The following is a 57,671-nucleotide window of genomic DNA, read 5'->3' as shown; positions in this document are numbered from 1 at the left end:
ATTTTTTGTAAGGATTCAACCTTAGCCGATGCACTCAGTACCGCCTTATTCTGTATGTCCTTAGAGGATGGTCAACAATTCATTCAAGAAAATTATCCAGATGTTGGTGTCGTCTGGATCGATTCAAAAGGTAACACATCCATCGAACCGGATCTTTCCACAAGTCAATATGATGTGTATATAACAGATAATTATAAAGATAAGGTAAATCTAAACTAAAATGGGGGTCATTTGTGATGACCCTTTTTATGATGGTTTTGTGTTTGTGTCGTATCATTACTTTGTCTTGTATGCCGACCGATGCGACAATGAATTTGTTTATTTTCCTGTGTACAGTTTTTAGTTTGTTCATAAATTTTTTGACAGACAGCTTCATCCTTGCTATATACAGTGATCATCCATTCTTCGTTATCATTCAAACCCTGCAGGATGTCTTCATAATACTGATGCCATGGATTCTCCTGTTTGCACCATTCTTTTCCCAGTTTGTCATACGTCGTCACATCAATTACTCGATCTAAACGATTGATCTGTAATTCGATAGATGTTTCTCCATCTAATGTAATAGTCACAACCGGAATAAAGTAAAACCAGTAGCTAAAGCCACAAACAAGTAAAGTTACCGCAAAGGAAAGTGCTAACTTTAAACCCCATCTTTTCTTGTGATGCATTTGATCATCAATAAACTGCTTTGTTTCTTCTTTGATTTGATTTGTACACTGAATCTTATCAAAATCTTCTTGGATTTCAAGACGCATCCCATTCACCTCCCAACTGCTTTTTTAATAATCGTTTTGCCTGAAACATCCACGTATAGATCGTATTGACTTTTTTCTTTAAGATCCTGGCAATTTCTGTTTCTTTATATCCTTCATATATAATATAAATAAATCACAGAGCGATACTTTTGCGGAAGGGACAAAACGTCTTCCAATACTTCCGGATGCTGAGGTGGTTCTGTTAAAAAAAACTGTTCAACTTTATCTAAAGATACGATATGCGAGTGGAAAAAATTTTTTCAGAATATCTTTACAGGCATTAATGCTGGCACGGATAAACCATGCCTTTTCATGCTCTTCACTTTCAAAAGGTTTATCGTGTTTTAAATACTTCAAAAAGACACTCTGCAAGACATCTTGTGTATCCGCTTCATTTTTCAAATACAGAAAACAAATTCGTGTGATCAGATTCACATATTTATCGATAGCCTGACTCACTTCCCGCTCGCTACGCATTGTATCGCTCCTATCGTAAATTTGAATACGTTCTATGTTTTACATGTTTTTGTGCACGACTCACATTGGCTGAACTCTCTTTTCTCTGACAATGATCGCAAATACCGTTTTGATCATCATCTTCATAAAAAATACAATTCTTGTGATCTTTATCCAAACAGAAATAATATCCATCTTGATAATCACAAATACCATCTTGATTGCCATCCAAAGTATTTAATTGTACATTCATTCTTACCATATCATTTTCAAAGATAGGTTGTAAATTGGTGTTGGTAAATCCGCCACTCATACAACAGCTAATACAAGTACCAATCAAAAGTGTTAATTCTTTCATCCTCATTTCCTCCTTTTCACCCTTAATACGATTGAAAGAAGGAAATCCTTTTAAAAATTTTTTAAAAATGGTTAGCCTTAACAAAGCAATACGTTAATATTTTTCACTTATAAAACCTATTGAATTCATATACTATATAAGCAGAAAGTGGGGTGTCCTTATGGCAACAAAAAGTTTTACTGATGTATATACTATTAACCGGTCTGATTTAAAAAGAATTCGTAATATCATGTTGGATACACGGAAGCTTGAACTTAAAACAGTAAAGGGACATCAAGATGTTAGAGACAAAGAAGAACTTCTACGAATTTTAGGATTAAATGAATAAATCTGTTTATAAAACGGTCTGCCTTAATGATTTAATCTATAAATTAAAACTCAGCAACGATGACATCCAAAAAATTCTTGCTGAGTTTTCTTGTCCCTTAAACAAAGATGTAGAATATTTTTTGAAGTTAAAGGCTATAGATTTTGAAAAAGTTAATTTAGCTAGAACCTATTTAGTCTATGCAATCAATAATAATGATTCAAAACTATGTGGAGTCTACTCCCTGGCATCAGGTCATCTTGTGTTGGATTCTAAAATATCAAGGGCTCAAAAGAAAAATTTTTTGGTACTATCTATTCATTTGGAAGGCACATCAATACACATTTAATTGGTCAACTCTCAAAAAATTATCATAATAACTATAATCAATTAATAAGTGGTACATCATTAATCGAATTAGCATTTCATAGGATAAAAGAAAAAATAAATGCAGCCCAAGTCCAATTATTCATATTGACTGTAAAAATGAATCTAAACTTAGAAAATTTTATGAAAGTGTAGGTTTTTCTTATTTTGGTAAAAATCAAGATAAAGATTTGCTAATTTATCTTATGCCGACCAAAAAACTGGATAGTGTATCTTTAAAATAAAAGAAGCTGTTTGGAAATAGTATCCTTTCCAGAACAACTTCTTTTTTGTTGTTATTTATGTAAGATATGTGCGCAGCGATCGCAAAGTCCATCTTCGTTTTCACTGGTTGTGTAGTTCCAACAACGAGGACAGGCATGACCATCGGCATGTTCAACTTTTACACCGCAGAACTCATACATTGGAAGTTCTTCATTGCTAAAGGCAAACTGGGAAACGATCAACCATTGTTGTGGTTTCTTCACGATTTCTTCCATGATGGCTTTCGTTTGGTCGTCCACATGTACGCTGACCTTGGCTTCCAGGGATTTACCAATCACACCTTGTGCACGGGATTCCTCCATAGCCTTCAATACATCTTTACGAACCTTGAACAATGTTTCCATCTTTTCACGTAAAGCATCCGTATCGAAGTTTAACTCCAAAGATTTAAATGCGGTTAAGTGAATCGATTCTTCATCAAAATGCATGAAGTCATTGATTTCCTCACAGGTATGGCATAAGATCGGTGCCCACAATTTTGTCAAGACTTCAACAGCTGTATAAAGCACGGTTTGTACCTGACGTCTCTGGTTATCATCGATATTTTCAATGTATAAGATATCTTTTGTGTAATCCAGATAATAAGCACTTAATTCATTTGTCATCAGATTGCTTAAAGTTTGTACAACATCGGCAAAACGATATTCCACATATGCTTTTTCACAAGATTGTACGACATCATTTAAACGAATCAGAATGTATTGATTTAAGGCATCCAGTTCATCAAAAGGCAGACAATCTGTTTTTGTGAATGCCTGATCATCTAAGTTGGCCATCAGGAATCTGAACGTATTGCGGACCTTACGATAGTTTTCACTGATCTGCTTTAAGATGTTTTGCCCCATGGAACAGTCTGCCTGATAGTCCACACTGCAGGCCCATAAACGTAAGATATCGGCACCGTATTTCTTAGTGATTTCACTTGGTGCTACGGCATTCCATTGCGATTTAGACATCTTAACGCCTTTTTCATCCATGACAAAGCCATGAGATAAAACCTGACGATACGGTGCTTTCCCATAAACAGCTGTACCGATGATCAAAGAAGAGTTAAACCAGCCACGATACTGGTCAGAACCTTCAAAGTATAAATCAACCGGATAGTCAAAACCACGTTCGATCATGCAACCGGTATGACTGGAACCGGAGTCAAACCAAACATCCATCGTATCAGTTTCCTTTTTAAAGAGATCGTTTGGCGAATGTTCGTTTGTATAACCTTCCGGCAATAAATCTTTGGCTTCTCTTTCAAACCATACATTGGATCCATATTCACCAACTAACTTGGCTACATGTTCAAAGATAACCGGATCCATCAAAGGCGTTCCGTCTTCTCCATAGATGATTGGAATTGGTACACCCCAGGCACGTTGACGAGAAATACACCAGTCGCCACGATCGGCAATCATGTTGTGCATTCTTCCCTCGCCCCAGCTAGGTACCCAGCTGATGGAATGAATCTGTTCCAACAGTTCATCACGAATTTTATCAATAGAGGCAAACCATTGTGTCGTAGCACGGAAGATGATTGGTTTTTTAGTACGCCAGTCATGTGGATACGAGTGCGTAATAAAGGTTAGATTTAATAAAGCCCCTAATTCGTCCAGCTTCATTGTAACTGTCTTATTGGCATCTTCTACATATTGTCCGGCAAGCCATTCTCCGCAGGATTCCATCATGCGCCCCTGCTCATCTACGTTACAATAAACCGGCAGCTTATAGCGCATTCCTGTATTAAAGTCGTCTTCACCAAAAGCCGGTGCCGTATGCACACAACCAGTACCGGCATCCGCCGTTACATAGTCAGCCAGCATCAACAAACTTTCACGTTCCGGATACAAAGGATGAGTGCAGGTGATGTATTCAAATTCACTACCTTTGAACGTTTTGATGATTTCAAACGTTTCACATTCAAATTTTGGACATAACTGCTCTACCAGTTCCTCCAACATGATCAGTTTTCCCTTGTCTGTATTAACCAAAGCATAGGTCATATCCGGATGCACACAGATTCCCAGATTTCCCGGAATGGTCCATGGTGTTGTCGTCCAGATGACAAAATAAGTATCAGTATCTAAAACACCTTTTCCGTCTTTGACCTGGAACTTCACATAGATCGTTGGTGATTTGATATCCTTATATTCGACCTCAGCTTCGGCAAGAGCGGATTCACTGCTTGGTGACCAGTAAACCGGTTTTAATCCTTTATAGATCAAGCCTTTCAATGCCATATCCGCAAAGATTTCGATCTGATGTTTTTCAAATTCCTTCTGTAATGTAATATACGGATGATCATAATCCCCGATCGATCCTAAGGATAAGAAACCTTTCTTCTGGTTTTCTACCTGCTTCATCGCAAAGTCGTAACAAATCTTTCTAAATTCGGCAATACCGATCTTCTTGCGATCATAACCAAGCTTTGTGACAGCCGTTTCAATCGGAAGTCCGTGAGTATCCCAGCCCGGAATATAAGGAACCTTTTCTCCTAACATAAAGTGAGATTTGTTGATGACATCCTTTAAGATTTTATTTAAGGCATGTCCTAAATGAATATCGCCATTGGCATAAGGCGGGCCATCATGCAATACAAACGATTTGGCATCCTTTCTTCTTTCCAACATTTTTTCATACAGTTTTTGATCTTGCCATCTCTTTTGAAATCCAGGTTCCTTTGTCGGAAGCTTGCCTCGCATTTCAAAAGCAGTTTTTGGCATATGCAACGTTTCTTTATAATCCATCTTTTTTCCTCCTGCTTTCATAAAAAAAACGTCCTTTTCCAAGGACGTTAAAAACGCGGTACCACCTTAGTTCACAGATACACTGTGCCCTCAATAAGATAACGGAATCATCCGGAATTTCTTACTATTTTCTTTCAGAAATTCAGCTCCAAAGGGATACCGGTATCCTGCCTCATACAATCTTTTCACCAACCGATTGCTCTCTGATTGAAACATGTAGAAACCGACTTGTCTTTGTCTTTGCCTATACATATTTTTCAAAACGCAAGATCAGTCTGTCCTTTCGTGTGTGATTTTCCACACCTAAAAACTGAAAGCGACCTACCTTACGTATAGAAACGTAATCATTATTACACAATCGATCGTTTTCTTCAAGAACAACATCGTTCAACTTCACAAATCCACTCCGTAATAAATCCATGGCTTTCGAGCGTGAACAATGGGCTAAGGCTGCCACAATCGCATCCATGCGAAGGGATGCGACATGAACCTTAATGATTTCAGTAGAAGCTGTTGGGAAAACAACCGTATAATCTTCTTTAAAACGGACAATAGCATTGGCAATCTTATGACATTCCTGACAAATAAAGTCTGTCATTCCTTCTTTACAGACCAAAAGGATTTGATTCTCATCAACAAAGATATCGCCGAGCTGATTTCTTTGCAGGCCTAAATGCATTAAAGCTCCAAGCACATCCTTGTGTGTACAGACTCTTTTTTGTGGAATATATGTGCTTTTTAAGATCACATAATCGTAGTTTGGTTCCAAATCCATCGGCTGGATACAAGCCATCTTGCGAACCGCATTTTCATAACCGCCATAAAATGAGACAAAAAGATCTTTGGGCGCCTGTTGTGCCACAATTCTTTGTTCTACAGGCGTTAAAAAAGAGGTCAAGACCGGTATTTGCCTTTGTTTCGCAAGATCAAATTGATCCTGTAAACGGGCAATAAACAACTCATGACCTCTATAGTATGTACTTCTTATCTCAGATTCAGCCTTAGTCTTCAAAGTCATCTGGATTTCCTAAAGAAATCGATCCCTGTACACCAATTTCAGCTGGTGAACACAAAATGACGTTCTGACCAATCTTCTGGATCTTTCCATCCAGTGCAAAGACAACACCTGTTAAAAAATCAATGGTACGTTGTGCATAGTCACGATCCAGCTTATGCAGATTGACTACAACGGCACGTCCCTCTTTCAAACGCTGTCCTACTTCTTCGGCTTCTCCAAAACTTCTAGGTTCGAATAAAACCATCTTTGTCTTAGCATTTAAAGTCGCTGAATTTGTTCTTGCTTTTGGTCTTTCATATCGATTTTGAGGTTCAGCCTCTGTTTCATTGCTTACAGTTTCAACTGGCTGCGCTTCGTATCCTTCATCTTCTTCTTCGATTGGTGCTACGAAATCTTTTACCTTGTCCATAAATCCCATGGGTAGTACCTCCTGTCTTCAAGTATTATATCATAGAAAAACAATTTGAAAAGTGAAATTCTTGAGAAATCACAACCAGTCGTTTTTCACAAATTTGCGATCGCTTACATTCCGTAATTTATGTCTAACCAACGATCATTTGATCAAGCTGGTAAGCGATATTCTGTGCCTCATCCTCTGATAGAAAAGAATATTTGACCATCTGCCGTAATACTTGTTTTGCCCTTTGTTTCGCAAGAACCGGATTCACATTTAAAGAGTAAACGCTGGGCGCATTCGGAATACCGGCTAATAAAATACATTGGGCTTCATTTAAATCGGCAGGATCGACTTGAAAATATCCAAGACTGGCCGCATGAATACCGTAATAGCCTTCTCCAAAATAAATGGAATTGACATAAAGCTCTAAGATTTGATCTTTAGAATATTTGCTTTCGATATCAAAGGCCATAAAAATCTCGGCAAATTTACGTACAAAGTTCTTATCCTGGGTGAAAAATTCATTTTTGGCCAGCTGCTGAGTAATCGTTGAACCACCTTCCACAAACGACATGACCTTTAAGTTATTTAAGATGGCTCGTCCGATGTCTTCCAAATCAATGCCCTGATGTTCATAAAAATCATGGTCCTCTACCGCTACCACAGCTTTACGATATAATTCCGGAAACTGTTCCAAAGTAACGTAATCTTCATGGCTTTGAATGCTTTCCATCTTGTCTTCAATGCTTGTCTGATCTATTGCTTCTTTATAATCCATATAGCCAAGTCCCGCAAGACATCCTACGCTCATGGCTGCCAGCAGGAAAATCAGAGCTATAAGCTTGCCAATCTTCTTTATCATCTTGCCTTCACGATACGATAATACACTTTAGAGGTCAAGACATATACAACGCAATAGATCAAGGCAAAGACACCAAAACAAATGGCAGTTGTCAAAATAAACAGTTTGATATTATCAAAGTATAATAGACCCATCAGTTTATCGATCAAAGGTAAGGCAAACGCAATATGGATACCGGCGACGATCAATGGCAGGAAAAATACCGTGAGCACCTGTGAATTGATAGAGCGACGAATATCTTTTTTCTCCAGACCGACCTTTTCCATGATTTCAAAGCGTTCCTTATCTTGATAACCTTCCGTGATCTGCTTATAATACATGATCAATACAGTTGCGATCACAAATAAGATGCTTAAGAAGATACCCAGGAATAAGAATCCGGCATATAATCCTAACATATTGATTTGATCGGTATCCCTACACTCCGTATAAACCCAGGTATAATCTTTTTCACTTTCAAAATCCTCCGTATTATTTAATACATTGAAAAGAGATGCGATTTCTTTTTGAGAACGTGAATCTTCGCTGTCAAAGGCAAATACACTCGTTGGTCGATTTGTGACTTCATAGCTTTGTTCCTGGATTTCCTGCATTTTTAAGACCGTATCCACATTATCCATCACAATAAATAAGCTGGGACTGACCGTACTGGCCGCTTCCTGGTTATCCATAAATTGATTTAACTTTTTTTTGACCTGGAAGCTTTGATCCCCGATACGAATTTCCGGCTGTTCATAATCAATGCGTAAGCCATAGATCATAACTTGTCCGGGATCTAATGTATCTTGTGAATGCATAGCTTCATTGTAGTCTTCTAATGGAATCATATAGATGGTGATCGCATCATTGACATCACTAAGGCCACCTTGATCCAAACCTAGATCCACCGCATTTCCATGTAAGAGTCCACTCATTGATGAATAGCGGTAAAACATCTCGTCCTTGACCTGAATATTTTGATCTTTAACGACCTGCATCAATCGATCTTTTGTCGTATATAAATCATAGTCGCGTAAAGAGACAATGATTTCTCGTGGATATCTTTGATCTAAAATATCCTGCATACCATTCCATAACGATAACGTAGTCGATAACATCACCAGTACCATCGTTGATAGAATACAAATATTAGCCAAACCAATCGCATTTTGTTTCATACGATAGATCATGTTGGAAATACTGATGAAATGATTTGTTTTATAATAATATCGTTTATTCTTCTTTAACAGCTTTAATAATGTCACACTACCGGCCGTAAACAATAAATACGTTCCGATGACTACTAAAATGACCGCAATAAAGAACATGGTAAAAGCCATTAATGGATTTGTAATCGTAATCGCCATATAATAGCCGGTAATTAAACACACCAGTCCGATCAATGCCAGAATCCACTTAGCCTTCGGCTCTTTCTCGCCGACCTTGTCACTATTTAATAATTCGATCGGATTGGCAATATGCACCTGCACCAACGAAAAAACATAGATCAAAACATAAATCGCAAAGAATAAAAGAAAGCTGCATAGGATGCCGGATGTCGAAATATAAAAGCCAAAATGCACATCCGCCTGAATCATCCTCAACAACAGCATATACATCAGCTTATCAAATAAGATACCGACAAGAATACCCAGTACCAGCGAAAGAAAGAAACTGATAAATGTTTCATGAAACAGCATGCGCGCAATATGCTTCTTTTCCATTCCTAAAATATTAAATAAACCAAATTCCCGCTTTCTTCGTTTGATCAAAAACGAATAGGTATAAAATAAGAAGATGATAGAGAATACGATAATAACACCGATTCCAAAGCCTAAAAGCTGCTGAACATAATTGCCACCCATTAAACCGCCGATGCCTTCATTGGTCGATAAAGAAAAGACCAGATAGAAGATCATAACGGTTAGTGAGCTGGATAGAAGAAACGGAATCTGCATTCGCGCATTCTTTTTAAAATTGTCAAGAGCTAAACGAAAGTAAAAGAAATTACGCATGATGAACACCACCTGTTGCCAGCAGTGTCAGCGTATCAGAAATACACTGATACATTTCATCCATCGTCTTTTCGCCGCGATAAATTTGATGGAACACCTGTCCATCCTTGATAAAGAGAACACGCTTGGCATGCGCAGCCACTTTTGTGGAGTGCGTTACCATGACGATCGTTTGATGGTTTTCATTTAAAGTATTAAAAACGCTTAAAAGCTCTTCGGTGGATTTTGAATCCAGAGCACAGGTTGGCTCATCGGCCAAAATCAATTCCGGATTGGTGATGATGGCTCTTGCCACCGCTACTCTTTGTTTCTGCCCTCCGGAAATCTCATAAGGATATTTATCTAACAGCTCCTCAATTCCCAGCTTGCGGGCAACCGGTATCAACAGATGGATCATATCGTTATATTTCATTTTAGCCAGCACCAAAGGCAAAAGAATATTATCTTTATTGGAAAAGTTATTCAATAAGTTAAAATCCTGAAACACAAATCCTAAATGTTCCCGACGAAATGAAGAAATCTGTTTATCTTTGATCTTAGTGATATCTTTTCCATTCAAACGCACAATTCCATTAGTCGGTCGATCCAGGGCCGCCAATATATTCAATAATGTGGTCTTTCCGGAACCGGATTCTCCCATGATGGCCACATATTCACCCTTCTCCACATTAAAATTGACATCGCTTAAAGCTTGCACTTTGTTGGAAGAAAAGCGTGTCGTGTATATTTTCTTTACATTTCTTACTTCTAATAATGACATAGATCATTCCTCCTTTGTGATTTCATTATAGGAAATCCCCAGGATTCCTGACATGGATTTAGCTTACAGTTTGCCTTTTAATCTTACAGTTTTGTAAGAAAGGTGTCACTCATGACGAAATCGTCTTCGATCCAATCCCAATAACACGCGAGTATAGGTATTTGGCTTGGATTCAATGGAAATCGTATGCTCCAGCTTACGACAGATTTCTTTACAGAGATACAGTCCCAAACCGGTAGCCTTTTTATCCTTACGTCCATTAAAGCCGGTATATCCCTTTTCAAACACACGAGCCAAGTCACCGGCACTGATACCGATCCCGTTATCTTCAATCACCAGTTGTTTAGAGTCGTTCGTAAAAATACGAATCTCTCCGTTGATCGGTGTATATTTCAGGGCATTGGATAAAATCTGCTCCAGGACAAACACTAGCCATTTTTCATCGGTCAACACCGATTGATGTGTCGGTTGAAAATCAAGATGAATCTTTCGGGCAATGAAGTCGGTCGAAAAATACCGAATGGATTGTCGGATCAAATCATCCAGATCAACATCCCGAAACAGAAAATCTGACTGCTTAGAATACATACGTAAATACGCCAAAACCATATCTGTATATTGATTGATGCGGGTAAGCTGGCTTTGTATGGATTTTCTATCTAACTGTTCTTCTTCCAGTGATAGCTGCATACCGGCAATCGGTAATTTCACTTGATGAATCCACATCGTAAAGTAATCCATCGTTTCCTTAACCTGGTTTTCATTTTCCATAATAGCTTCTACGCGGGCATGATCCATCTTCTCCAAGAGTTCATGATAATCCTGACCGGCAAGTGTCATATCCTCAATGGATAAGGCCGATACGATATTTTCCTCACGAATCGTTGCACGTTGATGATGCATCAAAACATATTTATAGAAATCAAAGCCAATAAAGATAAAAAAGAAAAACAAGATCAAAAGATAACCATACAATAAAGGCTCTACATCCATTTGATATACATAAAATAAGCATAACAACATCAAAAACAAGACAAGCATCAGGCAAAACCAATATTTATGATCTCTGATATACGAAGTAAGGCATTTCATATCTTATAACCCAATCCTTTTTTCGTTTCGATGTAATTGGTACAACCAATAGATTCCAGTTTCTTTCGCAATCGATTCACATTCACACTTAATGTATTTTCATCCACATAAAAATCCGTTTTCCATAAATAATTCATCATTTCTTCTCGAGAAACGATCGTATCCTTCTTCTCTAATAAAATATGCAGGATCTTTGCCTCATTTTTAGAAAGCTCAATTTCCTGATCCTGATATAATGTTTTATTTTCTTCGATCACAAATCGTAAGCCTTTATGCTCCAGCACATTTAGCTTTCCGCTAAAGTCATAGGTTCTTCGAAGCAGTGCCTGAATCTTTGCCTGCAGGATCTGCAGTTCAAAAGGCTTGGTGATATAATCATCAGCTCCCTGGCTTAATGCCATCACAATATTCATATTGTCACCGGCACTCGATACAAACAGGATCGGCACTTTAGATACCCTGCGAATCTGTGTTGTCCAGTGATACCCATTTAAGACCGGTAAGGTCACATCCATCAAGACTAAATCCGGATTACATTGAAAAAATGTATCCATGACATCATGAAAATCTTTGACCAGAACAACTTCATAATTCCAGCTTTTAAGAAACTGCGCTGTTTTTGTCGCAATCACATTGTCATCTTCTACCAATAATATCGTGTACATAGTTTTATTCTATCATGTTTTTTCCATTTAATTCTTAAAGTTTTCTAAAGCCAGAAAAAAAGACCGAATGGTCATTTCCCCATTCGATCTTCCATCTCATTATTCTGTTTCAATCAAACCATATCCGCCATCATAACGTTTATAGACAACGGCAATTTTCTGCGTTTCATCATCTGTATAGATAAAGAAATCATGTCCTGAAAGCTCCATTTTCATGATGGCATCATCCAGGCTCATTTCTACCGGTTCGATGGATTTCGTCTTTACTACGACATCTTCATCAGAACCATAAATTTCATCATCTTCCAAAAAAGCCTCGGCCAATGAATCTTTATTCTTGCGTGTCAGACGAGTCTTCTGACGACGAATCTGATCTTCCAGCTTATCGATGACTTTATCCACGGCATTATATAAATCGTCATCCATGACTTCAGCACGAAGAATGGCAAACTTTGTGGGAATCGTCACCTCAATCTTTTGTTTATGAGGATAGGTACGAATCAGCACATTGGCTGTATCCTCATCGCTGATGATAAAGTATTTGTTCAATACATCCAGCTTTTTGTGAATCTTATCAGAGATCCCTTGCGTAACAGTTACGTTTTTTCCTACTACATTGACTTTCATAATAGGTACCTCCTTGTTTATAAGAATTATACCACAGGACTAGGAAAATTAAAATTAAAGCCCTTTCTTTTTAGTCCATTTATGACATCAAGAAAATTCTTCCAAACAAAGTTGAATATTCTGTAACTTTTGAAGCTCACGTTTATACGCTTCATATTCTGTTTCTGTCATTTTCTCTTTTCCCGGATATGGAAAGTACAGAATACAGCGCTTATGTATCTTTGCCAGAGCCATTTGTAGTACCAAAACCTGTTCAATGGTTTCCAAATGATCGACAAGAGATTGAAAATCAATACAGATATAATCTTGATTTGATTGATCTTCCTGTTGGATCTGCTCTAAAAAGCTTTCATATTCTTCAAATACTATTTTTTTCATACCAAGCTCCTAAACACTATGATGCTTATATTTGATTTAAACTGGTTTTACCGCAATAAACAAATGATCTCTTTCATCAATCTGATAATTTTTCTCAAAGAAATCATACATTGTCCAGTTATAATAGAAACGTTCGGCCGGAATGATACCGTAACCATCCTGATTGTGATCCGTTGTATCGTAAGAATCAGCTACGATGATCACATCATCCTGTGTTGTTTCGGTTCCCATATCATCATAACCGATAATGGTCTGCCAATGACCACCCCAGTCATTCCATGCGATCATGACAGGAACACCATCTTTTAAGTATTCACGAATCATATCCAGATTGATCTTCTCGGCAGCTTCTTCCTGTGTATAATCATAGGTGGAATGAATCTCCATACCTCCTACACCTTCAAAGATTTTGATCATAGACTCCAGACTGGTTGCTTCCTGTGCCAGCTGGTTGGTACGATACATAGCCAAAGATTCTTCTGTATGATCGCCCAGCTTATCATAGTAATTCAACACCATTAAAGCACTATCGACTCCACAGCTCCATTCCGAAGATTGTTGGAGAGTTTCAAAATGACTAAGAATCGTCAATGTATCGTCAGATTCCATATTATAAAAATCCGGATGTGCATAATAGATGGAATCTTCATGATCTCCATCTCTTTCGACACTATCCGCTCCATCTTCCTTGGATAGATCAACGGGATTGTCAATTTTCATTTCATCACTCATATTGACTTTTGTGGCACTGCAGCCTGCCAAAACCATGGCACATAAAACTAAAAATAACTTTTTCATTAAAATACTCCTTCTTTACCTAGAGCACTTGTAACTGCTGATGATTTTGAAACGATTCAATTTTTATCAGATCTATTGAGCTTTATATAGCATATTGCTTTTAATACTCTTATTGATTCTACAAGTGTGTGCTCATAAAACTGGGCTTTTAACCCACAATAAGACTTCATCAGTCATAAAATCGGCGATGACCTGCTGACCGTCAGCGTATTTCAAAGGGTCGATTTTATTTTCAATATACTATATGTTTTCTAACTCAATACATCCCTCCCGTCTAGTTAACGAAAGAGATTATATCATAATCGTTTTATTTCACAACATCTTTCTATTTTTTATTTCCAAACCCAAAAGAAAAGGACGAAATTCATTCGTCCCTTTTGTTCATGACACAAAATATTATAGATTTTCCAGATGATTGTTTTTTACCCATGCCTCCAACATGTCTTTGGTAATCTCAACACTTTCCGGATTCAGATCGGATTTAAAAATTCCTTTTTCAACATAATATACGCTTGGAGTTACATGAAAGGTTGGAAAGTAATTACGCACTCTGGCTAAATTATCCGCCGGTGTGGCATTTTCTTCCTGATCCAATAAAACCTTATAGATCGTAATTGGATGATTCGGAACAAATTCACTGAGAATTTCATCAAAATCATGGCAATAGCCACAATCCGATTGTGCATAGTACACGATAAAACTATCCTGGTTTGCAATTTTTTCATCGACCTGATCTAAATTGATAGTTTGGATCTCACCTGGAGATGCAGGCGAACTGTTCGCACTGCATCCCACAAGCAAAATCAAAGAGAGAATCAGTATGATGCCTTTAAAAGACTTCATTATTTCTTTCCTTTACGGCGAATACGAATCTTTTTGTTTTTAAGTACAGTTACAGTACCGGCCGTAGCAGCAGCCGTTGTAGCCAAAGCGACAAATAAGCCGACAAAGGAATGTACGCCTGTTTTTGTATTTCCATTAGACTTGGAAGAATCTGTTGGATTTACTGTAACAGTATTTGATGAATTGGTCTGACTGTTCTCTGTATCTGGATCATTGCCTGGATTTTCCGAAGGATTTGTTCCCGGATTTTCTGTATCTGGTTTTTCATCCTCTTTTGGTGTTACAGAAAGAGCTTTGGCAAGTGTCGCAATGACATCATCGGCTTCCTGATTGGTCAGCTTGTCATTTTCCAAGGCTTTTTCACCGGCTGCAATCGCATCTTTGATCAATTCTTGATCTTTAGAAGCATACAAGTCCAGATCGATATCCTTTAAAATATCTAAAGCAGATCGAATTGAATCCTTCTGTTGTGAAGTCGCAAGATTTTCATTAATATGCTCTTCTTCCTTAGGTTCTACTGCTAAAGCCTTAGCCAGTGTTTCAATCACTGCCGATGCTTCTTCATTGGATAACTTATCATTAGCCAATGCCTTTTCACCCTCAGAAATTGCATTCTGGATCAGCTTCTGATCTTCATCAGAATAAAGCTTCAAATCTAGATTCTTTAAAACATCCAACGCATGGCTGATGGAATCTCTTTGTTGCACAGAGGCAAGGTCTTCTTCCTCTTTAAAATGTAAACCGGCCTGTGCATCCAATAAAGCGTTGACTAATGTATCAATTTCTTCATTGGTTTGTGGATTGGCTGCTTTCGCATTGTCTAATGCTGTTTTAAACGCAGTCAAGGCATCATCTTCTACACAGTTTTCTAAATTAACTTTTTCAGCTTCCTGAATCGCATTTGCTAGTTTTTCACGGTTCAATTCTTCCAGTTGCGCAAAGCCTTTCTTTAATGCTTCTACATGCGATTTGATCAATTCTTTATTCTGTACTGGATTAGATAACAGATTCTTAGCTAATTCCAGCTGTTATTTAAACAAAGTAAACTTATCATTTTGTGCATAGCGAGAATCATCCATACTATTAAAACTGTTGATCTGATCAATATCCTTTTGGATTGCTTCGCTTTCAGACAAAGCACCGGCTAAAGCGTAATACGCATTCTGTAAGGTATCCTGATCTTTATCCAGGGCTTGCTCTGCCTTTTCAATTTCGGAAGTGACATAATCCTGTAAAGCAGCATTTTCGTATTTAACAGCTTTGACCTTTTCAATCAATGCCGACAGTTGCTCCTGTTTTGGATTTTCGACTGTCACCGTTAAAGTCGTACTTACCGTGTCATTCGCTTTGGCTGTGATCGTTGCCGTACCGGCTTTTAAAGCGGTAATCGTCACTGTACTTGTATTCGTTGTACCACTGACATCTCTTCTGGCTCTACGACTGGTAATGGCTTCTACACTGGCAATCGCTGGATCGGAAGATTCCCAGGTGATACTATCGGTCGTATCTTCCCGCAGGATCGTTGCGGTAACAGTTTCTGTATTGCCGGCATCCAGCTTTAATTCGGTTTTATCCAGTTCAATTGAAGTAGCCGGAATCGCATCAGAATGCAATGCTCCAAAGATACTGAATTCTGCAGCAGAAGCATAAAGGTTATTTTGATTTCCTAAAGATTCCAGAGCCGTAATGCGAACATAACGTGCCTTGGTCTTGTCAAATTTGATCTTATGCGGTTCGGTTCTTTCCACAATGGAAGTACCATCGTTTTCAATCGTACCTACAACCACCGGTTTAAAGTTTTCTCCATCTTCACTGGTTTCAATCTGATATTTGACGATGTCACCATTTCGACTGCCCTGACGAGGCAGGTAGTTAACTTGTTCCACATCATATTCATTGTTAAGATCAATCGTTACACTTTGTGGCAGCTTTTCGGTACCCTGTTCCCATCCGGAATGCCAGTATGTTCCCGGGTTTCCATCAAAGGCATCGCCAACCGGACCTTCTGAAGCTGATGTTGTCGCTGTCACGTTTTCCGGATCGACCGCAATTGGATTTTCACTGTCTGGCTGTCCTTCATTAGAACCGCGATACTCTAACTGTTGAATAGCTTTAAAGAGCTGTACGACCTGTGCATTGACTTCTGTTTGTGTTGCATCTTCTTTCTGATCGATATCATTGGCCGGTTTTAAAGCGTTCTTTAATACATCTAACGATGTGTTAGTATAAAGATTTTCGTTTTCTAAGATCGTATTTGCTTCTTCAATTTTCGCTTCTAATTCTTCTTTGGAAGTAACCGCCTCATTAATCGTGATTTCCACTTGTTTAGTCACCGGCTGTCCCTGCGCCGTATTTCCATTCGATGTAATCGTTAATGTAGCTGTACCTTGTTTCAAGGCATGCAGTGTATAAGTATAATGATCACCTGCATTGGTACGAATAACTTCTAAGACTTCCGGATCAGAGCTTTCGATCTTGATGAGCTTGTTGGTCGCATCTTCCGTTACAATGGTTGCGCCAAAACCTTTGAGATCTCCAACATTCAGTGTTGTTGGATTGGCTTCATCCAAAAGTGTATGAAATGCATCGGGTCGGATCTTATCACGAGCTTGGATAAAAGAAGAAGCAGAAGGAGTATCCAGAGAATAACCAAATCTTTATGTTCATAAGTACCTCCAAAATCGTATACCTATAAACAATTGGCCTATTATTCATGTTTTATGAATAATAGGCCGCATTCTTTTCAATGTTTGTCAATATATTTGTTTGATTTTTTGATAAAAAAAGAGAGGCACACATTTTGTGTGCTCCTCAAAGTGTTCATTTTCTTAACTTAATGACATTGGCTATAAGGCTCTTTTTTATTCATTGTCCTCATAGCTTATTCTTGTATCTTATGCAATGTATCAATCAAAATATGCATAACATCCACATCAATTTGTCCCGGTGCACTTTGAGTACCGGCCGATGCAAAAGTCAGAGAGCTTCCCATAAATTCTCCCAAAATTCTGGATGGCATTCCTTGTCTGCCCATGGACATTGTCACAAGCACGATATCCGGATAGTGTTCTTTAAAAGTAGAAGTTGCCTCCATCAATACAAAGACATCTTCTTTTGATCTTGGCATACAGGCCATTTTAATAATATCCGCCTCCGTTTGTCTCATGCAGTTCAATTTTTCCATGATTTCTTTTTTTGAAGGCGTCTTATTAAAATCATGATGCGATGCGATAACCTGGATTTGATTTTTTCTGGCAATCGGCAACAACCGATCAAAGACATCTTTTCCCCGATCGTATTCCAAATCGATCAAGTCAGCGACTTGTTCTTTGCAAATCCGTTGATATAATTCTTTATAAAATGAATCGGTGTAATCAAGGCATCCGCCCTCTTGTTTCGTTCGACACGTAATCAACAATCCCAACCCGTCAAGACGTTCTTTTATCATTTTGGCAATCTCTATACATCTTGTTAAATCTTTTATTTGTTGAAAGGCATCGATTCGCCACTCAACAAGGTCGATATCCATAGCGCGTATTGTTTCCACTTGTTGAAGGATCCTATCTTCGGTTGCCTCCATAACAGGTATACAAATCTTTGGCTTTCTATTGTTCCATTGTATTGCATTCATTTCTATCACCTTTTTTAGTGTACCAAAAAATATAGAATCTTGTCAGTTTTTCCTTGATTTTTACAACGTTGTATTGTAAATTATTTTCATAAGGTGAAAACTTATGAAAAATATTAATTCTGTTTCTTATTTTATGTATACCTTTAAATAGCCCTGAAAAAGCCATTTTTTAACAAACTGGTTCTTTTTTCGGGGCTTTTAAGCATCATGGCATTTCTCACATGATGCTTTTTTATTTACTTCAAGGAGGTTTTACAATGAGCGAGTATGGATTGATCGGAAAAAAACTATCGCACAGCTTTTCCAAGATCATTCACGAAAAGCTGGCTGATTATACGTATGATCTAATGCCTTTATCCGAAGAACAGCTCGATGATTTTATGCGTAAAAAAGCGTTTCAAGGCATCAATGTAACAATTCCGTATAAAAAGACAGTCATTCCCTATTTGGATTTTATAGATGAACATGCCAAAGCTATCGGCGCTGTCAATACGATCGTCAATCGTGATGGAAAGCTTTATGGATACAATACAGATTATGATGGATTTAATTATATGATTCGTCATCATCATATTCCCATCCAGTATCAAAAAGTATTGGTTTTAGGAAATGGCGGTGCTGCGGCAGCTATTAAAGCCGTCTGCAGAAACCATCGCGCCAAACAGATTCTTTGTGTATCCCGTCATCCAAAAGATGATGCGATTTCCTACAAGGAAGTCTATGCCAACCATTGCGATGCGGATATCATTATCAACACATCGCCTGTCGGTATGTATCCTCATATCGATGAACAGGCTGTTGATTTAAACGACTTTCCGAAGTGTAAAGCGGTATTGGATGTTGTCTATAATCCAATCTGTACCAAGCTTTGTCTGCAGGCCCGAGAAAAAGGATTGTTGTATGCAGCAGGAATGGAAATGTTGATCGTACAGGCTATTCGTGCCAAAGAACATTTTCTACAAGATACGACACCGCAAAAAGTGATCGATCAAATCTTATTTGATTTATTGATGGAAAAAACGAATCTGGTTTTTATCGGGATGCCTAGCTGTGGTAAAAGTACCATAGGAAAAAAAGTAGCACAGCTTTCCCAAAAGAAATTTATCGATCTGGATGAAGAAATCGAAAAAGAAGCACAGAAAACCATACCGGAAATCTTTGCCGAAACCGGAGAAGCTGTATTTCGAGAACTGGAAACTAAAGTTACAAAACGTATCAGTGCCAGTCAAAATCTGGTGATTGCCTGTGGAGGTGGCATCATCAAAAGCAAAATCAACATCGATGCATTACGATTAAATGGTGTTTTGATCTTTCTGGATCGTGATTTAGATCAGTTGGAATCCAATGATCCCACACGTCCTCTTTCCAGCAGTCAAAAAGCGGTGGAAGACATGTATCATCAACGCATGCCCTACTATCTTCAATATAGTGACATTCAAATCGTAAACAATACCGATTTAGATACGATTGCCCAAACAAGTATTCAAAAAGTAAAAGACCATATACAAGATTTAATTTGTACAGGAGGAAAAACTATATGATCATTACCTTAAAAAAAGAAGCCCAACAAGAAAAAATCGATCAGCTGATCCATCGTTTTGAAAACATGGGATTGCAGGTCACTGTGATTTACGGAGAAAACTACAATGTCTTTGGTTTAGTTGGGGATACCTCAAAAGTCGATGAGAAGAATGTCATGGCCAACCCCATCGTTGCCAATGTACAGCGAGTGGATGAACCTTATAAGCTGGTCAATCGGAAGTTTCATCCGGAAGATACCATTATCGATGTCAATGGCATTCCCATTGGCGGCAAAAAGATCGTCATGATTGCCGGTCCCTGCAGTGTTGAAGGAAAAGAGCAGATCACACGCATTGCCAAGGAAGTCAAAGCATGTGGTGCCGATATGCTTCGAGGAGGTGCCTATAAGCCAAGAACCAGCCCTTATGCTTTCCAGGGATTAGGAACCGAGGGAGTCAACGATTTATGTATCGCCAGAGAACAGACTGGCCTTCCGATCGTCAGTGAATTGATGGCCGTAGAGCACTTGGATGAATTTGTTCAAAACGTGGATATCATTCAGATCGGAGCACGAAATATGCAGAATTTCGATCTATTGAAAGCCGTTGGACGAACCAAAAAACCGGTTTTACTAAAACGCGGATTGGCCAACACGATCAATGAATGGATCATGGCTGCCGAATATATCATGTCTGAAGGAAATCCAAATGTGATCTTTTGCGAAAGAGGAATACGAACTTTTGAGACTATGACAAGAAACACTTTGGATCTTGCGGTCATTCCTATTATCAAAGAAAGAACGCATCTGCCAATCATTATCGATCCAAGTCATGCCGCCGGTGACTGGAAACTGATTGAATCACTATCTTTAGCTGCGATTGCCGCAGGTGCCGATGGCCTGATCATAGAAGTACACGACAATCCAGAATGTGCATGGAGCGATGGAGACCAAAGCCTAAAACCGGAAAAATATGCCAATCTGGTTCAAAAAGGAAGAAAAATTGCCGAAGTTATCGGACGCGAATTATAAAAAAGAAGCAGTATCACATGAGATACTGCTTTTCATTATTGGTTTCAATCAGATCGATCCGCCGTTTATAATCCGGCATCACTTTTTTTAAGATGTCATAAAATGCCGGTGAATGATTCGGTTGTAAAAGATGAATAAATTCATGGCAAACAACATATTCGATAAATTCAACCGGGTAATGTATCAACTCCGCATTTAACGTAATCGAATTTGTTTCCGGATGACAGATGCCCCAGCTGCTTGTCATCTTTCGAATCAAGACCTTAGGCATAGTAATGGAATACTCTTGAAAACGATAAAAGATCATTTCCGAGATATCACACAATACATCTTTGGCATTTGCCCGTAAAAACTGTTGGAAAACCTTTTCCATGCTCGCTTCATCTTTTGCCTGTATAATCAGTTCATCCTCACAAGTTGTGACATGACTGGTCGTTCCTTTGATTTTTTTGACCTGAAAACTTCTCCCAAAAAGCCGGACCGTTGGCACTTTGGCTTTAAAATAAACTTCATCCAAATGACGTTCTACATATTTATCGATCATTTCTTTTGTACAAAACGGATTGGCATGCACAACCAACTCTCCTCTGGCTGTAACCCGCATTCGTATTCCCTTTTGTTTTGTCATCTTTAAGGCGTATTTAGGAATGTTATTATGGTCCTTAGAAAAAAAATTTGACATAACTGAGCCTCCTAAAACCACTCTCTATGTCCCCTTAATGCTTAGACATGATATCATATCCTAATCAAAATGTGTAGCATAAATTCTGCATGACTCATTGTTTTGAGCTGGAAAGCCTTTATCTATCGAATAAATCAAAGATTATATTTTTTAGTGTGTTTTGTCTTTTTCAACAAGCTGTCATTTCTGATCGAAATATGATAGGATGTGCAAGGTGATGACAATGAACAATTCTTATACACACTCTCATGACAATAAACGATATTATACGATCAATCATTATTTTAAGACCAAGTATCATCAAAAAGTAGCCAAGGTTCCCTTGAATGGCGGCTTTACCTGCCCCAATCGAGATGGTACCAAAGGATTTGGCGGCTGTACCTTTTGTTCCGGAAAAGGAAGCGGTGACAGTATCCTTTCCTTTTTGGACAGTTTGGAAACTCAATATGAACTTGGCTTAGAGCGAATGCAAAGAAAATGGCCGGGTTGTTTAGGCTTTGCGTACTTTCAATCTTACTCCAACACCTATGCCGATTTGAAGACGATACAAAAAATCTATGATCCCTTTTATGCCCGTGACGATGTTTTAGGAGTTTGTATTGCGACAAGACCCGATTGTCTAAACCCGGAAATCATCAATTATTTTTCTGAAAAAGCTAAAGAAAAAGAAACCTGGATCGAGCTAGGCTTACAAAGCGCACATGATAAGACTATGGAACGTTTAAATCGGCTTCATACAACACAAGAGCTTTGGGATGCATTGGAACAGCTAAAAGATGCTCCCATTTTGACCTGTGTACATATCATTAATGGCTTACCCGGTGAAACCAAAGAAGATATGATCGATACGGTGCGACAGCTTGGCAAACATCCTTTTGATGCGATCAAGATTCATATGTTACATATCATCGAAGGCACCGTTTTGGCAAAACAATACCAGGAGCATCCATTTCCGTTACTTTCCTTAGAAGACTATGTGGATGTGGTAGTCAGACAACTGGAAATTTTACCTTATGACTGCATCGTAGAACGATTGACAGGAGATGGAATGGCCAAAGATCTGATTGCTCCTTTATGGACCATCAAAAAGACGATCGTGACCAATGAAATCGATAAAAAAATGGCGGCATTAAACACATGGCAAGGAAAAAAGAGCGGGAATTAGTTTTCCTGCTCTTTCATTTTGACACAATAGTAATTTTTCTTACCACGACGTAAGATCATATAATCTTGCACACAACAATTTCCCTGTGCAATCAACATCTGTGGGTCATTCACCTTATTTCCATTGATGGAAATCGAGTTTCCCTTGATCCATTCACGTGCTTCTCGTTTACTGGAAGCGATGTGTGTTTGAATCAGTACATCCTCCAACATCAGACCACAAGGACATTCAATCTGATCCATCTGTGCTACAGCTTCTAATTTCTGCGCATCATTCAACTCCGAAAAAGAACCTCTAAATAACGCATTGGTGATTTTTAATGCACTGTCTAATCCTTCTTCTCCATGAAGATCTTTAACGACCTGACTGGCCAAAGCTTTCTGTGCTTCGCGTTTATGCGGTTCTTCTTTTAAATAAACTTCCAAAGCATCAATTTCTTCTTTGGTCAAGAACGTCAGTTTCTTCAAATATTCAATGACTTTTGTATCTTCGGTATTGAACAAGAACTGATACAATTCATACGGACTGGTCTTTTTCGGATCCAACCATACCGTTCCACTTTCACTCTTACCAAACTTTGTACCATCGGCTTTTGTGATCAATGGCATCGTCAAGCCATAACATTTGACATCCGCACCACATTTTTTACGAATCAGTTCCAATCCGGAGGTGATATTTCCCCATTGATCCTGGCCACCAATCTGCATCGTACAATTTCTGGTCTTATATAACGTATAGAAATCTAAACTCTGTAAGATCATATAAGAGAATTCGGTGTAGCTAATACCACTGTCCAGACGTTTCTTTACCGTTTCCTTGTTGATCATATAGTTGACGTTAAACAGTTTTCCATAGTCACGCAAAAAGTCAATGATCGTAATATCTTTTGTCCAGTCCAAATTGTTGACCATATCAAAGCCCCAAAGTTTTGAAATCTGCGCATGCAGGGCATCATAGTTTTTCTGTAATACTTCCGGTGTTAACATATTACGCTCGCCGGTAGCCTTTGGATCACCGATAAAACCGGTAGCACCACCAACCAGCATGATAGGATGATGTCCATGCATCTGTAAACGCTTCGCCATTAACAAAGAACTGTAGTGTCCAATATGTAAAGAATCTGCTGTTGGATCGGTTCCAATATAAAAGGTCAGCTGTTCATTGTTGATGGCATCTTCTACATCCGGGCTTGTCACATTATCGACAAGACCACGCCACTTTAATTCATCAAATAACTTCATTTTGTTTCCTCCATAAAAAAAACGCCCTCTATAAGGACGTTATCAACGCGGTACCACCTTACTTCATACAAAAAGTATGCACTCTAGTCTTTAACGCAGACATACGTCATGATGAAGCTCCAAGGTGTATTCCATAGACTTTCCTGCGACCTTGCACCAAACAGTCGCTCTCTGTAAAGAAAGACACTATGTACTCTTTCTCTTCTTAGCTGTAGTTAAATTATACAAAAAACAATTGAAAAAGCAACCCTTATTATGCGCCAGTTATGCATCAAAATGAACACAAAAAAAGAGAAGTATCTGCACAAAGTCTAAATCATTCAAAAAAGTATTGAAATTTTTAATAGTTTTCCTGATTTATTTCGTATCTAATAGTGAGGCTATTGTTGCTAGTATGTGAAATCTGTTTTTACTTGCCTTCTTTTACTGCTTTGTTTTGATAGCTGATAGTAAGGAGGTTTCTATGCCATCGAAATTGAATTTAAAACACGACATGGCTTTTAAGTCCGTCTTTGGTTCCGATACGAAAGAAAGCCAGATCGCACTTTGTTCCCTGCTCCGTTCCATTCTCAAACAGCCGGTTTCTTCTGTTAAAGTCATGAACAGTGAACTGACTTCCGAGATTGTCCATCAGAAACATCCCCGCATGGATCTTATTGTCTCTTTTGATGATGGTCGTCTGGCCAATATCGAAATGCAGGTGGTTTACGATCCAGAAGAATTCTTTTATCGCATGTTCTATTATGAGATTCGTTTAGCATCCAGACAAGTCCTAAAAGAAGGCGAACCCTATTCGAATTTTCATCTGGTTTATCAAAGCGTGATCACGGATTTTATCATTTCTCCGGAATATGAAGAGCTGGTGGAACAGTTTGAACAAAGAAACTGGAAAGGACAGGCTTTAAAATATGCCGGACAGTTAATGCAGCTGATCTTTGTTCAGCTTCCCAAAGTTCCTTTGATGGATGTAAAAGACATGAGCTTACTTGAAAAGTGGAGTTTCTTTCTGAAATACTTTGAAGACGAAGGAAAACAGTCTATAATCAAAGAAGTAATCAAGCAGGAAGAAGAAATCGCCATGGCAGACAAGATCATCAAGTATATGAGCCAGGAATGGATCGATCAGCTCAATGAAGAATTCGAACAGTTGAGTATCAATGACAGCATTCGAATGGAAAATGCACGAATCAAATGGGCCCGTGAAGAAGCCTTGCAAAAAGGACGTGAACTAGGCAGATTGGAAGAACAGAGAAATATGATTGAAACGTTATCCCAAACAATGTCTGTAGGACAGATTGCCAAAGCTATACAAAAATCAACGGAAGAAATTCACCATATCTTAAAAGATTGTCAATAATCTAAAAACAGGATAGACTTCAAACTATCCTGTTTTTTATGAAATTGTATAAAAAATGAGGTGACAAATCACCTCAAAGTGTTATTTCTTAATTGTTGTTTTAATAATGCGTAATAGCTGAATACAGATAAAAGAAGCAAAAGCACAGAGAACGATCAAACCGATATATTGTAAAGTCAGGTCTTGTGCAACGCTAAAGAGTCCGTGTAAACCTGGAACTAATAAAATCAACATTAATAAACCGGCTCCGACAACAAAGGCTAAACAGCTATAGACATTGATAGAAAGCTTATATAAAGGCAATGCGGAACGGCTGGAGAAACCATGGAATAAACGAGATAAACACAAAGTCGCAAATGCCATGGTACTAGCCAACGCCGGACTGACTTCATTTCCTAAATAGTAGGCAGTCATCACAAAGACAAAGATGATCAAACCTTCGGTACCAATTTGGATCAACGTTTTTGAATTCAGGATGGAATCATCACTCTTTCTAGGTTTTTGTTTCAAAATATCATCTGAGCCTTTTTCCATACCGATCGCAATGGCCGGTAAGGAGTCTGTAATCAAGTTAATAAACAACAAATGCACAGCCGTAAATGGTGTTGGCAAGAATAATACAGATGTATAAACAACCGCCAAAATGGCCGAGAAGTTTCCTGACAATAAATACGTAATGGCATTTTTAATATTGGTATAGACGTTTCGTCCGGTAATGACCGCTTTTACGATCGTAGAGAAGTTATCATCCATTAAGATCATACTGGCGGCATCCTTGGAAACCTCTGTTCCGGTAATTCCCATGGCAACACCAATATCACTTTGTTTCAGTGCCGGGGCATCATTGACACCATCTCCGGTCATGGCTACGATTTCATTTCGTTTCTGCCATGCCTTGACGATACGAATCTTGTGTTCCGGTGCCACACGAGCATATACAGAAACTTTTGGTAAGATCGCATCCAGTTCATCTTCACTCATCTTTTCTAATTGCGAACCTTCCAAGACCACATCACCCTCGTTAAATATACCAATCTCTGTGGCAATACTTTGGGCAGTAATCGCATGATCACCTGTGATCATGATAGGTTTGATACCGGCAATACGACATTTTTCAACCGCATCTTTGCTTTCTTGACGAGGCGGATCCATCTGGGCCACCATACCTACAAAGCACAAATCGCTTTCATCGGCAAAATCAAGCGGTTTTGGTTCCATATTTTTATAGGCAAAACCTAAGACACGCAACCCTTTTTTGGCATAATATTCATTCTTTGACAGGATGACTTCCTTATCTTCACTTGTAATTGGACGTTTTTGATCATGGATCAAGATTTGCGTACAACGCTTTAACAGCTCATCCACAGCACCTTTGGTATAAAGGTGTGATTTTGAGTTGATGGACATCATCTTACGAGTCGAATCAAATGGAATCTCATCCATACGTTCGGTTTCAACTATATAATCGCCATCTTTTTTACCATAATTGTCAAACAGCTCCAACAAAGCGATCTCCGTTGGATCCCCAATCTGTGCATCTTCTCGATAAATCGCATTGTTACATAATAGACATTCTTTCAATAAAACGTCATGACAATGATCATCGGCATCTAAAGTTTCCGGTGGAAAAGCTTCCTGATTGGCAAAGACATCCATGACCTTCATTTTATTCTGTGTCAATGTTCCCGTCTTATCGGAGCAGATAATAGAAACACATCCTAAGCTTTCCACAGCATTTAACTGCTTGATAATCGCATTTTCCTTGACCATCTTTTGGGTTGAAATAGAAAGCACGATCGTAACGATGGATCCTAAAGCCTCCGGAATAGCTGCAACAGCTAAGGCCACCGCAATCAACAAAGCATCCAATACGTTTTCATGCGCTAAAAAGACATTAATGGCTAAAATAATGGCACAGATCACACAAATGCTGATGGTGAGTTTAACAGAAAATTCATCTAAGCTTTTCTGCAATGGTGTCTTACGTTCCTGTGCATTTTCGATCATGCTGGCGATATGACCGATCTGTGTATCCATTCCAATGGAAGATACAACATATTTTCCGGTACCATTGGTAACCAATCCGCTGGAAAAAGCCATGTTGGTCTGATCGGCTAAAGGCTGTTCTCCACTTAAAGACTCAGTCGTTTTTTCCTGTGGTAAAGATTCACCGGTCAAAGCACTTTCATTGATCTGCAAATTCGCTGCCTCTAAAATACGTCCATCGCCTTCGATCACATCTCCGGCCTCTACACAGACAATATCACCAATGGTCAACTGATCACTGGATATTTCTTCCATTTGCCCGTTGCGTAATACTTTGACATGGGGTGTGGAAAGCTTTTGTAAGCTTTCCAGTGATTTTCTGGCCTTCAAGGTTTGAATCGTTCCCAGGATCGCATTGATCGTGATAACCACTAAAATAACAGCCGTGCTGACATATTCACCGGAAAAGGCAGATATCAAAGCCGCACAGATCAATACGATAACTAATAGATCTTTATATTGTTCTAAAAAGATCAAGACCGGACTTTTCGGCTTGCTCTGATTCATCTGGTTTAATCCGTATTGTTCCTGTCGTTTTTTTACTTCTTCATTGGAGAGACCTTCCATCGAAGTGGATAATTGTTCAAGAACTTCCTTTTGTGTCTGATTATAGATTGACATAACTTTCTCCTTTACAATAAAAATAGACAAGATCCATTAAAGACCTTGCGTCCTTAATGAGTCTTGTCTTTAAGATTGTCCAGAATTTACATTCGGGTATGTTGAACAATCAAGCAATGCTAGACTACTCCCTCATTGCAGATATTGTACATAATCTGTTTGTAAATTTCAAACATTTTTTATTCAATCACAAGATTACGAATGCCGTTTTCCTTTGCTACACTATAAAACGATTCCATGACTTCTTTGTTATAGAGGTTGGGATTCTCTTTGAAACAAAAGTCCATATCTAAATAGGCATACTTCGATTGAGCCAAAGGATTATAGTTTAAAATCTCATAGTGCACATCCGGATACACAGAAACCAAAAACTTGGAAATCGCGGCAATATTTTCTTTTGTAGCGGTCATAGTTGGAATCAACGGTGTACGAATGATCACATGTTCTTTTTTATCGGATTGTAGAAGCAATTGAATATTTTTCAGAATCAAAGCATTATCGACTCCGGTATATTTTTTATGCTCTTTTGCACCAAACAACTTACAATCCGCATAAATCTGATCCAGATATGGTAAAGCCTTTTCCAGCCATTGGGAATCGGTAAATAGACTGGTTTCGATGGCCGTATGAATCTTTTCTTCATGACAAGCCTTTAAAAGCGCCAGTAAGCCTTCCGGTTGTAGAAACGGTTCTCCGCCGGATATGGTTACCCCACCTTCCCGCTTAAAGAAAGCTTCATCTTTTTTGATTTCTGTCAGAAGCTGTTCGATCGTATATTCCTTTGAATCAAACTGCAGTGCACGTGTCGGACAGGCATCTACAATAGCATTCCAATCTTCTTTTTTTTCACGATGCAGACAAATTCTTCCGTCTTTGACTTCAATTCCCTGCCTCTTGCTGGCATTTAGACAACTCAAGCAGTGAATACACTTATTTTCCATATATAAAACCTGAGCAGTCGGTAAAAGTCCTTCCGGATTCTGGCACCATTTACAACGCAAGGGACAGCCTTTTAAAAATACTGTCGTTCGTATGCCAATGCCATCATGTGTGGAAAAGCGTTTAATATCAAAGACACGAAGCTTAGATGTTGTCATAGGATGTCCTTGCGATGATCTCATTTTGAAGATCCCCAGCCAGTTCGGTAAAGTAAGCTGTGTAACCGGCCACACGTACTGTCAGTGAACTATATTGTTCCGGATGCTTTTGCGCTGCCAGTAAATCTTCTCTTCGAACCACATTAAACTGAATGTGCGGAATTTCCAAATCGACAAAGGTACGAAGTAAATTACAGAATTTCTGAATACCGCTTTCCGTCGCAAAGAATTCCGGTAAAAATTTCATATTCAACAAACCACCATTAGTCGTACAATCATCTTGAAGTCGAGATACGGATTTTAAAACAGCAGTCGGCCCTTTTAAATCACGACCATAAACGGCAGATAAGCCACCATCGGCCAACGGTGTTTGCGATAATCGCCCATCTGCGCTGGCTCCCACATTTTGTCCCATCGGTACATGGGCGCTGACTGTGTACATACCGGAATGATACATACCACCACGATAATTCGTATAATTTCTAAGTGTATCTCTAAAGAACTGTGCCCATTTGGCCCCTAATTCATCGACCCATTCCACATCGTTACCATATTTTGGAACACGGTTCAACAACATCTGGCGCATAACTTCATCGTGTTCAAAATTTGTCTGCAAGGCTTGTTCCAAAGCCTGTGGTTCAATCCGTTTTTCATCATAAGCCATCTGTTTGATGGCAGCTAAAGAGTCCGCTAAGTTGGCAACCTGAATCATCTGGATACCAGACAAGTTATAATGCGCACCACCTTTTGTGACATCCAAGCCTTTTTCCATACAGTCATCGATCACACTGCTTAAAAAGCCGGTCGGTAAAATATCAATATGGGCTTTTTCCACCTCTTCGCAACAAGGAATCATCTTATCAATAAAGTACAACATCATCTTCTTAAAGGCTTCCTGCAGTGCATCAAAGTTCTGATAAGTACTTAAAGAACCCAGATCCGGTCCCAGCTGCTGTCCTGTCAGAAGACATTTTCCATGATTTAATGTAAGCTCTAACACTTTATTCATATTAAACATGGCTGCATCAGACCAGCCCAGATTATTTCCCTGTGTCGTTAATTCCACACAACCAACAATGGCATAATCCAAGGCATCTTTATGGGAAATTCCTAACTTTTCCAGTTCATGGACAATGGCTTTATCATTAAAGAACTGCGGCATACCACTGCCCTTAGATACGACCTTGACCGCATGACGAAGCAATTCTTCATTTGTATGCTCGTGCAGACGAACACTTAAATTTGGTTGTGGAAGGCCAAGCTCTTCCTGTGCCGTTAAGAATAGATGACTTAATTCATTGCTGAAATCCTGTCCGTTTTCATCCACACCACCAACGGCAATGTTAAAACCGATGGGAAAACCGGCAAAGTATTTTGCGGAATTCTTATTGCGTAAATACACGATCTGGTTAAATTTCAACCATAAGCATTCAATAATCTCCAATGCTTCTTGATCATTGATCAAAAGCTCTTCTTTATCTTTTTTATAGTATGGATATAAAGTTTTATCCAAACGTCCCGGTGAAAAACTGGAGGCATTGCTTTCCATGTGTAAGATCACAAACAAAAACCACATCGATTGTACGGCTTCATGGAACGTCCGGGCCGGATGCTTTGATAAGTTGGCACAGATTTCTGCCACTTGTTTCATGGTTGCGGCATGTTCCGGTGATGTATCAGCTTCCTGCAACAATAAATCATGATAGCGCATCATAAATTTCTGTACGCCTTCCATGATCAATACAATAGAACGATAAAAATCTTTTTGTTCTTCCGTACAGTTTTTTAAGTGTTGACTGGCTTCTTCTTTTAATCCTTGCGGTCCTTTTTGAAGCCATTCAGCCACATTTGGACAAATATGACCCTGCGCATGATCTTTTTGATTGATCTTTACAACTTTGCTGATGGCATCAATTTGATCTCCGGCACGTTTACGAAGAACATCTTCCAAACTCTTTCCCTTCCAGTATGGAAGAATCTCTTTTCGGAAAGTTTCAATATCCTCTGGACGAACCTGAAAACGATCCTGTGGACGAGAATCGATCGTTTCTAATTCTTGGTCAACCCAACTGATACCACTTTCCGGAAAAACAACGCCATATCGGACGCCTTTTGTACGATTTCCTACGATCAATTCTTCCGGTTCTACACCGATTTCCAATTCATTTAACGCATTATATAATGCATACGCTCTTTTCATCTGAGCAGATTCACCTTCATGCTCCTTATATGTTCTTGTGATGATCAACGCCTGTTCGATACTCACATATCGAGGTTGTGAAAGCATTTTGTCTTTTAAAATTTGAATTCGATTTTCCATAGTGTGTCCTCCTAGTCTAAAACTTCGATTCCGTATTTTTGACAAAGCTTGCGATGAGCTTTTCCTAACGCATGATCGGTGATCAACCCGGTAAATTCTTCCACACGGGCATATTTATAATTTCCAATCTGACTGAATTTTTCATGATCGACAAGCATGTAAGTCAGTTTTGATTGCTTCATGACCACATGTTTTGTCACTCCATCATTGGCCATATACGTATAAACGGCGTCTTCTTCCAAATCCAGTCCAACTACGCCCATAAATGCGATATCAAAATGAAAGTTTTCCAACATCTGATCAGCCAGACTGCCGACAAACCCATCTTTACCAAAGTCAAATTCACCACCAATGAAGATGACATTACTGTTGGAGTTGACCAAAATATTGATTACTTCCAATGAATTGGTCACTACAGTAATGGGAAGGTTCTTTTCGGCAATAATACGAGCCAGTTCAACGACCGTGGTACTGATATCTAAGAAGACAACACTGCCATCCTCAATTTTCTGTACAGCTTTCTGTGCTATCGTTTTTTTCTGTTCCGTATTTAGTTTCTTTCGTTGTGCTGCCGTTTTCCGTTGTACATTTTCTTTGACCGGAATAGCACCACCATAAATTTTCTTACATTTGCCTTCTTTTTCCAGAACGCTTAAATCTTTACGAATCAAATCTTCTGTGACCGAAAAACGCTCACTTAATTCTTTGACACGTACGCTTCCCTTACTGATCAGCTCTTCTACGATCAAGTCTTGTCTTTCTTCCACAAACATCTTTTATCACCACAACCACTATAACACATCAATAATAAATAATAAAGAAAAATAAACAACAATAATAAAAAATAAGAACCCGTTTCCAGGTTCTTAATCATGTACGCTGTCTTGTGTTGTTCTTATAATCGTTCCATCGTTTCCGTTAATCGTATAATCATATTCTGTCAATCCCTCTGTCACTTCGATCTCATAGAAGATACCATTTGGTTCTACATCACGATCGGCATCGGTAATCGTACCATCGGCATGATTAGATAGTGCGATCTCCTGTGCTTTCTGCATTCCGATATCGGTTGTATTATTTTGTGTATTGTTTTGTTCAGTAGACTGCGTTGATTGTTTTGGAAGTTCCTCTTTTTCAAATCCATTGATATCTCCAAAGCTTCCTACGGTAATCTCATAACGAGCATCCTCTGTAAGAATAGTAAACTCATACTCTGATAACAAGAACTCTTTTTCGCTTTTTTCTTCAATAATTTCCGCCTTTTCATCCGATACCCGATCTAATGCGATATCTCTTGCCTTTTCTAAATTGACCTGCAATCCAAAAAACAAAGAAACGCCAACGATCAAAACGACAACAACCAGAACAAGAATAAGGATAACTGATTTTTTCATAAAGCCCTCCCTGTTATATATATTCTATCAGAACTTATTCGATCGCTCTATGATTTTTGCTTCTAAAACCAAAACTGCAGAATCAACTGGAAGAAAAACATAAAAATCCATATCACAAGCAATGAAAAACCTTCTTTATTTTTCTTATATTTGTGATATTCAATACCTCTTATCACCACCAATAACAATAGAAATAAGATCAACAACGCATTAACAATGTAAAAGGGAATCCAATGTGTTTTAACATTCACACAGATAAAAACCATTAAAGTAATAGTCAATATCACTTCTATGGTTTCCAAGTTGAATTGAGGTTTTCTTTTCATAATAAACCCCGCGCTTTCAACTTCATTATAAACTATATTGTATTTTTTACACTCATATAAAAAAACAGGATATTATTGAATCCTGTTTCTACCTTATCTATGCAACGCAAAGCTTTACGTCTAAGTTTTTATTTTGTACCGAGGATTTCTGAAAACAACGAACGATCTGCATCAGCTGTTCAGAAACGGGCTTTTTCTGCACGATACGAATTTTTGTGCGGTCCTGGATCTTCACCAATGCATTATAAAGTGTTTCAAGACTCTCTTCGGGTTTATAATCCACCTGCAACAAGAGGAAAATTTCTTCAAGAGGACGATCCATCTCCTGAATACGATCTAATATAATGTTGATTCTTCTCAAATATATCACTCCTTTACTCTTTTATACTACATAGAATGAAAAATGTTGTCAAATTTTTGTTAAATATTTTCAAAAAATTTGTAAGCGATTACTTTAAAGAGGTTTCAAAATAAAAAATCATAGAGAATTAACTCCTCTATGATATATTAAATGCCACTTCTACGAATTACGGTCATGACTTTACCTTGTATTTCCGAACGATTTACCGGTCCTAATATTCGAGAATCTTTGCCGCCTTCACGCAAATCTGCCAATAAAAAATAGCATTGAGAAGGAACCTTTACCGGCAAAGAAATTCCACCTTCATATTCCCCTGTGGAATAGTAAATATCTGTTTCCATAACGGAATGACCGTTGATTTGTAAATAATGGTCCTCTGAAATATCAACTTCATCGCCTTCTCTTGCGACCACTCTTCCGACATAAGTTTTATCTTCCTTAGTATAGACAAGCACATCACCAATCTGATAAGTCTGATCAAGACGATAAAATAACATTAAGTCACCGGCAGCTATCTTTGGTTTTATATCTTCATTTGGCATTGGCATAAGACCAAATAAAACACCAAACATTAGATATAAAATCAACAACATTGCCATTAGACGCATTCCAAAGAACTTTACTTCCTCCCATGCCTTTGATTTCTCTTCTCTTACTTTTTTTGGATGTTTACCGTGCCTTCTTGAAGGAAAACGATTGGATACAGCCTTTACAACCGGATCATCAGCCATTTTCTTTTCTCCTGTAAGCAATCACCAGTATGACCAATAGAATGAAAGCTGCGATACATAAAAACCAGTAGCTTTGCATCTGCGTTGTGTATTGTGTCTTAGTTTTATCTATGTGTTGTTGCGATCCGGTTAACTGATACGAATTGGAAAAATGAATATTCTCTGTTTTTTCTACAGAACCATCCTTATAAGCTATAACAGAAGTCGCTAAAGTATGATTCGAATCATAGTATACATCAACAGTAAGGTAATAGATTGCAGGATCGTATATAACCTGCTCTTGATGCTCATTAATCTGTGAAATACGATAAAAATAAGTTCCTGTCGTATCAAAGATCAAATTCTTGAAGAAACATACCCTTCATTTTCTACTGCTGTTTCAACAACATCCTCGGCTATGGCTTCCTTTTTTTCATTTAATGTTTCCAGTTTGAAACGATATACTTCTCTGGGAGGACTTTGCTTTGCATCCGCCAAGACGGAAAGGTGTGCCTGCAATCGAACTGTTAAACTATTCTCTTGCGCAAAAACAGGCTTCATAAATCCCATGGATAAGCAGATGGCAAAAACAATCAAAACAAGAAGACGTCTATTCTTTTTTAATTTATTTATCATTATGGCGCCTCCTTTTCTATCTCATTTAAAACACCAAACACAACGATACGACCATTTGTCGTAGCACTCATACAAGTTGATAAAGCAATGATTTTATCCGTAGATTTTACGTTCGATTCCAAATAGGCCTTGGCATTCTCGTGGACAAAATTTTGAAAGGAATTCCTATGTTGTTGTATGGAAGCGATATGGTAGACATTAGATTCATATGCATCACACTCTAATGCCGCATACAATCGAATCGCAATCATCTTATCCGGAAGATACAATATTCCTTTCTGATGTTCTTTCAAGTACGATTGATCAAGCATTTTTGACAAATCCCCATACATAGCCCCATTTTCCATATGATGACCAAACGTCAGATTGTAACTATCTGAAAAATCTTCCTGGTTTTGCGATGAAAGGAAAATGGATCCACTCAGCGCAAATTCTCCTAATGGATCTTTGTTCAAATACTCCATGTCATCCTTTCCCTGTAAAACAGGATAATCAATGTGTGTGTCATCCACAGTGATCCAGGCCTTGACATCTGGGTTTTGTTTTCTTAACTCGTCAAAGCCGGGGCTGTGAATGCCGTCCGGCTTATAACGAAGTAGACTGTCCGATACAAACGCATTATTATTGATTCGATAAATATCCCACAAAGAGTAAGCTCCATATGAGAAAAGCAGCAAGATTAATAAAACGGCAATTAGAGATAAAAGCTTATTACCCAGCCTTGCGATACTTTCTGCAATCTTCATAGAATACAGCCACCTTAGAAAGGATCTTTATTCGACCAACTATGCATCATTTCTACGTCTTTTCTCCTGTACTTCGGTGCAAATACCACATGATACTTACCATTCCATTTCGTATGTGATAAACTGTGTAAGTCATCAGTATACTGTGACATAAAAGACCTCCTTACATCTTTCGTTGTAGTTTGCAGACCACATACGAATTATAATGCAAGGAGGCTCTTTTTTTCATGATCTCTTTGCTTAAGCTTAGGCGGACCCTAGACTATCTAGAGGTTTTACTAGCCAAAAACAGAACATTCAAAACTTGAATGTTCTGCTTGCTCATTTTTAGTCATTTTCCCGGTCTATCATTCCGTACTTGTTTTAACGAAATGATATTGTTTTTTAGCCAATTCCTCTGATTAGATAAACGTGATCGTTGTTTTGTTGAACATCTTCAAAAACTTTTTGAAGTGATAAAAGTTCATCTGGTATAGTATTTATCTGCCTTAATTCAATCACGATATCTTCTGAAATATTCATCAATTCCTCTTGTAAAGATGTTATATCCTGCACCTTTGCTTGCTCTAATCGTAGTTTAGCAACAATATCACTGTATGCTTCTTCCAGATTTCTATAGTCATCTAAAGTAATTCGAACTTTATTCAATTTCTTCATCTCCTTCAAACTGTGCATTATATAAATTGTAATAGAAACCTTGTTTTTTCATAAGTTGTTCATGATTTCCGACTTCTACGATATCTCCATGATCCATGACGAGTATCGCATCGGCGTTTTTGATTGTAGATAATCGATGGGCAATGACAAAGCTGGTTCTGCCTTTCATCAATTCATCCATTCCTTTTTGAATCAAGATCTCTGTTCGTGTATCTACACTGGAAGTTGCTTCATCTAAAATCAAAATAGAAGGATCAGCTAAGAAAGCACGGGCAATGGTTAACAACTGTTTTTGTCCCTGTGAGATATTACTTGTATCATTGCCTAACATGGTTTGATATCCATGATCTAAGGTATGAATAAAATGATCGACATGAGCAAGTTTACAGGCTTCGATAACTTGCTGATCCGTAGCGCTTTGTTTTCCAAAGCGTAAGTTTTCCATAATCGTTCCTTCAAACAACCAGGCATCCTGTAAGACCATACCCACTTTGCTTCGAAGATCACTTCGTTTCATATCTTTGATATTTACGCCGTCTATATAGATGGCACCACTATTCAACTCATAAAAGCGCATCAGTAATTTGACGATCGTTGTTTTTCCGGCACCGGTCGGTCCTACGATGGCTACGGTCTGTCCGGGCTTAACATACATAGAAAAGTTATGAATGATCGTCTTATCTGGTTCATAGCCAAAAACAACATTTTCAAAAGATACCTGTCCTATTGTTTCCTGGTTGGAAACTGGCGCTGTAGAATCCGGAAGTTGTTCAGGCTGATCCAGGAATTCAAAGACACGCTCGGCCGCCGCTGCGGTTGACTGCAACGTATTCATCGATTGTGAAATTTGGTTGATCGGCTGGGTAAAGTTACGTGTATAGGTAATAAAAGATTGTATATCCCCTAATGCGATCTCTTGTCGCATCGCCAAGTATCCACCTAAAATACATACACCGACATAACCTAAATTTCCGATAAACTGGGTTAACGGCATCATCAATCCGGATAAAAACTGGGATTTCCATGCGCTTTGATAAAGATCTTTGTTGTAGGTTTCAAAGGTTTGCATGCTTTGTTTTTCACCGTTAAAGGCCTTCACAATGATATGTGCCGAATACATTTCTTCAATATGACCATTGACGATTCCCAAGGATTTTTGTTGCTGCTTAAAATACGATTGAGAACGTTTCACAACAAACATCACAACGATAATGCTTAATGGTACAATCACAAGAGCCAATAAGGTCATCTTCCAGGATATGGATACCATCATGACCAAAAATCCGATCACACGAACCAGATTGCTTAAAAGTGAAGATAAGGTCTGGTTTAAGGACTGTACCAATGTATCAACATCGTTGGTAAAGCGCGAAAGAATATCGCCATGGGCATGTTTATCAAAATAAGAAAGCGGAAGACGATCGATCTTCTGATTCATTTCTTTTCGTAAAGAATACCCGATCTTATTAGATACACCGGACATCAAAAAGCCTTGTACATATTCAAAAGCTGAACTTAATGCGTAAATGGCACAAAGTATAGATACGATCTCAAAGATCTTATCAAAGTCTATACCACCGGTTCCCTGTACCTTTGCCATAAAGCCATTGGCAATCTCGGTAATGATATTCCCCATGATTTTAGGGCCGACAACACTGATTACAACGGAAACCACAGCCGTAATCAAACCAAGAATAAAACTAAATTTATAAGGAGCTAAAATGCGCACGATCTTTTTTAAAGAGCCTTTAAAATCTTTAGGCTTTTGTACGCTTTGTCCTCTTCCATGCATTGGGCTAGACATTTTCAAGCTCCTTTCCATTCATTTGTGAAAGAACAATTTCCTGATAGACTGAACAAGATTCCATCAATTCTGAATGCGTACCTTTTCCTACCATTTTTCCTTCTTCCAAGACAATGATCTGATTGGCATGAAGGATGGTGGAAACACGCTGTGCGACAAGAAGTACCGTGCTTTTCGTTTCCTGAATCGATGTATGCAGCTGCTGACGCAGCCTGGCATCGGTCTTATAATCCAGAGCACTAAAGGAATCATCAAAAATATAAATTTCCGGTTTGCGAATCAAGGCTCTGGCAATCGAAAGTCTTTGTTTCTGACCGCCGGATACATTGGTTCCCTGCTGGGCGATCGGTTCTTTAATCCCCTTTGGCTTGGCATCGACAAATTCTTTAGCCTGAGCAATAGCTAAGGCTTCATCCATTTCTGTTGCATCGGCATCCGGTTTGGCATACTTCAAGTTAGATTCGATCGTTCCTGCTAATAATACACCTTTTTGTGGAACATAACCGATTCGATCACGCAGGCTTGAGGCATCTACATTGCGAATATCTACACCATCCACACGAATCGTACCTTCGCTGACATCATAAAATCTAGGCACCAGATTCACTAACGTACTTTTCCCGGAACCTGTGCTCCCGATAAAGGCCGTTACTTCTCCGGGGCTGGCGGTAAAGCTGATATCGGTTAATACATCTTCATCGGCACCGGGATAGCGAAATGAAACATGATCAAATTCGACTTCTCCGCGTTTTGTTTTATCAAAATCCATCGGATGTTCGGGTTCAAATACGGTATTTTCTGTTTGTAGAATTTCATAGACGCGCAACGCACTGACGTTGGCTCTTGGGATCATGATGGCAATCATCGTGATCATCAAAAAAGCCATGATGACCTGCATTGCATACTGCATGAAGGCCATAATGCTGCCGACCTGAATCATACCACTGTCCACTTGACCGGCACCCACCCATAAGATCAATAGTGTTGTTCCGTTCATCAAGAACATCATCAAAGGCATCAACAAGGCCATGGCACGTGTCGTAAACAAACTGACCTTGGTAATATCCAAATTGGCTTTATCAAACTTTTTCTGTTCTACCGATTCATTGTTGAAGGCACGAATAACAAGAATACCATCTAACAGCTCTTGAACCACACTATTGAGCTTATCGGTATATTTCTGCATCTTTTTAAATTTCGGCATCACGACGGCAAACATAGCTCCGACAATGCTTAAAATCACAACCACGCAAAGCGCAATAATCCATGTCATACCGGCTTCACTTTGCAGAACATGAAGCAAGGCCCCAATTCCAATGATTGGCGCATAGATCACGATACGAAGGATCATGATGATTGCCATTTGAATCTGTTGGATATCATTGGTCGTTCGAGTAATCAAGGTGCCGGTATTAAATATCCCAAAGTTTTCATTGGAGAAATAGGTCACCTTTTTAAACACATCATTTCGCAAGTGAAATGATATACCGGCGGCCACCCGACTGGCAAAATAGCCCACTAAGATTGCACAAATACCACTGGCCAGTGCATAGGCCAACATGACAAGTCCACTTTGAAGGATATAGCTTTGTTGCAGTTGTGTCATATCCATACCTAAATTTTTGTATTCCGTAGATACAAATTGGGCACTCATCGTAGTGATTGTCGATTCGCCTAGGCTTTTGATTTGCTCATCAGCTTGTTCCTTAAACGTCTCTAACTCATTTTCCATCAAAAAAGATGCCAGCTGTTCTTGCGATAGTCCTTCCTTTTGCATAGCCTGCATCACCATCGTAAATGTCATCTGCAGCTGTGTTAAATCCTGGTTTAGTTGATCTAAAGACTCTTTTGACAGATCAGTATCTAAAAAATAAACCGGTTCTTTTTCTAAGGCCGGAACTTCATCAATCTGTTTTGAAGTGGCATTTGTCGGTTCAACTAAAGTATAGGCATCTAAGATTTCTTCCTTAACATCCGCATCGGCCAAAAATAAATAGCCCTGCATCGTTTTCTTGGAAACTCTTTGATACACACCGGAAGTGATTCCCTGATTTTGAATTCCCACATTTACAATATTTTGCATCGTATCCGGTAAATTCAATTCACAATACGCCTGTCCAAACAACAAGACGACAATACAGAAAACGCTTCCGATAAATGGCTTAAAATATCTGAATAGCTTGCTCATTCGATTCCTTTCTTTCCATTACATCACACACGAATCTTCCTGCATTTTTTCTTGTACAAAACCAATCATCTTCTCTAGAATACGGTGAAAATTTTCACAGTCTTCCGGACCCAACATGTCCAGAAATTCATTCAATCGAGCCTGATGACAACTCCATTTCTCTAACATTTTCTCTTTGATATCATCCGTGATCTGAATATAAACCGTTCGCCGATCCACGGTAGAGCGAACACGTTTTACCCATCCGTTTTTTTCATAACCTGTAATGATCTGACTGGCAGCAGCCGGTGTCACTTTTAAGTTTTGTGCTAATTGTGACATGGTCACCTGATGATGTTCGTTATCCGTATAAATATAGATCAAAATACTGAGATCTCTTGCCCGAAATCCCTTAATAGGCCCTCTGGACTTTCTTGTTAACTCCATCAAAGACAACATAGAAGAATTGATCAAATCGATCGTTTCTTGTTTTGACATACTAATCTCCTTTCATTAAGACTCTTAATCTTTTAGTATCTAAATATTATCATCTCATGAACTAATGTCAATATAAAACTTATCTTTTGTGTAAGTTATTTTAATTTGCTTAAATTATTTATATTTTATCAAAAGGAATCATCCATACAGTTTAGCCATAATAAAAAGCTCCACAATGGGAGCTTTTATTTGTAAATCTTAACCGATTTTCTTTAAGATCTCTTCTAAGTTAGCCTGTGTCATATGCAGTTGATCTTCATACGAAGCCAGTTTTGCCTTTTCCTGATCGACTTTAGCCTGTGGTGCCTTGGATACAAAGTTTGGATTGTTCAACATACCGCTGGCACGTTTGATTTCTTTTTGAAGTCTTTCAATTTCCTTTTCCAGCTTTTCTTTTTCTTCGTTGTAGTCAACCAAATCTCCCATACGAACACGAAGTACCGCTTTTTCCAGAGTACGGCTCAAAATATCTTCATCTTCGATCGTTTCAAAGTTAACATGACACATACGGTCGATAATGCGTTTATAATCGTCCGAAAGATCGATCACACTTCCCTGTTCATCCACAATGGATATCGCAAGCGGATTGCTTGGTTTCATATTGTATTCCTGTTTGATCTCACGAACTTTTACAATGATCGATAAAGCCAGATCGACAAATTCTTTTTCGTTTTCTTTGGCATCGAGTTCAACTTTTTCCGGCCATGTTTCCACATTGATGCTTTCTTTATCATGTGGCAACGACTGATAAATCTCTTCCGTTACAAACGGCATAAAAGGATGTAATAGCTTACAGATGTTTGCCAATACAGTAAGCAGTACAGCTTTTGTAGAAGCAACGATATTCTGATTTTCACTATATAAATTGGCTTTACTTAATTCAATATACCAGCTGCAGAAATCATCCCATACAAAACTATACAATTCATTGCCTACCATGGCAAATTCATAGCGGTCCATATTCATCGTCACGTGATCGATGACCGTATTCATTCTTGACAAGATCCATTTATCGACAGCACTTAAATTTTCCGATTTTAATACCGGCTTTTCATCCTGGAGTTGCATCTGTACAAAACGAGCTGCATTCCAGATCTTGTTGATGAAATTCCAGGCGGCATCCATCTTCTTATCATCAAAGCGAAGATCCAAGCCCGGTGTAGAGTTTGTCGTTAAGAAGAAGCGTAAGGCATCCGCTCCTTTATCTTGAATGACATCCATCGGATCAATACCGTTACCCAGGGATTTAGACATCTTGCGTCCTTTGGAATCACGAACTAAACCGTGAATCAATACATCCTTAAACGGACGATTTTTCATACAATATCGTGTTTGGAAAGCCATACGGGCAACCCAGAAGAAAATAATATCATATCCTGTAACAAGACAATCATTTGGGAAATAACGTTTTAGATCGTCTGTTGTTTCCGGCCATCCCAAAGTTGAAAAAGGCCATAAAGCACTGGAGAACCAAGTATCTAATACATCTTCATCCTGCTGCCAGTTTTCAGGATCTTTTGGATCTTCCATGCCTACATAGATTTCACCTGTTGCCTTATTCGTCCAGGCCGGAATTCGATGACCCCACCATAACTGACGGGAAATACACCAGTCTTCGATATTCTCCAGCCATTGTTCAAACGTCTTTTCAAAGCGGGAAGGAACAAAGTTGATCTTTTGATCTTCAATCTTTTGATTTTTTAAAACTTCATCGGCCAATGGTTTCATCTTTACAAACCATTGCTTGCTTAAATATGGTTCTACGATTACACCGGTACGTTGCGAATGTCCTACCTGATGCATATGTTCTTCAATATGATCGACAACATCGGCTTTTTCAAAATCTTCGACCAACGCCTTACGACATTCAAAGCGATCCATACCGGCATATTTATGTGCCATTTCATTCATCGTGCCATCCGGATTCATACAGATCGGCATCAGCAAATTGTATTTTTTAGCCAACATGAAGTCATTTGGATCGTGGGCCGGGGTACACTTCATAACAGCTGTACCAAAGTCCATATCGATATAGTCATCCGCCATGATCGGCAATTCTTCCTCATTGGCCGGATTAATCGCATGCAGGCCAATGATATCCTTATAACGTTCATCATCCGGGTGTACAAAGATAGCCTGGTCGGCAAACATTGTCTCCGGACGTGTTGTAGCAATCACCAGTTCTTTTCCGGTTTCCACCACTTTATATTTAAAGTAGTACATGTGACCTTTGATCTCTTTATGCTCAACCTCAATATTGGATAAAGCGGTCTTGGCTTCCGGATCCCAGTTGATGATTCTTTCGCCCTGATAGATCAGGCCATCATTATACAGATCGACAAAGACTTTTCGTACCGCATGGCTCAATCCTTCATCTAATGTAAAGCGTTCTCTTGTATAATCTAAAGACAAGCCTAATTTAGCCCATTGTTTACGAATCGTTGCAGCATATTCTTCTTTCCATTCCCAGGCGCGATCCAAAAATTTCTCACGGCCAATATCATAACGAGAAATACCCTCGTCTTTTAAACGAGCATCTACCTTGGCCTGTGTCGCAATACCGGCATGATCCATACCAGCTACCCACAACACATCATAGCCCTGTAAACGTTTATACCGACAAATAATATCCTGCAATGTCGTATCCCAGGCATGACCCAAATGTAGCTTACCGGTTACATTGGGTGGCGGGATCACAATACAATACGGTCTTTTTGAAAGATCCCCGGCTGTAAAATAACCTTGGTCGATCCAATTTTGATATTTACCGGATTCTACTTGTAAATGATCATACTTGGGTGCCATTTCTTTTTCCATAGTCATCCTCCTTCATAAAAAAAGCACATCCGATTAGGACGTGCTTGACGTGGTACCACCTAAATTCGTATGTAAAACATACCTCATTACACATAACGCTGTGTCTGCGATGTCTTCTACTCAACTCAAAGACCTGCTCCTAGACTACCTTCATCTTCCCTTTGTGCTTCTTTTCACCAACCAGAAACTCTCTACAACTTCCGGAAAAACTACTCCTTCTATTCCTCGCATTTATGTGTATAGTTTATGTTAAAAGGAATCAAATTTCAAGTTTAATTTTTAAATCAGAAATTGAAAGACAAGAGCCACAAGACAGATAAACAAACTGGAAGCTAAAACAGCACTCATTGAGATTCCAAAGGTTCCCACCAGAAAGATCAATCCCACCAATAAGAATGTACATGCGATGATCTCTAAACGTTCTCGAATCAGACTTGAAGAGAACTTAGAACGCGCATAACTCAAAACACTTAATGAAATACTACAAAATCCCATGACATACAACATTTTCCCTACCTCAACTTTGTCTTTATCATACGTCCTGGAAGTTAAAGCATGGACACTGCTGTGTTAAAAGAATGTAAAAAATAACTATACTTTTGATATTCTACGTGTTATAAAAAAAGTAGAAAGGTAGGTATTTGTATGATCACATTAGAAAACAACATCATCAAATCAGAGGATCTATCATGCAATGTCGCATCAATACAAAAAATTGAGCTGAAGATCGTCCCGGTTAAGAAACCTGCTTCTAAAACTGTTTTGAATTCTCTGGCCAATGCACTGAGTCAATCAATGTCTAATGGAGATGAACCTGTGCAGATCATTCTGCGCATTACCTGTGATGATCAAAGTATAAAAGACCTCGTTTGGAACAAAGAGCCTTATATTCGAAACAATCTGGACTATCATAAAGCTATTAAAGAAGCCAGAGCACTTCAGGAGCAAGTACAAAAATCCATTTCTTAGACACATCATTAAAAAGGAGACTTAAAATTGATCATCAGTCTCCTTTTAAAATAGGTTCTATCAATGAATGATTCTTTATTTTCTTATGTAATCAATGAAGCTGGAGATGTTGTAATACTTTTGACTGTAAGTCTTTTTTGACATGTAAAATGGAAAAGGCTTGTTGCACATCGGAAATAAGTCCACTTTCTAATAAACTGGAGATATTATCGACCAAGGTTTCTACTTTACCTTTTTCTAACCCTTGTTCAAGTCCTCTTTCCTGCCAAGCCAAAAAAGCACCCTCTGAAAATGTACACATCTTCTCTACCTCCGTTTTTAGTTCTTCCGTTACCACTATATCATATTTTTTCTCTAGGATAAGTCGTATTTCATCAAATTCTCGATTTGATAAAAACAATAAAAAAAGAAATTCCATAATATCTTTTGGTCGATTCATAATTTCCTCCAAGTAAATATTGGCATCAGTATGGATACAAGGATACAAAAGATAGATTTGAGAAAAGTCGTAACATTCCGGATCAAAGTGAAAGTTACCTCTTCTTACATGCTCCTGCGTTCGATATTCTAAAAAACAATTATCTTTTTGATGCGCATGATGAAGACAAATCCAGATAGAACGAATATCTATGATTTCATCAAAATCAGAATTTTGAAATCCTAAAGGATCATTCTTTTGTCCTGAAATCAACCTTGACATGTAATATCGACATCTGCGTGGCAACGCATATCGATATGTGTCCTGTCCCTGTGCTTCCAAATGAATTAAAATCTCTCGATGATTGTCAAGCGGATGTTAGATAGAGTACAAAAAATCATATCTGATAATCGCATCCGGAATGCTGGTATCTTCTACATTGTGTGAAAAAAGCTGAGGATGTAAGGAAGATGGCTGCATCAAGTCAATGATTTGATCAAGCGATAGATGTTTGAATTCCTCTAAACATTGTTGAAGAATACAAGCCTGAATTGATTTAAACGATAATATCTTTTTGCTTTGTGCATCAAAGAATCGTTTATCACTATTCAAAGAAAAACCAAGTGCATTTAATTCTATCATATGAGACCCTCCTACATATATATACGAAAATAAATCGGTAAACTATGAATTAAATTTATTTTTTTTAAGATACTTGATAAAAGTCTCATGTGATTGGTTCTTGTGTTGGCAAAATAAAAAAGGTATAGAGCCAAACCCTATACCTCAAAGGATATTTACTGTTCTACTTTAGATTGTACGTATTCTAATACTTCTTCAGCTGTTTGTTTGTTCAAGCATTCCTGAGCTAAATCTTTCATTTCTTCGTAGCTCAAAGATTTGACAACTTTACGAGCCTTCAGGATCTGTGTTGCGCTCATAGAGAATTCATCCAATCCCAATCCTAACAGAATCGGTACGGCATTCGGTTCTCCGGCCATGGCACCACACATACCAGCCCATTTACCTTGTGAATGAGCACCTTTGATCGTGTTGGCAATCAGACGAAGTACACTTGGGTTATATGGCTGGTACAAGTAAGATACATGTTCAGACATACGGTCAGCAGCCATAGAGTACTGAATCAAGTCATTGGTACCGATAGAGAAGAAGTCTGCATATTGGGCAAACTGATCAGCTAATACGGCAGCGGCAGGAATTTCAACCATCATACCTACTTCGATATTATCAGCTACCTGAACACCTTCGGCGATCAGTTCTTTCTTCACATCTTCAAAAATAGCTTTGGCATCGCAGAATTCTTTAACCGTTGCGATCATTGGGAACATGATGCACAGTCTTCCATAAACGGAAGCACGGCACAAAGCACGAAGCTGTGTACGGAAGATATCTTGTTCCTTTAAGCACAAACGAATTGCACGATATCCTAAGAATGGGTTCATTTCCTGTGGGAATTCATAGTAAGACAAGTGTTTGTCACCACCGATATCCAGTGTACGAACAACTACACGTTTACCCTGCATTCCTTCCAGAACTTGTTTGTAAGCTTCAAATTGTTCATCTTCTGTTGGGAAGTGATCCGAATCCATGTATAAGAATTCCGTACGGAACAAGCCGACTCCTTCACCACCGTTTTTCAATACGCCTTCTACATCTTTGAAACCACCGATGTTTCCGGCCAATTCTACTTCATGGCCATCTTTTGTCACTGATTTTTCAGAAACCAGAACCTTTAATTCTTCTTTTTCTTTGGCATAAGCTTCTGCTTTTTCGTTATATGCCTTGATTGTAGCTTCATCTGGATTTACTTCCACAACACCATCTAAAGCATCTAAGGCCAATACATCACCTGTCTTAACTGCATCCATAACACCTGGGCATCCTACAACGGCAGGAATTTCCAAAGAGTTTGCCATGATGGCAGAATGTGAAGTCTTTCCACCGATTTCTGTGGCAAAGCCTTTTACATATTCGTTTAACTGTGCCGTATCACTTGGTGTTAAGTCGTGAGCAACGATGATTGAATCTTCATCAATGCTTGTCAGATCCGGAATGACCAAACCTAACAGATTACATTTCAAACGGAATGTTACGTCCTTAACGTCTGCAGCTCTTTCCTTGAAATATTCGTTATCCATGCTTTCGAACATTTCAACCATCTGTGTAGCAACTACTTCCGTTGCATATTCCGCATTCACTGATTCATTCTGAATCATATTTTTGATCTGTCCGGCTAATTCTGGGTCACCTGCCATCATCAGATGCGCATCAAATACAGCCAGTTCTTCTTCACTTAAGCGTTTTGCAGCTCTTTCTTTGACACCTTCAATGTCTTTTTTTGTTTTCTCCAAAGCTTCATCAAATTTTTTGATTTCTGATTCGGCATCTCCCTGTTTCTTTTCGATTACTACATTTGGTGTTTCCAGTTTATAGACCTTAGCTACGGATACACCAGCACTTGCCGCAATACCTTTTAACATGTAAAATCCTCCTATTTTTAAAGTACTTAGCTCTATACTCGTACAAATTTTATCACTTTTGATCACTTTTTACAATTTTTAAAAGCGGTTTCACATCATTTCTAAGATGAAGTGTTACATCGTTAAAAACAAGCCCTGTTTTCCATCCATTTTTTCTGTTTTTAATCCAGGATCGCAAACTCACTTTCCTTGATACATTGTTTTAAATACGGAATTTGTTTCTCTTCTTTCAGCGTACAATGAAAGAAAAGCTCTTCTTCCATAGAAACGATTTTGGCCTCTAAAAAGAAGATACCATCTTCTTTATATTCATGTATCCAAACGGACTTATCACGATATTGAATCGGTTCCTTTTTTTCCAGCTGATCCAATTGTGAACAAATCAAAGGTTGTTTAGATGCCTGAATCAAGTAGTCCCACTCATGTTCTTCCTTTCGAGCTGACATCAGACAAAGCGATTGTGTCACCGGATCATAGCTTCTTTCACAGGCACCTAACGCCACGACCTTTACATTTTCAAACAGGTGATATACTTCCATCAAACGATATTGATATACTTCCTGTTCCATGTTCACCGGATCTTTTAGCTGATCTTCTCTTTGCAGAAGTTGAATGTAGAAACGATATTCTTTGACCGGTAACGGGATGGAAGAATCCATCTTATAAGCCAGTTCGATATAATCACAGATCATATTTGCCATTTTATGCGTATGATCGTTCATCAAAGCATAAGGCCCATATCCTTCTTTAGCCAATAAAGTTAAAGCTGCATTTTTATAGTAGGATGCATCCATATCCCATTCATTCCATACATAAAACAGATCCATCAAATCATGCGGATCCATATGTAAAAACTCTTTGGTGTCGATATAACCGATCGGTGTCGCAATCGCATTCTCTTTTTCCATCGGCAAAAAGTAAGTTTCATCGTATAAATAGTTCTTATAGAAGACAGGTTCTCGCTTCACTAGATTGCCTCTTAAATAGTCTAACTCATCTTCATACAGATGATGCAGACGATGAAAGTTTCCATCCTGATCAAACTCCAGATCATCCACCAGTTCAAATTCTCCGTTCAGTTCTTGTTGAATATCCATAAAGATATCAACGCAAAACGCATGAAAACCGGCACCGGCATGACGGGTATTAGCACTTAAAATGACCTCTCTGTCTTCTTCATGAACAATGATCTTACCTTGTGGACAGACATCGATCTCTACAACATCGCCACGTTCTTCGATCTGAACATTTTCACGATGGGCAATCGCGCCCAGCACCTGATACAATTCATCTTTTTCTTTTTGATTTCTATCCTTACAAAACAGTTGTACAAACATTCTGATTCGCTCCTTTTCATTACTAACATTATATCAACACCGTCAAGAATCTATGTTATAATAGAAAACATGAATCAATGTACAAAGAATTGGAAGGACTATGAAGTCCTGGATACAGGAAACAAAGAAAAACTGGAACGATGGAATTCCATTATATTAAGAAGACCCGATCCGGTCTGTGTATGGCCAATCGACTCTGAGAATCCGGATTGGAACAAAGCGGATGCGATCTATCATCGCTCTAAAAGCGGCGGTGGCCACTGGGAAACGATCAAAGAAATCAAAGAATTTTGGACGATCGGTTATCGTGGATTACGCTTTAAAATCTCTCCTACCGGCTTTAAGCATACCGGACTTTTCCCGGAACAGGCAGCCAACTGGGATTTTATGATGGATACGATTGAAAACGCAAAACGAGATGATCTTCGTATTTTAAATCTATTTGCCTATACCGGAGGTGCGACAATGGCCTGCGCCAAAGCCGGTGCCAATGAAGTCGTTCATGTAGATGCCAGTAAAGGCATGGTGCAGTGGGCTAAAGAAAACATGCATCTTTCCCATCTGGAAAATCATAAGATTCGTTTTATTGTAGATGATGTCGTCAAATTTGTAAAACGAGAACAACGGCGCGGCAGAACGTATCACGGCATTATCTTAGATCCCCCAAGCTATGGACGTGGTCCAAAACAGGAATTGTGGAAACTGGAAGATCAGATTTATGATCTGCTGGCAGAATGTCAGAAGTTATTAGACAAAGAAGCATTGTTCTTAATCGTAAATTGTTATACTACCGGCTTTACCCTTTCCGCATTACAGGAAATCTTAAAACGAACGATTCAAAAAGAAAAAGGCGGACACATTGAATGTGGTGAAAACCTGTTACCGGTTACTCACAATCAAGGTATCCTGCCTTGTGGAATTTTTGGACGATGGACTGGCGACTAAACACATAGTCGCTTTTTTCTTTGATGGAAAAAGCTTCAAAGTATTTGGTTTCCATCGGAATCCATTTCTGTACAAAATCATCAAAACGATCCAAAGAGCGCTTTTGTAGTCGCTCTATTTGTGATGCTGGATCAATATCCATAAAAATCTTAAAAGCATCCATATCATCTAAAAAAGGATGATGCGCATAACTTCCTTCTATGATCAAGATCGGACTTTCTTCTAAAATAACTTCCTTTCTGAGCTTTTGTGACGAACAGTCATACGATCGCATATGAATCGGTTGTTTTTGATTCCAGGCTTCATTGATTTCCTGATGAAATCGTTCATAGTCGATATTTCCGCCTGGCTCTTCCAGTCGCTGCGTTGTTCTTTGATGCGCCTGTAAAAAATAGTCATCCATATGAATGCAGGGACATTCCAAAAACGAAGATAAAAGTTTTCCAATCGTTGTCTTCCCGGAGGCACATGGTCCATCGATCGAGATCACGCGATGTTCTCGCAAAGACTGCAAAACGACTTTAAAAACATCAAAATAATCGACATATTCCTTTCTAAAAACGCGATAATGCGGATCATAGTGTTCCTTATACTCTTGACTGTGTGATACGATGCCTTGATCTGTAAAACCATATGTTTTCAAAGCCTGATCAAAAACTCTTCGGGTACTTCTCTTTTTTGCACTTTCCATAAACAACTCATTCCATAATAGAAGATCCTCTTCCTTCATGTACGATAAAGGAACTCGTATAAAACCATTACCGATTTCCTGTAGCGAATCCTTGCCGGCAATCCTTTTTTCTTTTTGTAAAGCCTGAAAGGAATCTTCCGGTGAAGTCATCAAATGTCCGTTTCCCAAACAAGCCTGTACGATCAATTTATACAGATCCTGACGTGTTCCATAGGGATGTAGTTGTCTTTCCAATTGCACTGCTTCTTCTAAATCCATAGATTAACTATAAAGCATTTCAGCCATAAATTCAAAAAAAGCCAGAATTTCTTCCGGCTGTTTCATTAATATTCAAATACAGGAACTACGACACCCTGATACGTTTCTTCGATGAATTTTGCGGTCTTTTCTGTTTCCAATACTTTTAATAAATCTTTGATCTTCTGAGAATCTTCATCTCCCTTACGAACCGCAATGACATTGGCATAAGTATCCGCTGCTTCTGAGTCTGTAGATTCTGTCACTAACAGATTCTCTGTGATCTTTGCGTTTAAGGCATTGTTTCCATTGGCAATCGCATAATCAACTTCATTTAATTTTGTCGGTACAACTTCGGCAGCCAATTCTACGATTTCCACATTGTGCGGATTTTCAACGATGTCCGCTTTCGTAGCTTCCAATCCTTTTCCTTCTGCCAGTTTAATGATGCCCTGAGCTTCCAACAACTGTAAGGCACGCGCTTCATTTGTCGTATCATTTGGTACGGCAATCTGCGCTCCATCCGGTACATCACTTACATCCGTATGTTTAGAAGAATATATTCCTAACGGTTCAAAATGAATCTTTGCGGCCGCAACGAGTTCATCATCGCTGTCACAGTTTTTCGATACCCAGTCTTCCAGATAAGGCGTATGTTGGAAGTAGTTGCAGTCAAGTTCTCCATCACGCAAGGCCGTATTTGGTTTTACATAATCAGAAAACTCAACGATTTCTACCTCATATCCTAATTCTTCTAAATCGGGTTTAATGTTTTCGATAATTTCAGCGTGTGGTGTTACACTGGCACCGATCGTAATTGTTTTATCATCACCGGATCCACTGGATCCACATCCTGCCAAGCTTGCCGCTAAGGCAACAGCTGCTAATGATTTCCATAATTTCTTCATAATAATTTTCTCCTTTTTCTAATGTGTTGTTTTTCTTACAAGCAAATCGCCGATCAGCTGTACGATGATTGTCAAGATCACAATGACGATCAGGCTGACCCACATGATATCAAAATTGGATTGTGAATATCCATAGTTATAACAGAAAGCACCCAATCCACCGCCACCGATGGCACCCACGATGGCGGTTAGACCAATCATGGAAATAAAAGTAATCGTCGTAGCACGAATGATACTGGGAACACTTTCGCGTAAATAGACCTTAAAGATGATTTCCAAAGGAGCAAGTCCCATGGATTCACTGGCTTCCACCAGCCCTCGATCGGTTTCCGCAATGGCCTGTTCAACCTGACGGGCAAAAAAAGGTACGGTTCCAACGATCAATGGAAAGAATGTAGCCTTTAGACCAATCGAAGCACCGGAAATCAATAAAGTCAAAGGGGATAAGACCATGACCAGAATGATAAAGGGCACGGCTCGAAACAAATCGATGATACGGCCTAAAATTGTATTCAAAATGCGGTTTTCTAAAATATCACCCGGTCTTGTGACGACCAGAATCACACCAAATACGATACCAAAGAGGGCTGAAACAGCACCGCTGATCAATACCATCAATAAGGTTTCAATGATCGCATCGCCAAAGACATCGATTCGATCGATCAAATTTGGCATGATCTGGATGAGAAAATTCATCATCACTTCATCACCTCCACACTTACTTTATTTTGACGACAGATTTCCAGAGCTTTTTCAATATTTTCATCACTGCCGGTCAACACACAAACTAAGACGCCTAATGGAACCTCATGAACAATTTCCACATTTCCGAAGATGATCGAACAATCGACATCATATTCTCTAGATAATGTAGAGATCAGCGCTTCTTTCGTATTTGTGCTTTGATAGCTTAATTTCACCAACTTTTGATTCTTTTCAATCTGCACCAGCGGATGATTGCTGTCTAACAGATCTTGTATTTTTCCCAAGTTGTTTGTCGTATTGATGAAATTCTTTGTAACAGGCATCTTTGGATGTGAGAATACATCCACGATGTTTCCTTCCTCTACGACTTTTCCATCTTCCATGACCGCAACACGATCACAAATATCCTTAACGACTGCCATCTCATGCGTAATCAAAATAACCGTCAAATTCAATTCTTTATTGATTCGCTTGATCAGCTGTAAGATTTGTTGTGTGGTATGTGGATCTAATGCCGATGTCGCCTCATCACACAACAAAACTTTAGGGCGGGAGGCCAAAGCTCTGGCAATCGCAACACGTTGTTTTTGTCCCCCACTTAACTGACTGGGATAAGAATCCTTTCGATCCTTCAGCTCAATCAGCTCTAATAAAGACATGACACGTTTTTCGATCTCGTCTTCTTTTAATCGCATATGACGCAAAGGAAAGGCAATGTTTTCATAAATGGTTCGTGAACGCATCAAATTAAAGTGTTGAAAGATCATTCCCATTTGTTGGCGTTGTGCCCGAAGTTCTTTATCACTCAGTTTTAAAAGATCTTTCCCTTCAAAAATGACCGATCCCGATTCTGGTTTTTCCAATAAATTGATACAGCGAACGAGTGTTGATTTGCCGGCACCGGAAAATCCGATGATTCCAAAGATCTCACCATCCTGTATTTCCAGGCTTACATCTTTTACGGCATGAACATTTCCATTCTTGGTCAAAAAGGTTTTTGTAACATGTTCCAAACGTATCATTTTTTCACCCTTTCTTTCTATAAAAAAAGCTTTCATCCTAATAGGACGAAAGCTGAAACTTCGTGTTACCACCTATCTTCGTAAAATGATCACTCATCTTACCTCATTAAGTACCATCATACTCTATCACGATAACGGGTGAACCCGTCAAAGTCTAAATATCGACTTTGCAACTCCAAGACCATGTTCCCAACAGATTTCTTTATCCTCTTTCAGCATACAAGGACTCTCTTCTCAAAGAAATACTGTAAGTACTCTTCTTTTCAACATCAATTTATGGATAGATAATACCAATCCAATGAAAGAATGTCAAACATTTTCTGAAAATTTTTCATAAACTCTCAACAAACCATCCATTCCGGATAAAACTGAATTCCGTTTTTAATCATACGATGAATCAATGGACGACCCAATGTTTGAAAATAATGTTCGATCGTCGGTACCTGTAAGATCAAAAGATCCGCCAACATTCCTTTTTGAATGTTTCCTCTGTCATTTAGATCAAAACAAGCAGCCGGCAAAGAAGTCATAGATTCTAAAAGTGTTCTTTTATCTACATGGTGTGTATTAAACAATGCGTAACAAAGCGGTTGAAAGGAATATACATAACTGTTGGGCAAACCAAAGCCGCAGGATAATAAAAACTTAGATGGCTTTGTAAGTTTATATTGTGCTTCTCTTTGAAGAATCGGATATGGCGCTTCTTTCTTCTGTATAAATACATCCTGACTTAACTCTTTTCGCTGGATCTTAGGATTTTTTGTAAGTAAGGTCAGGATGCCATTTTGACGCATCGCAAAAAGTGCGGTACTGTTTTCCCGCAGCTGATCGCCTAAACGCACCTTGGCAAAACCGGTAAAAGAAACATCGATAAAGCCCGGTAATACGATCTCACCAACCGCATCGATCACTCGTGTCGCACTATCTATCCATTGACTATAGGAACCGATACCGACATCGATGATCTTATCGTGATGGATGGCGATATAAGCACGTGAAAGAATACGAAATTCTTTATCACATGTATATAAATTTTCAATATTTTTAATCAATAGTGTTGCTTTCATAGTAGTATTTTCCATAGATATTATAGCGATTTCCGTATAAAATGTATAGAGAGGTTAAATATGTTTGGATTTCGCAAAAAGAAAAAAATACAAGTCTTAGCTATTCACGGCTTTGGTAAAAATCGACATCATGAATTCGATGCAATGAAAGAATATTTAGAAAAACGTTCTTGTCAGGTTCATCTTTTTGACATTTATGATCTTCAAAATGAGCAGGATACAGATGAAAAGAAATGGATGAAGCGATGTGAGATACAGGTAAAAAAGTGTCTGGAACAAGATAAAGAATTAGTTCTGATTGGATTTTCTATGGGAGGTGTTATTGCCAGTTATCTGGCTACGATCTATCCTGTCAAAAAATTAATACTGGTAGCCCCGGCTTTTCAATACCTGGATCTTCAAAAAGTTGCTCAGCATTCTTTGGCTACGCTCAAAAACTTAGGCAAGAAAAAATCGACTGAGTCTTTACCCACTCGTACCTTTATGCGTATCGTCGATCAATATAAAGATTCCATTGATCACGTAGATGCCCCAACGCTTATCTTACATGGGACATCCGATGAAATCATTCCGTATGAAAGCTCGCAAAACGTGTATAAAAGAATGAAGAATCCCTGTAAATTGATACTGATTGAAGGAGCGCATCATAAAATGCTCTACGATCATCAAGGGTATGAAACACTTTGTTTTCGCTTGATTGACGATATGATCAAAGATGAATTATTTAAAAAAGAACTGCCATAGCGACAGTTCTCTTTATTTATGATCATTCAATAATTTTAATTTTAGATCCAGTAAATCTTTTGTCAGATCTACATAGTATTCCTGTGGATAGGCAAAACGTTTGATTTCTTCCCAAATGGTATCCAGCTCTCTTTTTGAATACTCACGAATACCATCTAAGCTTGGACATTGATAAACAACCTTTCCGCGTAAAAAGATTGGTACCAACAGCTCACGAAGCTCATACGTGCCACCTTCGATCACCTTATATTTCCAACGTGACATCGGATGATAGATCGTTAAATCTTTTTGATCATCTAAAACCTCATGTTCCAAAGCCATAAGATCGGCCTGCGCCATACCGGTATCTTTCTCATAGATTCGATAGACCTTCTTCAATCCCGGATTGGTAACTTTTTCGACATTATCGCTGATCTTGATTTTAGGAATCATCTCTCCGTCTTTTTCGATCGCAACCAGTTTATACACACCCCCAAAGACAGGAGAGTTCTTTGAACAGATCAGGTTTTCTCCGACACCAAAAGAATCAATCTTGGCACCTTGTTGATGAATCAAAGATTCAATTACATACTCATCCAAAGAATTACTTACGACAATGCCGCAATCCTGCATGCTGTTCGCATCGAGTTCTTTACGCACCTGTTTTGATAAATACGCCATATCACCGGAATCGATACGAACGCCTTTTAATCGATATCCATTTGGTTCCAGATAATCTTTGGCAACACGAATGGCATTCTTGATTCCACTCTTTAGCGTTGAATATGTATCAATCAAAAGCGTACACTGATCCGGATACGTCTTGGCATAGAATAAAAACGCATCGTATTCACTATCAAAGCTTTGAATAAAAGAATGAGCCATGGTTCCTAATACCGGTAAGCCATACTCCTTTCCGGCATACGTTGTGGCACTGCCGGCACAACCGGCAATGTAAGCTGCTCTGGCCCCATAGATAGCCGCATCAAAGTTATGAGCACGTCTGGCTCCAAACTCCATCACAGCTCTACCTTCAGAGGCTTGTACGATACGTCTAGCCTTGGTCGCAATCAAAGTTTGATGGTTCAGTGCTAAAAGTAAAGCCGTCTCTACCAGCTGCGCTTCAATGATCGGCGCTTTAACACGTACTAAAGGTTCATGTGGAAAAACCGGAGTTCCTTCCGGAATCGCATAAATATCACCGGTAAAGCGTACCGTCGATAGATAGTCTAAAAACTCTTCGGAAAATTGATGAAGCGATCGTAAATAATTAATATCCTCTTTTTCAAAATGCAGATTTTTTACATATTCTATGACCTGCTCCAATCCACAGAACAAGCACAATCCTCCGTTATCGGGATTATTTCGATAAAACAGATCAAAAACTACTTCCTGATCTTTATTTTGATTAAAATAACACTGACTCATCGTCAGTTCATAAAAGTCCATCACAAGACTTAGATTTCTTAACTCTTTCATACTCTCACTCCATGATCTGGCTTACACACACGATGCCGTTGGCCACCATATTTTCAATCGCCACTTTATTCCAGAAATCCGCTTCATGTACCGAAGGAATATCATACGTTTCCACACAATCGATTGGCAATAGTACACGATGTTCTTTTTTGTTGTGTTCATTTAACCATGCATTCAAGCTCAATGCGAATTGAAGTATGCATAAATCAGTACAACAGCCGGTAATCACAATATCCTTGTATTGATCGATCTTCGATAAAAAAGACGAAAAATCAGAACAAAAGAAAGTGTTGGTACTGTTTTTGAAAAAACACTCTTTGACATACGGTTTAAGCGCATCAATGATTTCCGATTCCCGTGTATGATTTACACAATGCGTTGGATACGATTGAAATTCTCTGGCATCCGGATCATGTTGATCACATACAAAGATCGATGGACAATCCAGCGTTTGTAACAGCTTCTGGATAGCCGGCACGATAGCTCTAATTCTTTTATCATGCAGTGCCCCTTCTTCGATAAACCCATTGATCATATCGACAACGAATACGACAGGATCTTGAATGGATGAGGAAGAAATAGGCGAAAATGTTTTTTTATTTAGCTTTGCCATAGTTTTCACTCTTTTCATTTTTTTAAGTATATCACAAAAAAAGAAGTTCTATTCCTGAACTTCTTCGTTTTTTTCTTTCAATAAGGTTTCCAGCTTCTCTTTAAAATCCGGATTTTGTTTGATGTATTCTTTGGCGGCCTCTTTGCCCTGTCCGATCTTTTCACCCTCGAAGCTATACCAGGCACCACTTTTCTTTACAATATCGGCATCAACACACAAATCTAATAATTCAGAAATATAAGACAAGCCTTCACCATAGATGATTTCTAATACTGCCTGTTTAAATGGTGGAGCCACCTTATTCTTCACCACTTTTACCCGTACCTTATTTCCTACAATATCCGATCCGTTTTTGATCGCATCGGCCTTACGAATATCAATACGAACTGAACTGTAGAATTTTAAAGCACGTCCTCCCGGTGTCGTTTCCGGGTTTCCATACACAACTCCGACTTTTTCACGCAGCTGGTTGATAAAAATCGCCGTACATTCATTATGATTCATTAGACCAGCCAGTTTACGCATGG

General features: G+C 38.7%; 59 protein-coding genes, 1 pseudogene and 4 other annotated features (2 of these 64 cut by a window edge). Of the genes and pseudogenes, 10 read left to right on the top strand and 50 right to left on the bottom strand.

Annotation, left to right across the window (positions count from 1 at the left end; genetic code table 11):
• Window positions 1-219, top strand: the 3' end of a protein-coding gene (locus ACTQX6_RS03905) for an FAD:protein FMN transferase (RefSeq protein WP_294687106.1). The gene continues 894 nt to the left of window position 1, outside the view; 219 of the gene's 1,113 nt are visible here — the last part of the coding sequence; its start codon lies off the left edge, out of view; the stop codon is at window positions 217-219.
• A gap of 8 nt (window positions 220-227) precedes the next feature.
• Here ACTQX6_RS03905 and ACTQX6_RS03900 read toward each other — a convergent pair whose 3' ends face one another.
• From ACTQX6_RS03900 to ACTQX6_RS03885, 4 genes are all read right to left on the bottom strand, one after another.
• Window positions 228-758 (bottom strand): hypothetical protein, encoded by a 531-nt coding sequence (locus ACTQX6_RS03900; RefSeq protein WP_117446891.1) that lies wholly within the window; start codon window positions 756-758, stop codon window positions 228-230.
• Window positions 748-843 carry a hypothetical protein gene (locus tag ACTQX6_RS03895; RefSeq protein ID WP_259295353.1) on the bottom strand — a complete coding sequence of 32 codons (96 nt, stop codon included), beginning with the start codon at window positions 841-843 and terminating at the stop codon, window positions 748-750. The genes ACTQX6_RS03900 and ACTQX6_RS03895 overlap by 11 nt, the downstream gene beginning before the upstream one ends.
• Before the next feature lie 137 nt (window positions 844-980).
• Window positions 981-1,235, bottom strand: coding sequence for an RNA polymerase sigma factor (locus ACTQX6_RS03890; protein WP_229035521.1), 255 nt, complete (start codon window positions 1,233-1,235; stop codon window positions 981-983).
• 10 nt (window positions 1,236-1,245) lie between these two features.
• Entirely contained in the window at window positions 1,246-1,572 is a 327-nt protein-coding gene (locus tag ACTQX6_RS03885; protein WP_294687109.1) for a hypothetical protein, read from the bottom strand.
• A 160-nt stretch (window positions 1,573-1,732) separates the two neighbouring features.
• On the opposite strand from ACTQX6_RS03885, the gene ACTQX6_RS03880 reads away from it, so the two are divergent.
• Together ACTQX6_RS03880 and ACTQX6_RS03875 are read left to right on the top strand one after the other, a co-directional pair.
• Window positions 1,733-1,900 carry a hypothetical protein gene (locus ACTQX6_RS03880; RefSeq protein WP_181965649.1) on the top strand — a complete coding sequence of 56 codons (168 nt, stop codon included), beginning with the start codon at window positions 1,733-1,735 and terminating at the stop codon, window positions 1,898-1,900.
• Window positions 1,893-2,228 carry a hypothetical protein gene (locus ACTQX6_RS03875; protein ID WP_320863242.1) on the top strand — a complete coding sequence of 112 codons (336 nt, stop codon included), beginning with the start codon at window positions 1,893-1,895 and terminating at the stop codon, window positions 2,226-2,228. The genes ACTQX6_RS03880 and ACTQX6_RS03875 overlap by 8 nt, the downstream gene beginning before the upstream one ends.
• A gap of 313 nt (window positions 2,229-2,541) precedes the next feature.
• Here the strand turns inward: ACTQX6_RS03875 and ileS are convergent, their stop codons facing one another.
• The 15 genes from ileS to aroD form a co-directional block, all read right to left on the bottom strand.
• Entirely contained in the window at window positions 2,542-5,268 is a 2,727-nt protein-coding gene (gene ileS / locus ACTQX6_RS03870; protein ID WP_195221840.1) for an isoleucine--tRNA ligase, read from the bottom strand.
• A gap of 37 nt (window positions 5,269-5,305) precedes the next feature.
• Window positions 5,306-5,518, bottom strand: a binding site (T-box leader).
• Entirely contained in the window at window positions 5,513-6,286 is a 774-nt protein-coding gene (locus tag ACTQX6_RS03865; RefSeq protein WP_294687018.1) for a YlmH/Sll1252 family protein, read from the bottom strand. (Overlaps the previous feature by 6 nt.)
• Window positions 6,270-6,704 carry a cell division protein SepF gene (locus ACTQX6_RS03860; protein WP_117446213.1) on the bottom strand — a complete coding sequence of 145 codons (435 nt, stop codon included), beginning with the start codon at window positions 6,702-6,704 and terminating at the stop codon, window positions 6,270-6,272. The genes ACTQX6_RS03865 and ACTQX6_RS03860 overlap by 17 nt, the downstream gene beginning before the upstream one ends.
• A gap of 124 nt (window positions 6,705-6,828) precedes the next feature.
• Window positions 6,829-7,545 carry a transglycosylase domain-containing protein gene (locus ACTQX6_RS03855; RefSeq protein WP_294687020.1) on the bottom strand — a complete coding sequence of 239 codons (717 nt, stop codon included), beginning with the start codon at window positions 7,543-7,545 and terminating at the stop codon, window positions 6,829-6,831.
• Complete coding sequence (locus ACTQX6_RS03850) at window positions 7,542-9,539, bottom strand: ABC transporter permease (protein ID WP_294687022.1); 1,998 nt, start codon at window positions 9,537-9,539, stop codon at window positions 7,542-7,544. Before ACTQX6_RS03850 ends, ACTQX6_RS03855 begins: the two co-directional genes overlap by 4 nt.
• Window positions 9,532-10,299 (bottom strand): ABC transporter ATP-binding protein, encoded by a 768-nt coding sequence (locus ACTQX6_RS03845; RefSeq protein WP_294687023.1) that lies wholly within the window; start codon window positions 10,297-10,299, stop codon window positions 9,532-9,534. The genes ACTQX6_RS03850 and ACTQX6_RS03845 overlap by 8 nt, the downstream gene beginning before the upstream one ends.
• A gap of 105 nt (window positions 10,300-10,404) precedes the next feature.
• Window positions 10,405-11,391, bottom strand: a complete 987-nt coding sequence (locus ACTQX6_RS03840; protein ID WP_195221835.1) for a sensor histidine kinase — start codon at window positions 11,389-11,391, stop codon at window positions 10,405-10,407.
• Window positions 11,388-12,056, bottom strand: coding sequence for a response regulator transcription factor (locus ACTQX6_RS03835; protein WP_195221834.1), 669 nt, complete (start codon window positions 12,054-12,056; stop codon window positions 11,388-11,390). The genes ACTQX6_RS03840 and ACTQX6_RS03835 overlap by 4 nt, the downstream gene beginning before the upstream one ends.
• A 99-nt stretch (window positions 12,057-12,155) precedes the next feature.
• Window positions 12,156-12,683, bottom strand: a complete 528-nt coding sequence (gene hpf / locus ACTQX6_RS03830) for a ribosome hibernation-promoting factor, HPF/YfiA family (RefSeq protein WP_441657336.1) — start codon at window positions 12,681-12,683, stop codon at window positions 12,156-12,158.
• 87 nt (window positions 12,684-12,770) lie between these two features.
• The gene (locus ACTQX6_RS03825) at window positions 12,771-13,061 is read right to left on the bottom strand and encodes a hypothetical protein (protein WP_195221833.1); all 291 of its coding nucleotides are present in this window, start codon (window positions 13,059-13,061) and stop codon (window positions 12,771-12,773) included.
• Window positions 13,062-13,097: 36 nt separating this feature from the next.
• Window positions 13,098-13,859: a C39 family peptidase gene (locus ACTQX6_RS03820; protein WP_294687028.1), complete on the bottom strand. Its 762-nt coding sequence runs from the start codon at window positions 13,857-13,859 to the stop codon at window positions 13,098-13,100.
• Window positions 13,860-14,255: 396 nt separating this feature from the next.
• Window positions 14,256-14,702: a conjugal transfer protein TraF gene (gene traF / locus ACTQX6_RS03815; protein ID WP_117446222.1), complete on the bottom strand. Its 447-nt coding sequence runs from the start codon at window positions 14,700-14,702 to the stop codon at window positions 14,256-14,258.
• Window positions 14,702-15,679: a hypothetical protein gene (locus ACTQX6_RS03810; RefSeq protein WP_294687031.1), complete on the bottom strand. Its 978-nt coding sequence runs from the start codon at window positions 15,677-15,679 to the stop codon at window positions 14,702-14,704. Before ACTQX6_RS03810 ends, traF begins: the two co-directional genes overlap by 1 nt.
• A 51-nt stretch (window positions 15,680-15,730) precedes the next feature.
• Window positions 15,731-17,272, bottom strand: coding sequence for a discoidin domain-containing protein (locus tag ACTQX6_RS03805; protein ID WP_294687032.1), 1,542 nt, complete (start codon window positions 17,270-17,272; stop codon window positions 15,731-15,733).
• Window positions 17,273-17,583: 311 nt separating this feature from the next.
• Window positions 17,584-18,333, bottom strand: a complete 750-nt coding sequence (gene aroD / locus ACTQX6_RS03800) for a type I 3-dehydroquinate dehydratase (RefSeq protein WP_195221830.1) — start codon at window positions 18,331-18,333, stop codon at window positions 17,584-17,586.
• A 257-nt stretch (window positions 18,334-18,590) separates the two neighbouring features.
• On the opposite strand from aroD, the gene ACTQX6_RS03795 reads away from it, so the two are divergent.
• Entirely contained in the window at window positions 18,591-19,874 is a 1,284-nt protein-coding gene (locus tag ACTQX6_RS03795) for a shikimate kinase (protein ID WP_294687034.1), read from the top strand.
• Window positions 19,871-20,884, top strand: coding sequence for a 3-deoxy-7-phosphoheptulonate synthase (gene aroF / locus ACTQX6_RS03790; protein ID WP_294687036.1), 1,014 nt, complete (start codon window positions 19,871-19,873; stop codon window positions 20,882-20,884). Before ACTQX6_RS03795 ends, aroF begins: the two co-directional genes overlap by 4 nt.
• Before the next feature lie 13 nt (window positions 20,885-20,897).
• Here the strand turns inward: aroF and ACTQX6_RS03785 are convergent, their stop codons facing one another.
• On the bottom strand, window positions 20,898-21,566 hold the full coding sequence (locus ACTQX6_RS03785) for a M48 family metallopeptidase (RefSeq protein ID WP_167698935.1): 669 nt from the start codon (window positions 21,564-21,566) through the stop codon (window positions 20,898-20,900).
• A gap of 223 nt (window positions 21,567-21,789) precedes the next feature.
• On the opposite strand from ACTQX6_RS03785, the gene ACTQX6_RS03780 reads away from it, so the two are divergent.
• Window positions 21,790-22,731: a TIGR01212 family radical SAM protein gene (locus ACTQX6_RS03780; protein WP_294687039.1), complete on the top strand. Its 942-nt coding sequence runs from the start codon at window positions 21,790-21,792 to the stop codon at window positions 22,729-22,731.
• Here ACTQX6_RS03780 and tyrS read toward each other — a convergent pair.
• A complete protein-coding gene (tyrS, locus tag ACTQX6_RS03775; RefSeq protein WP_294687041.1) occupies window positions 22,728-23,972 on the bottom strand; it encodes a tyrosine--tRNA ligase in 1,245 nt (414 codons plus the stop codon). The two genes, ACTQX6_RS03780 and tyrS, sit on opposite strands and share 4 nt — an antisense overlap.
• Before the next feature lie 29 nt (window positions 23,973-24,001).
• Window positions 24,002-24,188 (bottom strand) — a binding site (T-box leader).
• Window positions 24,189-24,435: 247 nt separating this feature from the next.
• Between tyrS and ACTQX6_RS03770 the strand changes: the two genes are divergently transcribed.
• Window positions 24,436-25,329, top strand: a complete 894-nt coding sequence (locus tag ACTQX6_RS03770) for an Rpn family recombination-promoting nuclease/putative transposase (RefSeq protein ID WP_441657337.1) — start codon at window positions 24,436-24,438, stop codon at window positions 25,327-25,329.
• Window positions 25,330-25,410: 81 nt separating this feature from the next.
• Here the strand turns inward: ACTQX6_RS03770 and ACTQX6_RS03765 are convergent, their stop codons facing one another.
• The 17 genes and pseudogenes from ACTQX6_RS03765 to ACTQX6_RS03685 form a co-directional block, all read right to left on the bottom strand.
• Window positions 25,411-27,996 carry a cation-translocating P-type ATPase gene (locus ACTQX6_RS03765; RefSeq protein WP_195223136.1) on the bottom strand — a complete coding sequence of 862 codons (2,586 nt, stop codon included), beginning with the start codon at window positions 27,994-27,996 and terminating at the stop codon, window positions 25,411-25,413.
• A gap of 179 nt (window positions 27,997-28,175) precedes the next feature.
• Entirely contained in the window at window positions 28,176-29,117 is a 942-nt protein-coding gene (locus ACTQX6_RS03760; RefSeq protein ID WP_117446234.1) for a glycyl-radical enzyme activating protein, read from the bottom strand.
• Window positions 29,080-31,413, bottom strand: coding sequence for a glycyl radical protein (locus tag ACTQX6_RS03755; RefSeq protein WP_294687641.1), 2,334 nt, complete (start codon window positions 31,411-31,413; stop codon window positions 29,080-29,082). The genes ACTQX6_RS03760 and ACTQX6_RS03755 overlap by 38 nt, the downstream gene beginning before the upstream one ends.
• A gap of 11 nt (window positions 31,414-31,424) precedes the next feature.
• On the bottom strand, window positions 31,425-32,186 hold the full coding sequence (locus ACTQX6_RS03750; protein WP_117446236.1) for a DeoR/GlpR family DNA-binding transcription regulator: 762 nt from the start codon (window positions 32,184-32,186) through the stop codon (window positions 31,425-31,427).
• A gap of 93 nt (window positions 32,187-32,279) precedes the next feature.
• Window positions 32,280-32,807: a PepSY domain-containing protein gene (locus ACTQX6_RS03745; RefSeq protein ID WP_117446237.1), complete on the bottom strand. Its 528-nt coding sequence runs from the start codon at window positions 32,805-32,807 to the stop codon at window positions 32,280-32,282.
• Window positions 32,808-33,230: 423 nt separating this feature from the next.
• Entirely contained in the window at window positions 33,231-33,494 is a 264-nt protein-coding gene (locus ACTQX6_RS03740; protein ID WP_117446239.1) for a hypothetical protein, read from the bottom strand.
• A gap of 146 nt (window positions 33,495-33,640) precedes the next feature.
• Window positions 33,641-34,225, bottom strand: coding sequence for a signal peptidase I (lepB, locus tag ACTQX6_RS03735; protein ID WP_117446240.1), 585 nt, complete (start codon window positions 34,223-34,225; stop codon window positions 33,641-33,643).
• A complete protein-coding gene (locus ACTQX6_RS03730; RefSeq protein WP_117446241.1) occupies window positions 34,218-34,565 on the bottom strand; it encodes a Spy0128 family protein in 348 nt (115 codons plus the stop codon). Before ACTQX6_RS03730 ends, lepB begins: the two co-directional genes overlap by 8 nt.
• Window positions 34,562-34,840 carry a hypothetical protein gene (locus tag ACTQX6_RS03725; protein WP_294686664.1) on the bottom strand — a complete coding sequence of 93 codons (279 nt, stop codon included), beginning with the start codon at window positions 34,838-34,840 and terminating at the stop codon, window positions 34,562-34,564. Before ACTQX6_RS03725 ends, ACTQX6_RS03730 begins: the two co-directional genes overlap by 4 nt.
• A complete protein-coding gene (srtB, locus tag ACTQX6_RS03720) occupies window positions 34,840-35,586 on the bottom strand; it encodes a class B sortase (RefSeq protein WP_294686666.1) in 747 nt (248 codons plus the stop codon). The genes ACTQX6_RS03725 and srtB overlap by 1 nt, the downstream gene beginning before the upstream one ends.
• A 59-nt stretch (window positions 35,587-35,645) precedes the next feature.
• Window positions 35,646-35,738, bottom strand: a pseudogene (locus ACTQX6_RS03715) (IS200/IS605 family transposase); the annotation flags it as partial.
• 232 nt (window positions 35,739-35,970) lie between these two features.
• A complete protein-coding gene (locus ACTQX6_RS03710; RefSeq protein ID WP_117446245.1) occupies window positions 35,971-36,234 on the bottom strand; it encodes a hypothetical protein in 264 nt (87 codons plus the stop codon).
• Entirely contained in the window at window positions 36,227-38,047 is a 1,821-nt protein-coding gene (locus ACTQX6_RS03705; protein WP_229035752.1) for an ABC transporter ATP-binding protein, read from the bottom strand. Before ACTQX6_RS03705 ends, ACTQX6_RS03710 begins: the two co-directional genes overlap by 8 nt.
• Window positions 38,040-40,235, bottom strand: a complete 2,196-nt coding sequence (locus ACTQX6_RS03700; protein WP_168964452.1) for an ABC transporter ATP-binding protein — start codon at window positions 40,233-40,235, stop codon at window positions 38,040-38,042. The genes ACTQX6_RS03705 and ACTQX6_RS03700 overlap by 8 nt, the downstream gene beginning before the upstream one ends.
• Window positions 40,236-40,253: 18 nt before the next feature.
• Entirely contained in the window at window positions 40,254-40,712 is a 459-nt protein-coding gene (locus ACTQX6_RS03695) for a MarR family winged helix-turn-helix transcriptional regulator (protein ID WP_294686676.1), read from the bottom strand.
• A gap of 198 nt (window positions 40,713-40,910) precedes the next feature.
• Window positions 40,911-43,529: a valine--tRNA ligase gene (locus ACTQX6_RS03690; protein WP_229035753.1), complete on the bottom strand. Its 2,619-nt coding sequence runs from the start codon at window positions 43,527-43,529 to the stop codon at window positions 40,911-40,913.
• Window positions 43,530-43,560: 31 nt separating this feature from the next.
• Window positions 43,561-43,764, bottom strand: a binding site (T-box leader).
• Window positions 43,765-43,808: 44 nt separating this feature from the next.
• Window positions 43,809-44,036: a hypothetical protein gene (locus tag ACTQX6_RS03685; protein ID WP_117446250.1), complete on the bottom strand. Its 228-nt coding sequence runs from the start codon at window positions 44,034-44,036 to the stop codon at window positions 43,809-43,811.
• A gap of 138 nt (window positions 44,037-44,174) precedes the next feature.
• On the opposite strand from ACTQX6_RS03685, the gene ACTQX6_RS03680 reads away from it, so the two are divergent.
• A complete protein-coding gene (locus ACTQX6_RS03680; protein ID WP_168964449.1) occupies window positions 44,175-44,498 on the top strand; it encodes a hypothetical protein in 324 nt (107 codons plus the stop codon).
• Window positions 44,499-44,589: 91 nt separating this feature from the next.
• On the opposite strand, the gene ACTQX6_RS03675 is transcribed toward ACTQX6_RS03680, so the two are convergent.
• The 4 genes from ACTQX6_RS03675 to ACTQX6_RS03660 form a co-directional block, all read right to left on the bottom strand.
• Entirely contained in the window at window positions 44,590-44,937 is a 348-nt protein-coding gene (locus ACTQX6_RS03675; RefSeq protein WP_294686681.1) for a hypothetical protein, read from the bottom strand.
• 357 nt (window positions 44,938-45,294) lie between these two features.
• Entirely contained in the window at window positions 45,295-45,558 is a 264-nt protein-coding gene (locus tag ACTQX6_RS03670) for a hypothetical protein (RefSeq protein ID WP_168964447.1), read from the bottom strand.
• 155 nt (window positions 45,559-45,713) lie between these two features.
• Window positions 45,714-47,417, bottom strand: coding sequence for a phosphoenolpyruvate--protein phosphotransferase (gene ptsP / locus ACTQX6_RS03665; protein ID WP_117446254.1), 1,704 nt, complete (start codon window positions 47,415-47,417; stop codon window positions 45,714-45,716).
• Between the two features lie 161 nt (window positions 47,418-47,578).
• Window positions 47,579-48,754, bottom strand: coding sequence for a hypothetical protein (locus tag ACTQX6_RS03660; RefSeq protein WP_117446255.1), 1,176 nt, complete (start codon window positions 48,752-48,754; stop codon window positions 47,579-47,581).
• A gap of 69 nt (window positions 48,755-48,823) precedes the next feature.
• Here ACTQX6_RS03660 and ACTQX6_RS03655 point away from each other — a divergent pair, with 69 nt between their 5' ends.
• A complete protein-coding gene (locus ACTQX6_RS03655; RefSeq protein WP_195222794.1) occupies window positions 48,824-49,699 on the top strand; it encodes a class I SAM-dependent methyltransferase in 876 nt (291 codons plus the stop codon).
• On the opposite strand, the gene ACTQX6_RS03650 is transcribed toward ACTQX6_RS03655, so the two are convergent.
• The 5 genes from ACTQX6_RS03650 to ACTQX6_RS03630 all read right to left on the bottom strand — a co-directional run bounded on the left by ACTQX6_RS03650 (window position 49,641) and on the right by ACTQX6_RS03630 (window position 54,344).
• Window positions 49,641-50,648, bottom strand: coding sequence for a uridine kinase family protein (locus ACTQX6_RS03650; RefSeq protein WP_117446257.1), 1,008 nt, complete (start codon window positions 50,646-50,648; stop codon window positions 49,641-49,643). The two genes, ACTQX6_RS03655 and ACTQX6_RS03650, sit on opposite strands and share 59 nt — an antisense overlap.
• Window positions 50,649-50,713: 65 nt before the next feature.
• On the bottom strand, window positions 50,714-51,535 hold the full coding sequence (locus ACTQX6_RS03645) for a MetQ/NlpA family ABC transporter substrate-binding protein (protein ID WP_117446258.1): 822 nt from the start codon (window positions 51,533-51,535) through the stop codon (window positions 50,714-50,716).
• An 18-nt stretch (window positions 51,536-51,553) separates the two neighbouring features.
• A complete protein-coding gene (locus ACTQX6_RS03640) occupies window positions 51,554-52,234 on the bottom strand; it encodes a methionine ABC transporter permease (RefSeq protein ID WP_022788950.1) in 681 nt (226 codons plus the stop codon).
• Window positions 52,234-53,262: a methionine ABC transporter ATP-binding protein gene (locus ACTQX6_RS03635; RefSeq protein WP_117446276.1), complete on the bottom strand. Its 1,029-nt coding sequence runs from the start codon at window positions 53,260-53,262 to the stop codon at window positions 52,234-52,236. The genes ACTQX6_RS03640 and ACTQX6_RS03635 overlap by 1 nt, the downstream gene beginning before the upstream one ends.
• A gap of 38 nt (window positions 53,263-53,300) precedes the next feature.
• Window positions 53,301-53,538: a binding site (T-box leader), on the bottom strand.
• A 65-nt stretch (window positions 53,539-53,603) separates the two neighbouring features.
• Window positions 53,604-54,344, bottom strand: coding sequence for a hypothetical protein (locus tag ACTQX6_RS03630; RefSeq protein WP_294686698.1), 741 nt, complete (start codon window positions 54,342-54,344; stop codon window positions 53,604-53,606).
• Between the two features lie 45 nt (window positions 54,345-54,389).
• On the opposite strand from ACTQX6_RS03630, the gene ACTQX6_RS03625 reads away from it, so the two are divergent.
• Entirely contained in the window at window positions 54,390-55,073 is a 684-nt protein-coding gene (locus tag ACTQX6_RS03625; protein WP_294686701.1) for an alpha/beta hydrolase, read from the top strand.
• 12 nt (window positions 55,074-55,085) lie between these two features.
• On the opposite strand, the gene ACTQX6_RS03620 is transcribed toward ACTQX6_RS03625, so the two are convergent.
• The 3 genes in view from ACTQX6_RS03620 to recA are tightly spaced (at most 30 nt apart) and all read right to left on the bottom strand, a layout consistent with a single transcriptional unit that may run on beyond the window.
• Window positions 55,086-56,531: a nicotinate phosphoribosyltransferase gene (locus ACTQX6_RS03620; RefSeq protein ID WP_294686704.1), complete on the bottom strand. Its 1,446-nt coding sequence runs from the start codon at window positions 56,529-56,531 to the stop codon at window positions 55,086-55,088.
• A 4-nt stretch (window positions 56,532-56,535) separates the two neighbouring features.
• On the bottom strand, window positions 56,536-57,162 hold the full coding sequence (locus tag ACTQX6_RS03615; protein WP_229035703.1) for a cysteine hydrolase family protein: 627 nt from the start codon (window positions 57,160-57,162) through the stop codon (window positions 56,536-56,538).
• A 30-nt stretch (window positions 57,163-57,192) separates the two neighbouring features.
• A protein-coding gene (gene recA / locus ACTQX6_RS03610) for a recombinase RecA (protein WP_117446263.1) crosses the window boundary here: on the bottom strand, window positions 57,193-57,671 show its final stretch. Its footprint extends 523 nt past the window's final position; 479 of the gene's 1,002 nt are visible here — the last part of the coding sequence; its start codon lies off the right edge, out of view; the stop codon is at window positions 57,193-57,195.

It is taken from the genome of Faecalicoccus sp. LCP19S3_E2 (assembly GCF_052121255.1).
Taxonomy (GTDB): domain Bacteria; phylum Bacillota_I; class Bacilli_A; order Erysipelotrichales; family Erysipelotrichaceae; genus Faecalicoccus.
The sequence above is the reverse complement of the archived record's forward strand: the minus strand, read 5'-3'. Positions and strand labels throughout refer to the sequence as shown.

Coding starts and splice junctions, on each gene's coding strand:
- ACTQX6_RS03900 (WP_117446891.1), bottom strand. CDS start 758: ATGCGTCTTGAAATCCAAGAAGATTTTGATAAGATTCAGTGTACAAAT.
- ACTQX6_RS03890 (WP_229035521.1), bottom strand. CDS start 1,235: ATGCGTAGCGAGCGGGAAGTGAGTCAGGCTATCGATAAATATGTGAAT.
- ACTQX6_RS03885 (WP_294687109.1), bottom strand. CDS start 1,572: ATGAAAGAATTAACACTTTTGATTGGTACTTGTATTAGCTGTTGTATG.
- ACTQX6_RS03880 (WP_181965649.1), top strand. CDS start 1,733: ATGGCAACAAAAAGTTTTACTGATGTATATACTATTAACCGGTCTGAT.
- ACTQX6_RS03875 (WP_320863242.1), top strand. CDS start 1,893: ATGAATAAATCTGTTTATAAAACGGTCTGCCTTAATGATTTAATCTAT.
- ileS (WP_195221840.1), bottom strand. CDS start 5,268: ATGGATTATAAAGAAACGTTGCATATGCCAAAAACTGCTTTTGAAATG.
- ACTQX6_RS03865 (WP_294687018.1), bottom strand. CDS start 6,286: ATGACTTTGAAGACTAAGGCTGAATCTGAGATAAGAAGTACATACTAT.
- ACTQX6_RS03860 (WP_117446213.1), bottom strand. CDS start 6,704: ATGGGATTTATGGACAAGGTAAAAGATTTCGTAGCACCAATCGAAGAA.
- ACTQX6_RS03855 (WP_294687020.1), bottom strand. CDS start 7,545: ATGATAAAGAAGATTGGCAAGCTTATAGCTCTGATTTTCCTGCTGGCA.
- ACTQX6_RS03850 (WP_294687022.1), bottom strand. CDS start 9,539: ATGCGTAATTTCTTTTACTTTCGTTTAGCTCTTGACAATTTTAAAAAG.
- ACTQX6_RS03845 (WP_294687023.1), bottom strand. CDS start 10,299: ATGTCATTATTAGAAGTAAGAAATGTAAAGAAAATATACACGACACGC.
- ACTQX6_RS03840 (WP_195221835.1), bottom strand. CDS start 11,391: ATGAAATGCCTTACTTCGTATATCAGAGATCATAAATATTGGTTTTGC.
- ACTQX6_RS03835 (WP_195221834.1), bottom strand. CDS start 12,056: ATGTACACGATATTATTGGTAGAAGATGACAATGTGATTGCGACAAAA.
- hpf (WP_441657336.1), bottom strand. CDS start 12,683: ATGAAAGTCAATGTAGTAGGAAAAAACGTAACTGTTACGCAAGGGATC.
- ACTQX6_RS03825 (WP_195221833.1), bottom strand. CDS start 13,061: ATGAAAAAAATAGTATTTGAAGAATATGAAAGCTTTTTAGAGCAGATC.
- ACTQX6_RS03820 (WP_294687028.1), bottom strand. CDS start 13,859: ATGAAAAAGTTATTTTTAGTTTTATGTGCCATGGTTTTGGCAGGCTGC.
- traF (WP_117446222.1), bottom strand. CDS start 14,702: ATGAAGTCTTTTAAAGGCATCATACTGATTCTCTCTTTGATTTTGCTT.
- aroD (WP_195221830.1), bottom strand. CDS start 18,333: ATGAATGCAATACAATGGAACAATAGAAAGCCAAAGATTTGTATACCT.
- ACTQX6_RS03795 (WP_294687034.1), top strand. CDS start 18,591: ATGAGCGAGTATGGATTGATCGGAAAAAAACTATCGCACAGCTTTTCC.
- aroF (WP_294687036.1), top strand. CDS start 19,871: ATGATCATTACCTTAAAAAAAGAAGCCCAACAAGAAAAAATCGATCAG.
- ACTQX6_RS03785 (WP_167698935.1), bottom strand. CDS start 21,566: ATGTCAAATTTTTTTTCTAAGGACCATAATAACATTCCTAAATACGCC.
- ACTQX6_RS03780 (WP_294687039.1), top strand. CDS start 21,790: ATGAACAATTCTTATACACACTCTCATGACAATAAACGATATTATACG.
- tyrS (WP_294687041.1), bottom strand. CDS start 23,972: ATGAAGTTATTTGATGAATTAAAGTGGCGTGGTCTTGTCGATAATGTG.
- ACTQX6_RS03770 (WP_441657337.1), top strand. CDS start 24,436: ATGCCATCGAAATTGAATTTAAAACACGACATGGCTTTTAAGTCCGTC.
- ACTQX6_RS03765 (WP_195223136.1), bottom strand. CDS start 27,996: ATGTCAATCTATAATCAGACACAAAAGGAAGTTCTTGAACAATTATCC.
- ACTQX6_RS03760 (WP_117446234.1), bottom strand. CDS start 29,117: ATGAGATCATCGCAAGGACATCCTATGACAACATCTAAGCTTCGTGTC.
- ACTQX6_RS03755 (WP_294687641.1), bottom strand. CDS start 31,413: ATGGAAAATCGAATTCAAATTTTAAAAGACAAAATGCTTTCACAACCT.
- ACTQX6_RS03750 (WP_117446236.1), bottom strand. CDS start 32,186: ATGTTTGTGGAAGAAAGACAAGACTTGATCGTAGAAGAGCTGATCAGT.
- ACTQX6_RS03745 (WP_117446237.1), bottom strand. CDS start 32,807: ATGAAAAAATCAGTTATCCTTATTCTTGTTCTGGTTGTTGTCGTTTTG.
- lepB (WP_117446240.1), bottom strand. CDS start 34,225: ATGGCTGATGATCCGGTTGTAAAGGCTGTATCCAATCGTTTTCCTTCA.
- ACTQX6_RS03725 (WP_294686664.1), bottom strand. CDS start 34,840: ATGATAAATAAATTAAAAAAGAATAGACGTCTTCTTGTTTTGATTGTT.
- srtB (WP_294686666.1), bottom strand. CDS start 35,586: ATGAAGATTGCAGAAAGTATCGCAAGGCTGGGTAATAAGCTTTTATCT.
- ACTQX6_RS03705 (WP_229035752.1), bottom strand. CDS start 38,047: ATGTCTAGCCCAATGCATGGAAGAGGACAAAGCGTACAAAAGCCTAAA.
- ACTQX6_RS03700 (WP_168964452.1), bottom strand. CDS start 40,235: ATGAGCAAGCTATTCAGATATTTTAAGCCATTTATCGGAAGCGTTTTC.
- ACTQX6_RS03695 (WP_294686676.1), bottom strand. CDS start 40,712: ATGTCAAAACAAGAAACGATCGATTTGATCAATTCTTCTATGTTGTCT.
- ACTQX6_RS03690 (WP_229035753.1), bottom strand. CDS start 43,529: ATGGAAAAAGAAATGGCACCCAAGTATGATCATTTACAAGTAGAATCC.
- ACTQX6_RS03685 (WP_117446250.1), bottom strand. CDS start 44,036: ATGTTGTATGTCATGGGATTTTGTAGTATTTCATTAAGTGTTTTGAGT.
- ACTQX6_RS03680 (WP_168964449.1), top strand. CDS start 44,175: ATGATCACATTAGAAAACAACATCATCAAATCAGAGGATCTATCATGC.
- ACTQX6_RS03675 (WP_294686681.1), bottom strand. CDS start 44,937: ATGAATCGACCAAAAGATATTATGGAATTTCTTTTTTTATTGTTTTTA.
- ACTQX6_RS03670 (WP_168964447.1), bottom strand. CDS start 45,558: ATGATAGAATTAAATGCACTTGGTTTTTCTTTGAATAGTGATAAACGA.
- ptsP (WP_117446254.1), bottom strand. CDS start 47,417: ATGTTAAAAGGTATTGCGGCAAGTGCTGGTGTATCCGTAGCTAAGGTC.
- ACTQX6_RS03660 (WP_117446255.1), bottom strand. CDS start 48,754: ATGTTTGTACAACTGTTTTGTAAGGATAGAAATCAAAAAGAAAAAGAT.
- ACTQX6_RS03655 (WP_195222794.1), top strand. CDS start 48,824: ATGAATCAATGTACAAAGAATTGGAAGGACTATGAAGTCCTGGATACA.
- ACTQX6_RS03650 (WP_117446257.1), bottom strand. CDS start 50,648: ATGGATTTAGAAGAAGCAGTGCAATTGGAAAGACAACTACATCCCTAT.
- ACTQX6_RS03645 (WP_117446258.1), bottom strand. CDS start 51,535: ATGAAGAAATTATGGAAATCATTAGCAGCTGTTGCCTTAGCGGCAAGC.
- ACTQX6_RS03640 (WP_022788950.1), bottom strand. CDS start 52,234: ATGATGAATTTTCTCATCCAGATCATGCCAAATTTGATCGATCGAATC.
- ACTQX6_RS03635 (WP_117446276.1), bottom strand. CDS start 53,262: ATGATACGTTTGGAACATGTTACAAAAACCTTTTTGACCAAGAATGGA.
- ACTQX6_RS03630 (WP_294686698.1), bottom strand. CDS start 54,344: ATGGAAAATACTACTATGAAAGCAACACTATTGATTAAAAATATTGAA.
- ACTQX6_RS03625 (WP_294686701.1), top strand. CDS start 54,390: ATGTTTGGATTTCGCAAAAAGAAAAAAATACAAGTCTTAGCTATTCAC.
- ACTQX6_RS03620 (WP_294686704.1), bottom strand. CDS start 56,531: ATGAAAGAGTTAAGAAATCTAAGTCTTGTGATGGACTTTTATGAACTG.
- ACTQX6_RS03615 (WP_229035703.1), bottom strand. CDS start 57,162: ATGAAAAGAGTGAAAACTATGGCAAAGCTAAATAAAAAAACATTTTCG.